Consider the following 53340-nt stretch of genomic DNA (forward strand, 5'->3'; position numbering starts at 1 on the left):
TCGGTCCTTGGCCAGGCCCGAACATGGGCCCGCTTCCTTGCCCCTGCCCCTGCCCCTGCCCATGTCCCAGCCCTTGCCCCGGGCCCGATCCTTGCATGGGCCCTGGCATCGACCCAGCTCCAGCTCCAGCTCCAGCCCCAGCCCAGGGACCAGGGCCTGGTGTCGGTCCGGTTCCAGCCCAGGCACCCGCTCCGGCCTCTGGTGTCGGTCCGGTTCCCAGGCCCGGCATGGCGTTCTGGCCGCTGAGCAGCCGCAGGATCACATCCCGCATCGTCGGCCGTGCCCGCGCATCCTTGGCCAGGCAGGCGTACACGATCGACCGCATGGGCTGCGGCAGGTCACCGAGCTGGGGTTCGTTGTTCAGGATCCGGTTGATGATCGCGGGCAGCGTGTCCTGCCCGAACGGCGGCGTCCCCGTACCGGCCCACACCATGACCGACGCCCACGCGAACACGTCCGCGGGCGGCCCGACCGGCTGCCCCGCCAACTGCTCGGGCGCCATGTACGCGGGCGTCCCCACGATGCCGCTGGTGTGCGTGACGGCCTCGTCGAAGGCCCTGGCGATGCCGAAGTCGATGACGCGGGGCCCGCCCGGCCCGAGCAGCACGTTCGCGGGCTTGAAGTCGCGGTGGACGACGCCCGCCTCGTGGATGGCGGCCAGTGCGGTGGCCGTGGCGACCGCGAGCCGCTGCAGGTCGGCCCCACTGTGGCGGCCCGCCTGTTGCAGGGAGGGGCCTTCGACGTACTCGGTGACGATGTACGGCTGCGCCCCCAGCGAGGCGTCGAGCACCTGCGCGATGCAGAACGGCTCCACCCGCCGCGCGGCCGCGATCTCCTTGCCGAGCCGCGCGTCGAACCCGGCCCCTTCACGCAGCACCTTGACCGCCACGGAGCGGCCGTCGGGCGTCTGGCCGAGGTACACGGTGCCCTGCCCGCCCGCGCCTAATCGGCCGAGCAGGCGATATGCCCCTACTGCCGCCGGATCGTCCTCCCGCAGCGGTTCGACGTGCGCCATGAGAGAAGTGACTCCTGAGACGGGTGCAGCGGATCTTTACGTACGATAGCGACTCATTTATGGATTTGTAGTGAAGTTACCGAGTCGTCGGAAACCTTCCTGTCGTTCGGCCGTAAAGTAGTGGATCATGCCTCTGGCCACGGACACCGAGCTCGAACGGTCCACAGTGGTGGCCAACCGCCTGATGAACCGCGAGCGCCGCCTGCGTGCCTACGACCGCGAACTGGGCATCGACATCCTCGGCCTGCTGCGCGCCTCCGGCACCCGGCCGCTCCGCTGGCTGGACCTGTGCTGCGGAGCCGCGTACGCCCTCGGCGAGGCCGCCCACCATCTCGGCTCCGACGCCGAGATCACCGCCTCGGTGACCACCTGGCGTCCCGACCTGGTCCGCTTCGCCGCGCACGCCGCCACGGCGGTCCTCCTCTTAACGGGCGTCGCCCAGCTGGCCCGGGGCGCAAGGGGCTCGCCAGCCGTCCTTCGCCCGCTGGGTTCAAAGTGCCGGGGGGCTCGTCATCCCGTTGTCTTCGGGTTGCTGGGTTGGCGTGCAAGGGATTCGTCGCCGCGCCGTCCTTGGCGGGTCGGGTCGGGGCGCAGTGGGCTTATCGGCTTGCCGTGTCCGGTCTGCTGGGTCCGGGCGTAAGGTCTCGTGGCTTGTCGTCCCTGGCCTGGCCCGCCGGGTCGGGTGTAAGGGAGGCGGCACCGGTTCGCCCGGCGCCGTGGAGGTGAGGGCGGGAAGGGCTCGTCCTTCGCTCTTCGGGGCCCGTCGTGGTCAGGGGGTGGCGGGTTCGTCGCTCGTACGTCGGCGCTCGTAGTGGCGCGCCGCGCGGGCGCGGTTGCCGCATGACGGCTTGCACCATTCCTGTCGGCCATGGCTCTTGAGGAAATACCGCACACACCGCGGCGCACTACAGGCCCGCAACTGCTCGCGTTCCGGCCCGTTCAGGAAGTCGATGGCGGCACGGGCGAGCGCGGCCAGGAGCCGGACGCGCACATCCGGCTCCTCCGACAGCATCCGCGTCCGGGGAGCCTCGCCCTGCGGCCATTCCAGTCGCGGGACCACCGCCTCCCGCGCGGCCACCCCGTTGACGTGCGCCAACGCCTCCTCCACTGGCATCAGCCGATGCGCGTCGGCCCGGCTGGGCGGCGCAGGACTGACCGCCCGCGCGAACAACGCCCGCACGGCCCTCCGCAACGCGACGATCTCCGCCCGGAACTCCTCGTCCACCAGCAGCCCGTCCACCCCAGCTCGCTCCACTGGCAGCCCGCTCACGCCGACCTGCGCCGTTGGTGGTTCTCCCGGCCCTGCTTGTTTCGCTGGCGGCTCTCCCATCCCGCCCCGCCTCACCGAGGGTTCGCCCGCACTGGCCCGCCCCGCTGGCGGTTCTTCTGCCGTGGCCTGGCTCGCCGGTGGCTTTTCTGTGCTGGACTGCTCCGTCAGCAGGTCGTCCTGTTGCCTCAGCCATCGCGCCGTGCCCTGGAGGGTGGACAGGTCGTCGGTCACGCCGCCGGTTCCGTCGTGGCGGATCGTGCTCGCCAGTTCCAAGGCCAGCCAGCGCTCCACAACGCCTCTCCCTTCTTCCCCCGGGGCTCGCTTGCCCCCGTCCCAGCCACACTCTAAGGTCTCTAACGGTAAATCTTAATTTTCCATTAGAAGGAGGACCGTTGCTCCTCGCCCACATCAGCGACCTGCACCTGGACGGCACCGAGCGGGCGACCCGGCGCGCCACCCGGGTCATGGACCACCTGAGGGACATGCCGCAGCAGGTGGACGCCCTCCTGGTCACCGGCGACATCGCCGACCACGGCGCCGAGGCCGAGTACGAGGAGGCGGCCCGGATCCTGACCGCCCCCTTCCCCGTGCTGACCTGCCCCGGCAACCACGACGCCCGCCCGGCCTACCGTAAGGCCCTGCTGAGTGAGCCTCCCGGCACCGCCCCGATCAACGAGGTCCACCACATCGCCGGCACGGCCATCCTGATGTGCGACTCGACCATCCCCGGCCGCGACGAGGGCCTGCTGGACGCCGCCACCCTCGCGTGGATGGACGCCACCCTGGCGGAGCTCGACCCGGGCACCTCGGCCCTGATCGCCTTCCACCAGCCACCCGTACGGCTCCACCACCCGCTGCCCGACTCCTGCCGCCTGGAGCGCGAGGACCGGTTGGCCGCCCTGCTGGATGCCCATCCCCAGGTCGTCGCCGTCCTCACCGGCCACGCCCACACGGCGGCCGCCACCATGTTCGCCGCCCGCCCGCTGATCGTGGGCCCCGCCGTCACCTGGACCCTGCGCATGCCCTGGGAAGGCGACCGCCCCGCCGACCGCGACCAGCCTCCCGGCCTGGCCTTTCACATCCTCGACGACGAGCGCCGCCTGACCACCCACTACCGTGTCGTGCTCTGACCCCGATGATCCACCCGTACGCCGTCGCGGGCTTCCTGCTCGCGATCCTGCCCCTGATCGCCACCCCAGGAGCCAGCCTGACCCTGCTGGTGGGGCAGGTCACCACCGGAGGCCGCCGCCAGGCCCTGCCCGTCATCCTCGGCACGACCACCGGCCTGTACGTCCACGCCACCCTCGCCCTGGCCGGCCTGTCGGCCCTGGTCATGCACTCCAGCCAGGCCTTCACCGCCGTCAAGCTGACCGGCGCCGTCTACCTCATCGGCCTGGGAATCTGGACCTGGCGCTCCACGGCCCCGAAGGAGCCGCGCCGCCACGGCCAGAAATCCCCCTATGTCCAGGCGCTGCTCTCCAACGTCCTCAACCCGAAGGCCGCCTCCATCTACCTGACACTCGCCCCCCAGTTCATCGCGCCGGAGCGGCCCTTCCCCGCCCAGATCCTCACCCTGGCCACCGCCCACGCCCTCCTCATGGTCCTGTGGCTCCTCACCTGGGCGTTCCTCATCCACCGGGCGACCCACGTGCTGCGCCGCCCCTGGTTCAGGCAGGCGATCGCCAGGATCACCTCACTGGTGCTCGTGACCCTCGGTCTCCGAACGGCCCTGAGCTGAAAGGATGAAGGGCATGCTGCACGTGCTGCTGGTCCGCTACACGGCCCCGCCCGACCAGGTCACCCCGCACGTCCCGGGCCACGTGGCCTACCTGGAGCGTCGGCACGCCGACGGCACGTTCCTGCTCTCCGGCCAGACGGTCCCCGACAGCGTCGGCGGCGTCATCCTGGCCGTCGGCTCCCGCGAGCACGTGGAGCGGGTGGCCGCCGAGGATCCGTTCGCGGTGGCGGGCGTGGCCGCCTATGAGATCGTCACCGTCGAGCCGGGCCGCCTCGACGACGACCTGCGCAAGCTGCTCGGCTAATCGCGGGCGCGGGGCAGCGCGACGGCCACCACCAGCCCGCCCCCGTCACGGGGCCGCGCCCTGACGTCCCCGCCGTGCGCCGTGGCCACCGACCGGACGATCGACATCCCCAGCCCCGCGCTCGTCCCCGTCACCGTCCGTTCGGTCCCGAGCCGGTGGAACGGCTTGAACAGCAGCGGCACGTCGTACGGCGGCACGATCGGCCCGGTGTTGCTGACCTCCACCTCGACCTTCCCCCCGGACACGGTACGGCTCACCACCCGCACCCACCCGGTGCCGTCGTCGACGTTGTACCGGATGCCGTTCTCGACCAGGTTGTGCACCAGTCGTTCGAGCAGCAGCGCGTCCCCGGTGGTGGGCGCCTGCGCGAGGACCTCGTACACGGTGACCTTGGCGTCGGCGGCGTCCTGGGCGGTGTGCGTGACGACGTGCGTCACCACGTCGGCCAGGTCCACCGGCGACCGGTCCGTGATCTCCTGCTCGGATCTGGCCAGCAGCAGCAGCCCGCTGATGAGGCGTTCGTGGCGGGTGTTGATCTCCAGCAGGCTCTCGCCCAGCTCCTTGACGTCGGTCGAGGCCGTACGCCGGTGCATGGCCAGCTCGACCAGCGCCCGGTTCAGGGTCAGCGGCGTACGCAGCTCGTGCGAGGCGTTGGCCACGAACCGGCGCTGCCCGTCGAAGGAATGGTCGAGCCGCTCCACCATGGTGTCGAACGTGTCGGCCAGATCCTTGACCTCGTCGGCGGGCCCGGTCAGCGCGATCCGCTCGTGCAGGCCGCGCTCGGCCATGGGGGCGGCGGCGATCTTGCGGGCGGTGGCGGTGACCAGGTGCAGCGGGGCCAGCACCCGGCCGGCGACCACCCAGCCGAGGCCGACGGCCGCGCCGCCGACCACGACGAGCGAGATCAGGCCCTGCGTGATCAGCGACGTGACGGCGGCGGCGCGCAGCTTCGCCTCCTGCACCCGCATCCAGTCGACCGCGTCCTCGCCGCGCAGCGTGGTGCCGTCCTTGGTGAAGATCAGGTTCTTGGACTTGCCGGGCTCGCTGACGAACCGGCTCTCGAAGGACTCGTTGAGCTGCTGGTTGAACAGGAGATAGGTGACGCCGAGCAGCGTCAGGCCGGCGAGGAAGAAGACGGCGCCGTACACGAGGGTGAGCCGCAGCCGCAGAGTGGGACGCAGGCGCGCCCTCGCCAGGAGGTTCATGCGATGCGGTAACCCACGCCCGGCACGGTCTCCACGACCGGCGGTTCGGCGAGCTTGCGGCGCAGCTTGAGGATGGTGAGCCGCACCGCGCCCGTGAACGGGTCGGCGTGCTCGTCCCACGCCTTCTCCAGGAGCTGCTCGGCGGAGACGACGTTCCCGCCGGCCCGCATCAGCTCGGACAGGACCGCGAACTCCTTCTTCGACAGCGGCACGAACCGCCCGCTCCTGAACACCTCCCTGCGCGCCGGGTCGAGCGTGATCCCCGCGCGCCGCAGCACGGGCGGCACGGCGGGGCGGGAGCGCCGTCCCAGTGCCAGGACCCGGGCGGCCAGCTCGGGGAAGGCGAACGGTTTCGGCAGATAGTCGTCGGCCCCCAGCGACAGCCCGGTCACCCGGTCGTCGAGCTGGGCGGCGGCGGTGAGCATGAGCACTCGCGCGTCGGACTCCGACTCGACCAGTTCCCTGCACACCTCGTCACCGTGTACGCGCGGCAGGTCGCGATCCAGCACGACCACGTCGTAGTCGTTGACCGCGATCCGTTCCAGCGCGGCCTCGCCGTCGTGCGCCAGATCGACCGCGTGGGTCTCCTCACGCAGCCACTCGGCAATCGCGTCGGCGAGCATGCGCTCGTCCTCAACCACCAGCACCCGCATGGCGTGTCCCAGGCCCTTCTCTCGCTTACAGAGCCGAGTGTGACGTAGGGGGCATTTGGTCAAAATAAGCCGCCGATGGAAACGCTGAGGAAACAGCGGGCCCTATTGCATCTCCACTCGAACGACGTTCCCTTCGACGGAGGAGATGCTCCATGCGAGGACGAGTCCTCAGTGCGCTGGTCACGGCGCCGATCGCGTTCACCCTGTTCCTGACCGGCTGCGGCGCGGACGACGCCGGCGGCGGGTCCGACGTGGCGTCGGTGAGCGGCACCGGCACTCAGGCCGCCGCCAGCGCCCAGCCCACCGAGGATCGGCAGGCCAAGGCGCTCAAGTTCGCCCAGTGCATGCGCGAGAACGGGGTGGACGTGCCGGACCCCGAGCCGGACGGCAAGATGATGATGAAGTTCGACGGGAGCGTCCCGCAGGAGAAGGTCGAGGCGGCCCAGGAGGCCTGCAAGCAGTACGCCCCGAGCGGTCAGCGCCAGGGCGGGGGCGACCCCAAGATGGCCGAGAACCTGCGCAAGGTCGCCCAGTGCATGCGTGACAACGGCGTCGAGAGCTACCCCGACCCCGAGGGCGGCATGATGCGCATCACCGGTGACGTCGGCAACGACCCCGACTTCAAGTCCGCGCAGGCCAAGTGCGAGAAGGAGTCCGCCGAGGCTGGTATGGGAGGCTCTTGATGGGCCCTGTCAAGGAGGGGGTCACCCTGGATGAGGAGGCGGCGCCCGCCCGGCCGCGCCGGCGCCGCGGCCGGGGCAGGCTGGTCGCCGGGCTCCTGGTCGCGGTGGCCGCCGCGGGCGGTGGGCTGGTGGCGGTCAACAGCGCGGGCCTGCTCAACGGGTCCGCCGGGCCGACGCGGTCGGCCAGCGCCCTGCCCCCCGCCACCGCCGCGGTGACCAGGCAGACCCTGAACGACACCACCGACGCCGACGGCGAGCTCGGCTACGGCCCGGTGACCACGGCTCTCAGCCGGCAGCCGGGCACGATCACCTGGCTGCCCGACAGCGGCGCGACGATCTCGCGCGGCAGGTCGCTGTTCCGGGTGGACAACAAGCCGGTCATGCTCATGTACGGCGACACGCCCGCCTACCGCGACCTCAAGGTCGGGGTGGAGGGCAAGGACGTGGAGAACCTGGAGCGGAACCTGCGCAAGCTCGGCTACGACGGGTTCACGGTGGACGACGAGTTCACCTACGACACGGCCGAGGCCGTCATGGAGTGGCAGGAGGACCGGGGCCTGGACGAGACCGGCGTGGTGGAGCTGGGCCGGGTCGTCTTCGCCCCCGGCAAGGTGCGGGTGGACAGCCTCGACGCCGAGGCGGGCCAGCCGGCCACGCCGGGCCAGAAGGTCCTGACCTACACGGGCACGTCCAAGGTCGTCACGGTGTACCTCGAGGCCGAGGACCAGCGGATGGCCAAGAAGGGCTCCAAGGTCGAGGTCACGCTGCCCGACGGCAAGAGCGTCAAGGGCAAGATCACCGAGGTGGCCACGGTCATCGTGCCGGGCGAGGCCCAGAACGACGACCCGCAGACGCGCGTGGAGGCGCTCGTCTCGATCGGCGCCGCCAAGGCGGCCAAGGGGCTGGACAAGGCGGCGGTGGACGTGACGTTCACGGCGTCCCAGCGCAAGAACGTCCTGACCGTGCCGGTCGCGGCGCTCGTGGCGCTGCAGGAGGGCGGGTTCGGCCTCGAGATCATCGAAGGCGGCAGGTCTCGATACATCAAGATCGAGACGGGATTGTTCTCCGGTGGCCGGGTCGAGGTCAGCGGGGACGGGCTCACCGAGGGCATGACCGTGGGGATGCCGAAATGACGTACCCCATGATCGCGCTGAGGGACGTGTCCAGGACGTACCCCGGCGGCGTGGCGGCGCTGCAGTCGGTGTCGCTGCGGATCGACCACGGCGAGCTCGCCGCCATCGTCGGCCCGTCCGGGTCGGGGAAGTCCACCATGCTCAACGTCGTCGGCACCCTCGACCGGCCCTCCTCGGGCAGCATCCACATCGACGGGTACGACGTCTCGAAGCTGTCCGACGGCCAGCTCTCGGCCCTGCGGGCGACCACGATCGGATTCGTCTTCCAGTCGTTCCACCTGGCCGCCAAGATCCCCGCGCTGGACAACGTGGCCGACGGCCTCGTCTACACCGGCCTCGGCCGGGCCGAGCGGCGCCGTCGGGCCGCGGCGGCGCTCAGGCGGGTCGGGCTCGGGCACCGCCTGGACCACGAGCCGCACGAGCTGTCCGGCGGTGAGCGGCAGCGCGTGGCCATCGCCAGGGCCGTGGCGGGCGACCCGCCGCTGCTGCTGGCCGACGAGCCCACCGGCGCCCTCGACTCGGTGTCGGGCACGGGGGTGATGGAGCTGCTGCACGAGCTGAACGCGGGCGGCACCACGATTGTGATCATCACGCACGACCGGGAGATCGCCGCCAGCCTGCCCCGGCAGGTACGGATGCGCGACGGCCGGATCCTGTCCGACTCCGCCACGGACTCCGAATCCGGGCCCTGGTCCGAGCCCGCGCGATCCGGGGTGGCGTGATGACCGTCATCGAGGTGCCGCGGCCGAGACTGTCCCCGGCCAGGATGCGGCCGGGCGACGTGATGCGGGTCGGCGCGGTCGGCCTGCGTACGCGCCCGCTGCGGGCCTTCCTGTCCGCGCTGGGCATCGCCATCGGCATCGCGGCCATGGTCGCCGTGGTCGGGCTCTCGTCCTCCTCGGGCGCCGAGCTCGACCGCCAGCTCTCCGCGCTGGGCACCAACCTGCTCACGGTCTCGTCGGGCACCACGATCATGGGCGAGGCGGCCCAGATGCCCAAGGACGCCGAGGCCATGATCGAAAGGATCGGCCCGGTCGAGTCGGCCTCGGCGATCGGCAAGCTCCCCGAGGCCAAGGCCTACCGCTCGGAGCAGATCCCCGAGGCCCAGACCGGCGGCCTCAGCACCTACGCCAGCCGCCTCGACCTGCCCGCCACGGTGGGCGCGACGCTGCGGAGCGGCACATGGCTGAACGCGGCCACCGAACGCTACCCGGCCGCCGTGCTCGGCGCGACCACGGCCCAGCGGCTCGGCATCGGGTCGGCCGGGCCGGACGCGCAGGTCATCGTGGGCGGCCTGCGGTTCACGGTCGTCGGCGTCCTGGAGCCGGTGCCGCTGGCCACCGAGCTGGACAGCGGCGTCATGATCGGCTGGCCCGTGGCCGAGGAGCGGCTCGGGTTCGACGGCCATCCGACGATCCTCTACACCAGGTCGGAGGAGGCCAGGCTGGAGGCCGTACGCCAGGTGCTGGCCGGCACGGCCAACCCCCAGGCGCCGAACGAGGTGGACGTCTCCCGCCCGTCGGACGCGCTGGCCGCCAAGCAGGCGACCAGCCAGGCGTTCGCGAACCTGCTGCTGGGCGTGGGCGCGGTGGCCCTGCTCGTGGGCGGGGTCGGGGTGGCCAACACCATGGTCATCTCGGTGCTGGAACGCCGGGCGGAGATCGGGCTGCGGCGCTCCCTGGGCGCCACCCGGGGGCAGATCCGTACCCAGTTCCTGGCGGAGTCGCTGCTGCTGTCCGCGATGGGCGGGGGCGGCGGGGTCCTGCTGGGCACGGGGGTCACGATGGGTTACGCGCTCTACAGCGGCTGGCCGTCCGTGGTGCCCGCCTGGGCCACGATCGGCGGTCTGGCGGCGACCCTGGTGATCGGCGCCATGGCCGGCCTCTACCCGGCCATCCGCGCCTCCCGCCTGTCACCGACGGAGGCCCTGTCCAACCCCTGACCGTGCCTCCGCGCGGAAGACGGCCCCGGCGGCGACGAGGCGGCACGCGCGCTCGGCCCAGGCGAGCGCGCGCCCGGCCTCCGGAATCACTCCGCCGTGCGGCAGGCGTCTTGTCCAGCTCCGGGATCAGTCGGCCGTGCGGCAGGTCGTCTCGCCCGGCTCCGGTATCAGTCGGCCGCGTAGCAGGTCGTCTTGCCCACCACCTGGACGCCCGGCCTGTCACCGGACAGCACGGTCAGCTCGAACGTCAGCCGCGTCTCCGGATGCCGCAGCACCGCCACGTCCTGCCCGTCGTCGTCGCGCAGGTCCAGGTCGTCGACCACCATGTCATAGCCCATGGCCTCAAGCCGGGCCAGCAGCCCGCTGGAGTCCGCGGCGAGGTCGCTCTCCCCTCGCAGGAACCGTCGCACCTGACCCGGTACGCAGGAGCGGTCCTCGACCTGCTCCATGCCCGACAAGTGCAGCTCGGTGGCGCTGACCAGGCTGCCGGCGTCGGTGTTGAGCCGCCGGGTGGCCGCCTCGAGGGTGGGCGGCTGGGACGAGGTCGAGCAGGCCGTCATCGCCACGACGCAGAAGAGCACCGCGGAAAGGATGTGACGGCGGGCGCGCACAATCGGACAATATCGGAGATCGCTTATGACAACCTGTCAAATCACGCAGGAATCACAAACGTGTCTTCCGTCAATCTGACATAAAGCTCAAGATTCCGGGCACGCCCTCCAGGGCGTACGACAGGCGTCCCCACCGGAGCCGAATGATCTTCGAAACCGATGGCCAGGTGAACGTGACCCTAGTTCCGCACCCCCACGGCCTGCACATCGCCGGCGAGATCGACTACGGCAGCCACCATCTCCTGGCCGGCGGCCTCGACGGCGCGATCCTGGACGGCCGGAGCGACATCCGGCTCGACCTGTCCGGCCTGACCTTCATCGACGTGGCGGGGCTCCGGCTCATCGTCACCACGGCCGCCCGCCTGTCGCCGGGCCGGCGGCTCGTCCTGGCCCCGCTCTCACCCATGGTCCGCCGCCTCCTCGCCCTGACCGGCTGGCAGCACGCCCCCGGCCTCCACATCCCCTGAGCGCGGGTCGAGCAACTGGGCGGCCAGCGTGCGGTGGGCCCACTCCTGCCACCGCTCCGGCGACCACGCCCGCTTCTCCACGAGCAGCAGGTAGAGCTCGGGCCCGAGCAGCCCGTACAGCACGTCGGCCGCCGCCTCCGGTGAGACGCCGGGCCGGGCGCCCGGCTTGGCCATGAGCGCCTCGGCCGCCGCCCGCTGCACGACGTAGCGGGGATCGACGTCCTGCGGCCAGCTCGCCGCCACCTCGGGGTCCATCGCCACCGCCGCGTCGAGGACCTTGGTGATCGGCGCCACCCTGGCCAGCACGGCGGACGTGCCGCGCACGTGGGCGCGCAGATGCTCCGCGGCGCTCGGCGTGGCCATCGCCGCCGCGAACCAGGGCCGGTCCATGGTGGCCAGCGGCTCGTCGTCGCCCGCGATCGTGACGTCCACCAGCTCCTTGAGCAGCGTGCGCTTGTTGCCGAAGACGAAGTAGATCGTCTGCACGGCCACCCCGGCGAGCTCGGCGACGTCCTGGAGGTTGGTGACGCCGTAGCCGTCGCGGACGAACAGCTCGCCGGCCGCCTTCAGGATGCGCCTCCGGGTCTCCTGGGCCTTCTGTGTCCGTTTGCTGACCCTCTTGACGTCGCTCATGGCTGTAGCTTAACTCTAGTTACGTTCACTAGAAGTCAACTCTAGATAAGGACTACAGCGATGGCCTTCATCCGTACCGTCCGCTTCACCGCCGACCCCGCCGACGCCGACCAGGTCCTCGCCCGGCGCGCCGCCCTGATCGCGGCGGTCCGCGCCGGCTTCCCCGGCCTGGCCGAGACCCGGCTCACCCGGATCGACGAGGGCACCTGGGCCGACCACTGGCGCTGGAACTCGCGCGCCGAGATGGACGCCGTGATCGCGGCCGGTCCGTCGCTGCCCGAGGCGAAGTCGGCGTTCGAGGTGGTCAAGGACGCGAGCGTCGAGCTCGGAGAGCTCGTCGACGAGCGCTGACCGCACCCGGGCCCGGCGGGGGAGGCGCCGGGCCCACCAAGCCGGACGTCCCGAAGCCGGGCCCACCGAAGCCGGGCCCACCGAAGCCGGGCCCGTCGAACGGGCCGGTCAGGGGCGCCAGCGCCGTAGCCCCGTGTCCCGTTCGTACGGCTGCGCGTCCGGATACGTCAGCAACTCCACGGTCCCGCCCCACGGCGTCCGGCAGTAGGCGAACCGGTTGCGCTCACCCGCCTCGGGCCCAGGCAGCGGCACCGGATCGGCCAGCCGGGTCCCGCCCGCGTCGGCGACCCGCCGCAGCGCCGTGTCCAGGTCGTCCACGTACAGGGCCACGTGCTGCCACCCCAGATCGCACGGGATGACCGCCCCGGCCTGCCGCGGCCCGCTGAACTCGAACAACTCGATCCCGGGCCCGTTCGGCAGCCGCAGCATGCGCACCGCCACCTCCGCCGTGCCCTGCGGCACCCCGAGCCGCCGCTCGGTCGCCCAGCCCCCTCTGGGGCCCTTGCCGCGGGGCAGGGTGTCGTAGAGGACCTCGGCCCCGAACGCGCGGGCGAAGAACACCGTCGCCGCCTCGAGGTCGGGCACCGTCACCCCGATGTGGTCGATGCCGCGGACCGTCATGGGCCACCTCCAGTCGTGGGCGGGTCCGTCATGAGTGCCACTCCCTGAGCCGACCGGCCAGCCCCCGGTCGTCCACGCACCGGCCCAGCCCGAGCGCCACGGAGTCCATCGGGCGTTCGGCCCGGCGTACCGGCATGTGCAGCGCCGCGCGCAGCCGCCGCTCGAGGCCGCGCAGCAGCGCGCCGCCGCCGACCAGCACCGCGCCCCGCTCGCCGAGATCGGCGGTGAGCTCGGCCGGGCAGCGCGCCACGGTCTCCACCGCCTCGCTCACGACGGCCTCGATCGGCCGGTCGGCGGCCTCGTCGATCGAGCGGACGGGCAGCGGCAGCGCGCACGACCGGCCGCTGTCGGGGTCGCGCGCCATCACCACCACCTGGCCGTGGACGTCGGTCCGCCGCTTGGCCGACTCGGCCTCGGCCTCGTCGAGCAGCAGCCCGTGCTCGCGTTCGACCAGGCGGATGAGGGACATGTTGACGGCGTGCCCCCCGAAGGGCACCGCCCCGTACGCGACCACGGTCCCGCGCGAGAGCACCGCGATCCGGGCGGAGTCGCGCCCGACGTCGATCACCATGCTGCCGGGGCAGTCCCTGACCGGCAGCCCGGCGCCCATCGCCGCCGCCAGCGCGTGCGGGATCAGCACGATCCCCCTGGCCTCGGCCTCGAACGCGATGTCGTGCAGCGCGGTCCGGTCGATCGGGGTGGAGTCGTTGGGCAGCGCCATGACGATGCGCGGCCGGAAGAACGGATGCCGGTGCACCTTGCGCAGGAAGTGCTTGATCATGCGCTGGGCGAGCTCGGTGTCGGCCGGCAGGCCGCCGCTCACGGGCCAGCGCGTCTGACCGTCACCGTCGCGCGCCGCCTCGGCGCCGTACCGGATGACCTTGCCCGTACGGTCGTCGAGCGTTACCGCCGACGGCTCGTCGAGCACGATTCCCTTACGCCTGACGTAGATCCGGGTGCTCGCCGCACCGAGATCCATCGCCAGGTCACGACCCAGGAGACTCATCGGCGGACCGGGGGCTCGACCATCATGTTCCGCTGTATTTCCCGAGCCGCTCCAACACAACACCAGGAGAATGGAACGGATCCACCGCGTAAGGTACAGCCGTGCTCGACTACGACCTCGAGGCCGAACGTTACGACGAGACCCGCGGCGGGCTCGCGCGCGCCACCGCCGCCGCGGAGGCCGTGCGCGCGCTGATCCCCGGCGGCACGCTGCTCGACGTCGCGTGCGGCACCGGGCTGGTAACCCGCGAGCTGGCCGGCCGGGGCCTGCGGGTGCTCGGCGTCGACGCCTCGGCGGGCATGGCGCGCGTCGCCGCCGGCCGGATACGCGTGGCGCTCGGCGACAGCCGCAGGCTGCCGGTACGCGACGGATCGGTCGACGCGGTCACCACGATCTGGCTGCTGCACCTGCTCGACGACGCCCGCCCGGTGATCGCCGAGGCCGCCCGCGTGCTGCGGCCGGGCGGCGTCTACGTCACGACCGTCGACAAACGCGCCGCGCACGGCCCCGGCGGCCGGCCCGACCCGCCCGACCGGGCCGCCCTGGTCGTCGCGGCGGCGGCCGGGCACGGCCTGCGAGCTGCGGGGGAGGCCGAGTTCGTGGGGCACGGGCAGGGGCGTTCCGGCCCCGATCCGGTGTTCCGCCTCCTGGCGTTCGGCCGGGTCTGAGGCCGGTTTCGCGTCATAAGCGGGGTCATGCGAAGCTGTGATTGTCCCCAACACCATGGAGGTCCTCATGGCGGAATCACCGGAGCCGGAAGTCAGCGAAACTCCCGAGGACGAGCTGAAGCGCAAGTTCCGCGAAGCACTGGAGCGTAAGCGCAACCAGCACGCGGACTCGGGCGCGGGTGGCAGGGGCGTCGACCCATCGAAGATCCACGGGGCGCACGGTCCGGCTGCGAGTAAGAGATCATTCAGGCGCAAGAGCGGCGGCTGAGGCTGGAATTCACGGGGGTACGGCATGCCGTGCCCCCTCTTGCTTTACCTATATAGGTAGATCTTCTACTCTTTGATACGAAAAGTTTGCGTTTGTCCGATTCGGTAGTTAGAGTGAACGCCATTACCAGCCGGTGACCTAGTCCTTACCCAAGAAGGACAGCCGGTTGGCGCCGAATCCCGAAGCTCGGGAACCGGGGAACCACCTCACTGGGGTGAATCCGGCCACGTGCCGGTAGGGCATCTCCACGCCCGAACCCGTCAGCTAACCCGGTAGGCGTGATGGAGAGGACACTTTACTTAATGGACCACCGCGTCGTACCCCCAGACAACGCCGTGCCGGCCGCCGCCCGCTGAGCGGCCCCCTTCCCAAGGCTTGTTCTTGCGCTCCACATAGCACTGTTGGGCGTTCTGCCCTGCTATGCCCCCACCTTTTCGGAGCGCAATTCCCCTGTCCCCCCGTGAAGGGCTTTAACTTTTCATGTCTTGTTCTGGCCTGCGTGCCCTCGCCATGCTTACCGCCTCCACCGTCGGTGCGCTGACCATCGCCGGGACGGCCGCCCACGCCGACTCCGACACTGACGAGAAGATCCTGCTCAAGGGCTCCACCACCGCGTCGTACTTCTGGGACGACTCCTCCGGCCGCGCCGGGGACACGGGCCTGCCCGCCAGTGGCAAGCCCATGCAGAAGGGCCTGGCCGCCAGCCCGAGCTGGCCGCTGCTGACCGAGGGCTACGTGGTCTACAAGGGCAAGAAGATGCCCTTCTTCGTCGGTGACCGCGGCCCCGGAGTCCCCTCCAACCGCGGCATCATGCTGGACCTCGACGCCAAGACCTTCGCCGACCTGACGGGCGGCTCCTTCAACTCCAGCACGCTGGGCGTGGACGGCGTCGGCGGCCAGGGCCACATCAAGGTCGACTACGTCATCACCAAGTGGGGCGACGGCGTGGGCAAGAAGAACTATCCGGTCGCCTTCTCCACCGGCGCCTGGTCCAAGCGGGACAACAACCCGGCCAAGCCCCCGCAGATCCTGGCCGAGGAGAAGCCTGCGGAAGAGAGCGCTCCGCAGGGTGGCGGCATCGCCATCGAGGCTCCCGCCCAGGACGGCGGCGGGGTCACCGAAGCGGCCGCTCCCCAGGGCGAGCCCCAGGAGGCGAGCGTGGTGGGCGGCGCGCTCATGGCCGGCGCCCTCGCCATGGCGGGCGGCGGCGCGGTGCTCGGCGGCGAGCGCCTGCGCAGGCTCGTCAAGCGCTGACTTTACGAGGCCGGACTAGAATGCCATTCTAGTTCCGTGACCACCCGCGTAGCCGTCAACGGCATCGAAATCGCCTACGAGAGCTTCGGCTCGCCCACAGGGCGGCCCCTGCTCCTCATCATGGGGCTCGGCGCACAGCTCATCCACTGGGACGAACGGCTCTGCGAGCTCCTGGCGGAGCAGGGACACCACGTCGTACGGTTCGACAACCGCGACACGGGCCTGTCCACGCACCTCCACGACCACGGTGTTCCCTCGACGGGATCGCCGTCGCCGTACCTGCTGGACGACCTGGCCGACGACACCGCCGGGCTCATGGACGCCCTCGGCTGGAGCTCGGCCCACGTGGTCGGCGCGTCGATGGGCGGGATGATCGCCCAGACGCTGGCCATCCGGCACCCGGCGCGGCTGCTGACGCTGACCTCCATCATGTCCACGCCGGGCCCGGCGATCGCGCCGCCCGCGGAGGCCGCCGCCACGGTCCTCATGACCAGGCCCCCGGCCGACCGCGAGGCCGTGCTGGCGCAGGCCGTGCGGACGTGGTCGGTCATCGGCTCGCCGGGCTACGAGCTGGACCGGGAGAAGATCGTCATGATGGCCGGGCTGGCCTTCGACCGCTGTTTCGACCCGGCGGGCACCGCCCGGCAACTGGCCGCCATCATGGCGTCGGGAGACCGTACGGAGGCGCTGGCCGGCGTACGCGTGCCCACGCTGGTGCTGCACGGTGAGGCGGACCTGCTCGTCCCGCTCGCGGGCGGCCAGGCGACGGCGGCGGCCATTCCGGGGGCCCGGCTGGTGACGTATCCGGGGATGGGCCACGACCTGCCCGCGGCGCTCTGGCCCGACATCGTCGCGGAGATCACGAAGCTGACCGGCGCGTGAGCATGGCGACGGCCCGCGACCGGGCGGGCACGGGCCGTCGCGGGCCTGGTCAGACCTCCAGTTTCTCCTCGATGGCGCGCATCTGGTGCCGGGCCATCGCCAGGTTCGCGCGTCCGCGGTCGAGCGCCAGGTAGAGGAACAACCCCTTGCCACCGCGCCCCGAGATGGGACGGATGATGTGGTATTGCCCGCTCAGCGTGATCAGGATGTCCTCGATGCTGTCCTTGAGACCCAGCGAGTCCATCGTGCGGAGTTTGGCCTTGACCACCTCCGTGTTACCGGCCGCGGCGACCTGGAGATCCAGGTCTTTGGAGCCGCCGAGCGTGCCCAGTGCCATGCCGCTGCCATGATCGACGACGGCCGCGCCCACCGCGCCGTCGATCGCCAGCATCTCCTTGAGAGAGACGTCCATGCCTGCCATGTTTCTTCCTCCCTTTCTGCCTGGAACGGTTCAGTGCTTGCGTGCTGCGACGGCGGCCACTCCGGCAGCCGTCTTCCTGCCCTCCAGCCGCAGCAGCCCGACGTTCGCGCCGGGTCCGGCCAGGACCGTGAGGACGATGGTGGGGCCGGCGGCGTAGAAGGCCACGAAACCGGCGGTGCCGGAGATGAGGGTCTCCTCGAACGCTCCCTGGCCGGTGATGATCAGCATCCGCCTGCTCATCGCGAGCAGCGCCGCCGACAGCGCCGCGGCCTGCTCGGCGGAGTCTCCCGCGGCCTCTCCCGCCGCGTCCTCCCCGAAGTCGCAGGCGATCTGCAGGCCGTCCACGGTGCAGGCGACGCTTCCGTTCACGCCCGGGGTGCGCTCGCGCAGGAGCGCCATCTCCTCCAGAACCTCTTGCCGTAACTCCACCCGTGGCCTCCTCCTGAGTGAGGGGAACCTCACGACAGCTCCTCGAGCGCCTTCTTCAGCCGCATCAGCAGCGCCAGGTCGGTTGGATCACCCGTTATGGGCGGGCCCAGCGGCAGGGCCGGCGCCCCGGGATCGTGGGGCGGCCGCGCGTGCGCCGGTTGCCGCGCCCGCACCGGCAGGCCGCCCTGCGGGTCGTCGTCCGGAGCCTTCCGGCGCTTCGGCAGGCCGCTCGGGGGCTCGTCGTCGGGAGCCTTCCGGCCGTCCGCGCGCCGGTCCGGGGCCCGTCCCGGCTCCGGCGCGGCGAGCAGCCCGGAGGCCGTCAGCCGCCGGACGGCCAGCAACACCGAGTAGCCGGACCGGCCCATCAGCCTGGCCAGCTCCAGCGGGGTCGCCTTGTGGTCGGCCCTGACGATGACCTCCCACTGGATCCGGCTCAGCGTCACCCCGTGACCCGGCAGCCGGGGCACCGGTCGTACCGGGAGGGTGTCCACGTCGGCGGACGGCCAGATCTGGGCGAGCTGCGCCCGCCGCCGCGCGCACTCCCGCACCAGGCCCGACACGTCGAAGAACCACTGATCGCCCAGCCAGTGCCGCTCCCCGGGGCGGAACTTGGGCCGTGTCCCGCTCAACGGCAGCAGGAAGAAGGCCGCGTCCAGGACCACGCCGAGCACCGCGTACTGCAGCTCGCCCTGGGTGACGGGCCCCTCGGCGAGCAGCCGCGCGCAGCCGCCGTCGGCCGGCAGGCCGCGCAGCGCCGACTCGCTCATCACGCCCCTGGCCGCGAGCAGGCGTTCGACGCCCGGCGTCTGGGCGCACTCCATGTACGTCACGCGCCCGTCGGACAGGAAGATCGTGCCGGTCCTGCCGAGCCGGAGCGCCCCGGTGGAACGCTCGCGGGCGAGCCCGGCCAGGAGGGTGTCGAGCCTGCTCATGGGTCACGTCGTCAGGCGGCTGGAGATGGAGCTCAGGCGGTGGCGTGCCAGAGCCAGATTGGATCGTTCCAGGTCAAGGCGTACGTAGATGACCAGCGGCCCCTCGAACACCGTCTCCAGCAGCCTGAGCAGATGGTGGCCCTTGTCCGTGGTGACGAGCATGTCGTCGATGCGGACGACGTCGCCCGGACACGTGCGGGCCAGGCCGTCGGTGGTGGCGCGCAGCGCCTCCGTGAGCGCGGCGGCGGAGCGGTCGGCGTCCACACCCGACGCGCTGCTGAAGGCCACCGCCATGCCGCTGGTGTGGTCGACCAGCATGGCGTCCAGTGCCCCGGGTATGGACATGACCTCCGCCAGGCAGGTGTCGATTCCGAGCACGTGACCTCCCTCGCCGTGGTGGGAACGAGGAAAGCGTAGGGGTACGGAATCGCGGCTTCATCAGGCGAAGCGCCGGCGTGGCACTTTTATACGGCTACGTCGTAGAAAACCATCACCGTTACGAATAACTGTACGATTTATGAGAATTTCTCGCGGCAACGAAGAATTTCCCCGACATTCCGCTCCGCCCACGAGGCCACCACGGAGACCGGCTCGTGCAGCGAGCGCCCGAGCTCGGTCAGCGTGTACTCCACCCGCGGCGGCACCTCCGCGAACACCTCCCGCGTCAGCAGCCCGTCCTGCTCCATGGCCCGCAGCGTCTGCGTCAGCACCTTGGGCGTGACCCCGCCGATCCGCGTCCTGAGCTGCGTGAAGCGCATGGGCCCGCCGACGAGGCAGAGCAGCACCAGCACCGACCATTTGTCGCCGATCCGATCAAGAACCACCCTGGTCGGGCAGTTCGGGTCGAAGACGTCGCCGGTATCCATGAGGTACTTATAGCACGATGAAGTAACCAGTATCAAAGAGATACTGTTGCACCATGAAGATCCTTCTCTTTGGCGCGACCGGCATGGTCGGCCAGCGCATCGCCGCCGAACTGAGCTCCCGCGGCCACGACGTGACCGGTGTCAGCCGCCGGGGCGGCCCCGTCAAGGGGGACGTGCGCGACACCGCCACACTGGCCGAGGGCCACGACGTCGTCATCTCCGCCATCGCACCGCCGCGCGACGGCACCGAGCCCGAGGGCCCCTTCCTCGACGCCAACCGCGCCCTCGTCGAGGGGGTGCGCGCGGCCGGCGTGCGGCGGCTGATCGTCGTCGGCGGCGCGGGCAGCCTGGAGGTGGCTCCCGGCCTCGACCTGGTCGACACGCCCGACTTCCCGGAGATCTACAAGAAGGAGTCGCTGGCGGGGCGCTCGGCGCTGCGTCTCTACCGTGAGGTCGAGGACCTCGACTGGACGTTCGTCTCCCCGGCGGCGGAGATCGCGCCGGGGGAGCGCACCGGGGTCTTCCGGGTCGGCGGCGACACGCTGCTGGCCGACTCCGAGGGCCGCAGCTTCATCACGGCCGAGGACTACGCGGTCGCGATCGCCGACGAGGTGGAGAAGGGCGCCCACCCGCGTCAGCGCATCACGGTGGCCTACTGAAGGCGTCTACTGATCGGGCTCGTCGGGGAGCAGGGCCCGCTCGTCGGGCTTGTGTACGAGGATGTTGTCCACGTACGACTTCACCGCCGTGGACAGCCCGACGTCGGAGCCCTCCTCCTCTGACAGGTACCAGCGGTGGTCGAGGATCTCGTGGAAGAGCTGCGCCGGCTCCAGCTTGCCGCGCATCCCGGCGGGAATGGCCTCGACCGTCGGCTGGAACACCTCCGCCAGCCACCGGTGCGCCACGATGGCCTCGTCCTCGTGCCGCAGCCCCTTGGCCACCCGGAACCCGTCGAGGTCGTTGAGCAGCCGCCTGGCCTGGTTCTCCTCGACGTCGAGCCCGGTCAGCCGGAGCAGCCGGCGCTGGTGGTGCCCGGCGTCCACGACCTTGGGCCGCACGATCAGCCGGCCGGTGCCGACCTTGCGCCGCACCATCATCTCGGCGACGTCGAAGCCGAGCAGGTTGAGCCGCCTGATGCGCTGCTCCACCCGGTGCCAGTCCACCTCTTCGATGATCTCGCTCTGCGTGATCTCGTCCCACAGGCGGTGGTAGCGGGAGACGACGTCCTCGGCGGTCTCCATGGGGTCGATCGACGGGTGCAGCAGCCCGCCGGCCTCCAGGTCGAGCATCTCGCCGAAGATGTTCGTGTGCGCGGCGTCGATGTCGCCGAGCCGCTGCCCCTCGCTGATCATCGGATGCATCTCGCCGGTCTCGGCGTCCACCAGGTACGCGGCGAACGCGCCCGCGTCCCGGCGGAACAACGTGTTGGACAGCGAGCAGTCGCCCCAGTAGAAGCCGTTCAGGTGCAGCCGGACGAGCAGCACGGCCAGCGCGTCGAGCAGGCGGGTGAGCGTGTCGGGCCGCAGGGTGCTCGACATGACCGCGCGGTAGGGGAGCGAGAACTGCAGGTGCCTGGTGATCAGTGCCGCGTCGAGGCCCTCCTCGCGGCCGGTGACGTACGCCACCGGCTCCACGGAGGGCGCGTCGAGCCGGGCCAGGTCCCAGAGCAACTGGTATTCCCGTTTGGCGTAGCGTTCGCTGATCTCCTTGATCGCGTACACCTTGCCGGAGAGCCGGGCGAAGCGTACGACGTGCCGCGAGATGCCGCGCGGCAGATCGACCAGATGGTGTTGCGGCCAGTCTTGGAGCGGAACCTCCCAAGGGAGGCGAATCAGGTCAGGGTCGCCTAGTGCGCCAGTGATCTGAAGGGGCATTTGCTCAGGATATGGTGCATTGGTGGACGAGTTTCTCAACTGGTACTTTTCCGACCGTCCCGTCGTGGCCAGTGCGCTGGGGGCCGACGGCTACGATCACACCCTCGGAGACCTGACCGCCGCCGGCTGGGCCGCCCGCGAGCGGGAGCAGGTTCGCTGGGTCGAGCGCCTGTCGGCCGCCGAGGCCCCGACGCCGGACGACGCGATCGACAGAGATCTCGTCCTGTCGCAGCTCAGAGGCTCGATCGCGATGGCGTCCTGGCCCGAGTGGCGGCGCGACCCCAGCCTCTACCTCACGGCGATCTTCGGCTCGATGTTCCAGCCGTTCCAGCACCGGCTCAAGCCGGAGCCCGAGCTGGTGGCCGCCGCACTGTCCCGGCTGGCCGAGGTGCCCGGCGTGCTGGCGGCCTGCCGCGCGAACCTGGACCCCGACCTGGCCGCGCCGCTGCTGGTCAAGCGCGGCCTCGGCCAGGCGCGCACCGGCCGCAACTTCCTGACCCGCACGATCCCGTCCATGGTCGCGGACACCGCCCTGCGCGCCAAGCTGGCGGAGGCCGCCGAGCCGGCCGCGCGGGCGTTCGACGAGCTGGTGACGTTCCTCGAGGGCTTCGAGTGCGGCGGCACCTGGCGGATGGGGGAGCGGCTCTACTCCACGCTGCTGCGCGAGCGCGAACTGCTCGGCTACGGCGCCGCCGAGCTGCACGCGAAGGGCCAGGCCGCCTGGGCGGAGCTGGACACCCGGATGCGCGAGGTGGCGCTGCGGGTCAACGGCACCGAGGACTGGCGGGCGGCCATGGAGTTCCTCATGGACGACCACCCGGCGACCCTGGCCGACATGCGGGCCGAGTACGACACCGAGACCCAGCGGGCCCGCGCGTTCGTCAAGGAGCGGGACCTGGTCACCTTCGCCGAGGGCGAGGAGTGCCACGTGCTGCCGTCGGCCGAGTACACCCGGCCGGTCCTGTCCGTGGCCCACTACCTGTCGCCGCCTCCGCTGAGCAGCTCGCGCACCGGCGTCTTCTTCGTCCCCTACACGCCGGACGACTTCACCGAGGAGCAGGTACGCCAGCGCCTGCGCACCAACTCGCGGGCCCAGATGCCCTCGATCGCGGTCCACGAGGCGTATCCCGGGCACCACTGGCACCTGTCGTACATGGCGGGCAACCCCCGTACGGTCAGGAAGGTCTTCCGCACGCCGTACTTCACCGAGGGCTGGGCCCTGTACGTCGAGAAGCTCCTGCACGAGCAGGGCTACTTCGACACCCCGGCCACCGAGCTGGCCCACCTGGACTGCCGGATCTTCCGCGCCGCCCGGATCGTCGTGGACACCGCGCTGCACTGCGAGGACATGTCCATCGAGGAGGCCGAGACGTTCATGGCCACGAAGGCGTCGCTGTCGCCGGGCACCGCGCAGGGCGAGGTCAACCGCTACTGCGCCTGGCCGACGCAGGCGCCGTCGTACCTCACGGGCGCCATCGAGATCGACCGCATCCGGGCCTCGTTCCGGGGATCGGCGAAGGAGTTCCACGACCGGATCGCCGGGTCCGGCGGGCTGCCCCTCGGCCTCGCGGAGCAGGCCGCCCTCTCATAGGCCCTCTCATAAGCGCGGGAACTCGGGCGGGTTGAGCGCCCGATCGACCACGGCGGCGAGCTGCTCCTCCGTCAGGATGGTGGGCCTGCCGACGCCGAGCCCCCGCACGTACACCTCGCACAGCCACTCCAGCAGCCGGGTGGCCTCGAACGCCTCCTCAAGGGTCGCCCCGATGCTCACTCCGCCGTGGTTGGCCATCAGGGCGGCCCGCTTGCCCTCCAGGGCGGCGCGCACGTTGGCGGCCAGCTCGGGCGTGCCGTAGGTGGCGTAGCCGGCCACCTTGACCACGCCGCCCAGCAGCAGCGCGTTGTAGTGCACCGGGGGCAGCTCGGTCATCGTCGTGGCCACGACCGTCCCGAACACCGAGTGGGTGTGCACGATGGCCTGCGCGTCCGTGGTCTCGTAGACGGCCAGGTGCATGGGGGTCTCGCTGGAGGGCTGGAGGTCACCCTCCACGAGACGGCCCGCCATGTCCACGATCGGGCACGTCTCGGGCGTCAGCCGGTCGAGTGCCACGCCCGAGGGCGTGACCGTGACGAGGTCGCCCTGGCGCACGCTGAGGTTGCCCGAGGTGCCGATGACCAGGCCGAGCTCGACGGCGCGGCGGCCGTACTCGCACAACTGCTCACGGAGGCTCATGTGCTGGCAATGTAGTCGGTCGTCCGAAATGCGGCAATCGCTCAGAGGCGGTCGAGCGCCTGCAGCATGAGGCGCTCGATGTCCACGCGGGTCAGTCGGCCGGGGTAGAGGAGCAGGTGCAGGCTGAGGCCGTCGACCAGGGCGAGCAGGTGCTCGGCGAGGTCGTCGAGGTTGTCGCCGGTCTTCAGCTCGCCGGCCGCCCGGGCCTGCCCGAGCAGGTCGCGTACGGCGGCGCGCAGCTCGCCCGCCTCCGCGCTCTGGACCTCGGCCAGCCGCTCCGAGGCCAGGCTCCGGCTCCAGAAGCTGACCTCCAGCCGCGTCTCCTGCGTCCGCTCCGCGTCCAGCGGCAGGTTGTCCAGCAGCAGCTCGCGCAGGGCCGCCAGCCCCGTCACGCCCTCGACCTTGCCCGCCAGCCGGGCGCGGATGCGCTGGTGGGACTGGCGCAGCGCGGACAGCAGGATCTCGTCCTTGTCGGTGAAGTAGTGGGCGAGCACTCCGTTGGAGTAGCCCGCCTCCTTGGCGATGGCGCGTGTGGTGGCGGCGTCGATGCCGTCCCTGACGATCACCCGGCGGGCCGCTGACAGGACCTCGCGCCTGCGCTCGTCGTGATCGACGATCTTCGGCATCCAATCCTCCGTTGACTTTTTATTCGGACGTCTGTCTATTTAGACTATGACCGTCGTCACCGTCGGCGTCCACATCGTCGACATCCTCGCCAGGCCCGTGGACCACATTCCCGAGGGCCAAGACACCGTGCTGGTCGACCAGATCCGCCTCACCGCCGCCGGCGCCGCCGCGGGAACGGCGGTGGACCTGGTCAAACTGGGCAACGACGTGGTCACCATGGGCGCGATCGGCGATGACGAGCTGGGTGACTTCCTGCTCGCCGTGCTGGCCAAGCGGGGGGTCGACACCTCCCGCCTCGTCCGCAGGGCGGGCGAGCAGACGGCCGCCTCGATCCTGCCCATCAGGCCCGACGGCGGGCGGCCCAGCTTCCACGTGCCCGGCGCGAACCTGAGCGTGACCTACGCCGACCTGGACCCCGACGTGCTGCGCGGCGCGCGGGCGATCCACCTGGGCGGGACGGACGTCACGTTCGGCCTCGGCGACCCGGCCTTCTTCGCCCTCCTCGACGAGGTCAGGGCGTCCGGCGTGATCGTCACGATGGACCTGCTCTCGGAGATGCCCGACCTGCTGGGCATGGCCCGCGCGTTCCTCCCGCACGTGGACTACGTCCTGCCGAACGAGTCACAGGCCCTGCTGATGACCGGCGGCTCCGACGTACGCGCCGCCGCCCGCGCCCTGCTCGCCGACGGGCCGCGCGGCGTGCTGGTCACCCTCGGGGAGGCGGGCAGCCTCGTCGTCACGCCGGACGGCACCACGGAGGTCCCGGCGATCAAGACGGAGGTCTCGGACACGACGGGCTGCGGCGACGCCTACTGCGCCGGCTTCCTGACCGGCCTCCTGCACGGCCGGGACGTGCCGACCGCCGCCCGCTGGGGCACGGCCGCCGCCGCCCGCGTGGCCACCGGACTCGGCTCCGACGCCGGCCTCACCGACCTCGAATCCACCCTCAGCCTGCTCTAAGGACCCCCTCTCATGACCACCGACGCAGAACTCCGCCGCAGGGCCTCGAAGGTCGTCCCCGGCGGCATGTACGGCCACCTCAACGCGGCCCTCTTCGCCCCCGGCTACCCCCAGTTCTTCGATCGTGCCGAGGGCTGCCGCCAGTGGGACGCGGACGGCCGCGAGTACATCGACTTCATGTGCAGCTGGGGCCCGGTCGTGCTCGGGCACCGGCACCCGCGCGTGGAGGAGGCCGCCGCCCGCCAGGCCGCCCGCGGCGACTGCCTCAACGGGCCGGGCGCGGTCATGGTGGAGCTGGCGGAGCTGCTGGTGGACACGGTGCCGAGCGCGGACTGGGCGATGTTCTCCAAGAACGGCACCGACGCCACCACGCAGGCCCTCATGGTCGCCAGGGCCGCGACGGGGCGCACGAAGGTGCTGATGGCGCACGGGGCGTACCACGGGGCCGACCCGTGGTGCACGCCCTCGCTCGCCGGCACGACCCCCAACGAGCGGGCCGACCTGGTGGAGTTCACCTACAACTCGCTGGAGTCCCTGGAGGCCGCGGCGGCCACCGTCGAGGGCGACGTGGCGGCCATCATCGTCACGCCCTTCAAGCACGACTCCTTCGAGGACCAGGAGCTGGTGGAGCCCGCCTTCGCCCGCGGCGCGCGGGCACTGGCCGACCGGCTGGGGGCGGCCCTGGTGATCGACGACGTGCGCGCCGGGTTCCGCGTCGACCTGCGGGGCTCGTGGGAGCCGTACGGGGTCCGCCCCGACCTGACCGCCTGGTCGAAGGCCATGGCCAACGGTCACCCGATCGCCGCCGTCACCGGCACCGACGCGCTGCGCGGGCCCGCGCAGACGCTGTACTCGACGGGCTCGTTCTGGTTCTCGGCGGTGGCGATGGCCGCGGCCAAGGCCACGATCGAGACGCTGCGCGACACCGGCGGCATCGCGGCCATGGAACGCGCGGGCACACAGCTCAGAGACGGCCTGTACGCCCAGGCCAAGTCCCACGGGTTCGTGGTGAACCAGACGGGCCCCGTGACGATCCCGTGGCTCAGCTTCGACGGGGACGCGGACCTGTCGGTCGCCATGCACTGGAGCGACGCCTGCCTGCGGCACGGGGTCTATCTGCACCCTTGGCACAACTGGTTCATGTCCGCCGCCCACACGGAGGCCGACGTGGCCAAGGCGCTGGAGGGCACCGACCAGGCCTTCGCCGAAACGCGCGCCCATTTCGGCTGATATTTGGAAAACTCCTCGCCCCCAGTAATGCTCCGGCCATCGCGGACATGGGTTTGGGTGTTGACGCACTCAAGTGAGGAGCCCAAGTGGGAGACGATCCCGAAGGCCGGTTCGAGGAGATCTACGCCTCCTCGTACCGGCCGCTGCTCGGGTACGCGCTGCGCCGGTGTCCCGACCCGGACGACGCGGCCGACGTGGTGGCCGAGACCTTCCTGGTCGCCTGGCGCCGCCTGACGGAGATCCCCGAGGGGGACGAGGCCAGGCTGTGGCTCTTCGGCGTGGCCAGGAAGGTGCTGGCCAACCTGCGGCGCGGCGAGCGGCGGCACGAGCGGCGCACCGCCGCCCTGCGCGGGCAACTGGCCGCCGTGCCGCTGGCCGCCGACCCCGCCGGCCAGGACCTCTCCCAGATGGGACGGGTCTTCCGCGCCCTGTCCGAGGACGACAGGGAGGTGCTCGCCCTGGTCGCCTGGGAGCGGCTCGATCCGGGGCAGATCGCCACGGTCCTGGGGATCTCCCGCAACGCCGTGAGGGTCAGGCTCTATCGCGCTCGCAAGCGCTTCGCCCGTGGGCTGGCCAAGGCCGGGATCGACTACTCGCGCGCCGTCGCGATGGAAGGGAGCAGAGCGTGAACATCGCCGATCTCGCCAGGATCCGGGACGAGGACCTGGCCGCGGAGCCCGTGGGGCAGGCGTCCGGCGCGGGGGCGCGGGCACTGATGGAATCGATCATGGGCGAGGAGCGCGAGCCCGGCCGCGGGCGCCTCCCGGTTCGACCCGGGCGCGGGCTCAGGCGCGGTCTCGGGCTCGGGGTGGTCGCGGCCGGGCTGGCCGCCGCCCTCGTCGTCTGGACTCCGTTCGGTGGCCCCGTCACCGAGTACGCGAACGCCGCGGTCTCCCTCAAGGCGGGCGAAGGCTACATCGAGGTCGAGATCAACGACCCCGAGGCAGAGGCGGAGCGGTTCACGGAGGCGTTCCGGGCGGTCGGGCTGGACGCGGTCGTGAAGAAGGCCCCCGTGGCGCCGCAGGACGTGGGCAAGCTGATCTCCCCGGTGACGGAGGGCGAGTTCCCGGCCGGCACGGGCCTGGTGTTCGACACGGTGACCGAGGGTTGCGCGTCCGCCTGGTGCGGGACGGTCTCCGTCCCCGTCGGCCTCACCGGGAAGGTCGTCTTCGGCATCGGCAGGCCCGCCGCGCCGGGAGAGCCCTATGCCGATCCCGTCGCGAAGAACGTCGACCCCGACGGGGGAGTGATCCCCGGCTACAAGGTGCGCGGCAGGACGGTGGCGGAGGTCACGGCCGCCATGAAGGGGGCCGGGATGAGGATCACCTACGAGGTGATGTGGCGCGACGGCGACACGGGCGGCATGAGTTACGACGTCGACGCCGAGCACGTCAAGGGCGACTGGACCGTCTTCGTGGTGAGCAGAACCGCCTCCGACGCCGTCACCCTCCTGATCAAGGCCCCCGACGGCGTGCCCAAGGGCTCGCTGCCCATGCTCACGCGGTCGCCGGGGCCCGAATGGTGGCGGGACTGACCCGGCTCTCTAGGAGCGCCGCCCCGACTCCGCGGCGGCCCAGGTGAAGATCCCCTTCGCCATGAGGGACAGCTCGCCGGCCGCCCTGGCGGAGAAGACCTCCGCGCGTACGCGGTGCACGCCCGCGTCGTCCGGAGCCGCCAGGGCGGCCATTTCCGCGAAATGCCCCGCGAGCCGTTCGTCGCCCGCGGACAGGGCCTTCATCGCCGCGTCCGCGAGTGCCGCGGGGCCGCCCGCGAGTTCGGCCACGGCTTTCGCGAGGTCGGCTTCGGGGGCGGGTTTCAGATTCGCCGGATTTCCGTCGTACCAGCCGCCGTAAAGGCGCCACAGATTCCGTACGACGAATTCCGGCTCGTCATATCTGGCCCGCAGGTACGGGCGGTCGGAAAGGTGGGCCGGCGCGCGTACCGAATGCACGATCTCGTCGAGCCGGGCGCCCGCGTTGAGCAGGTCCAGGGTCTGTGTGACGAGCGATTCCAGCCATTGCGCGGTCTCCAGCAACGCCTGCCTGATGCGGTCGCGGCCGAAGACGGGCGCGCCGTGGCTGGGGAGCATGATCTCGGCGTCCAGGGCGGCCATGCGCTGCAGGGCGTGCACCCATTCCCGGGGATAACGCTGGACCTTCTGCGGATTGCCGCAATTGGGCGTCACCCAGATGAACAGGTCGCCGGGGAGCAGCAGCCGGTGCTCGCGTACGTGGCCGATGGTCGCGTCGTCGGTCTCGCCCTTGGCGTGCAGCAGGTCGAACGTCAGTCCGCCGCGCCGCACGGTCAGCGTGTCGGTGTAGGTCACGTCGGGATACCGGTACGCGGTCGGCCAGCGCAGCCCCGGGCTCTGGAACTGCCGCTGGTTGATCACCGCGTTGTAGCCGTTCGTCAGCAGATAACGATCGAACCGATCGGCCACGGCCTCGTGGGCGTAGACCGTGGCCCGCGGCCCCGACTCCTCGAACGGCGCCGTCCCGAACACGTGGTCGATGTGCCCGTGCGAGTAGACGGCCGTCGTCAGCGGTGCCTTCGACCAGGCGCGCACGTCCTCGTGCAGCTTCGCCGCCGAGAACGGGCTGCTGGTGTCGAACAGCACCAGCTCGCCCTCGGTCTCGAAGGTGATCACGTTCCCGAACCCTGACCACCAGCCCAGGCCATCCGTTATCGTGTGGACGCCCTTGCCCTCCATGCCCGCATCCACGATGCTGTCATCCGATTCGCCGCGCCACACCCGGTCCGCGTACTCCTCAATCATGTGACCAACTCTGCTTCTAGAACCTCGTTCTAGGCAAGGGGAATCACGGCAAGGTCACGTGTCGATCGCACCCCCTTGACGCGTGTCGGCGGCCGTTCGTACGTTGCGGGCAAACGTTTAGGAAACTTTCCTAATTCAGGAGCCCCCCATGACCCACCCGGGCGAGATCACCCGGCGCCAGTTGCTTCGCCGGATCGGTATGACCGCGTTCGTCGCGGGCCCCGGCGCGGGCTTGCTGAGCGCCTGCGCCACCGCCGGCACGGGAAGCGAGCCCGCGGCCGCCCCCACCACCTCGATCCCGGTCTCCGCGGATCCGAAGAACCCGTTCGGCGTGGACGCGAAGAAGCCCCTCGAAGTGGTCATCTTCAGCGGCGGCTACGGCGACGCCTATGCCAAGGACCTGCACGAGGAGCTCTACAAGAAGGCGTTCCCTGGGGTGAGCGTCAAGCACAACGCCACCCAGCAGATCGGCACCCAGCTCCGCCCCCGCTTCGTCGGCGGCGACGCGCCCGACGTGCTCAACAACTCCGGCCCCGAGTCGATGGACCTGGCCGCGCTGGCCGGCGAGGGGCACCTGGCCGACCTGAGCGCGCTCTTCGACGCGCCCTCGATCGACGACCCGGCCAAGAAGGTGCGTGACACCGTCACGCCCGCCGTGCTCGACAACGCCCTGATCAACGGCAAGGAGCTGGTGCTCAACTACACCGTGTCCCACCGGGCGCTCTGGTACAACGCCAAGCTCTTCGAGTCGATGGGCTGGCGGGCGCCCCGGACCTGGGCCGAGTTCGCCGAGCTCGGGGAGAAGGCGAAGCAGGAGAACATCGTCCTGTTCGCGTACCCGGGGCAGAAGGGGCCGTACTACCAGCTCTGGAATGTCCTCTACACGGCCGCCAAGATCGGCGGCAACCAGGTGATCATCGACATCGACAACCTGGTGGACAACGCCTGGAACGCCGAGCCGATGAAACAGGCGGTCACCTCCTGGGTGGACATCCAGACGAAGTTCGGCGACAAGGCGTATTTCGGCCTCGACCACACCCAGACCCAGATCAAGCAGATCCAGAACAAGGTGCTGTTCTATCCGGTCGGCTCGTGGATCGAGAACGAGATGGCCAAGGACCTGACGATGGACTTCCAGTACGCCATCGCCCCCATCCCCGACGTCACCGCCGCCGACAAGATGCCCTACGGCGCCATTCAGGTGGGCGTCGGCGAGAACTTCGTCGTCGGCGCGAAGGGTAAGAACCCGCAGGGCGGCCTCGAGTACCTGCGCATCATGCTCTCCAAGGAGGGCGCGCGCGGATTCACCGAGAAGACCAAGAACATCACCGTCGTGAACGGCGCCGCCGCCGACGTCGACCTGCCCGCCGGGTTGAAGAGCGCCGCCGAGGCCCAGGACCGGGCCGGCCAGAACGTCATCACCGAGGCGCGTTTCGAAGGCTGGTACAAAGAGCTCTTCGACTACGGCACCGAGCAGATCAACGTGGTCATGGCCGGGCGCATCACCCCGGAGAAGTTCTGCGCCAACATGCAGAAGAAGGCCGACGCCGTCAAGAAGGACGACGCGGTCACCAAGCAGACGCGGAGCCAGTGACACATGCGGCGGCTGCGCACGTACGGGTTCGTCGCCGGATTCCTCGTCGTCCCCCTCACGCTCTATTCGGTCTTCGTCATCAGCCCCTACGTCCAGGCGTTCCAGCTCTCGCTGACGAGCTGGAACGGCTACAGCTCGATCGTCCGGTACGTGGGGCTGGACAATTTCGGCCGGTTGTTCGACGACGAGGTGTTCTGGCAGGCCCTGCGCAACCACGCGACCCTGCTGGTGGTGCTGCCGCTCGCGACGATCGTCATCGCCCTGTTCCTGTCCTTCCTGCTGAACCTGGGCGGCGGCGGGGGCGTGCGCGGGGTCTGGGGGTCGAAGTTCTACCGGGTGGTGTTCTTCTTCCCCCAGGTCCTGGCCGTGGCCGTGGTCGGCGTGCTGTTCCAGGCCGTCTACCGTCCCGACGAGGACGGCGTCATCAACGGCGTGCTGGCCAGGCTGGGCATCGAACCCGTCGGCTGGCTCATCGAGCCGGGCCTGGCCCTCTGGTCCGTCATCGCGGTGATGATCTGGCAGGGCGTGGGCTTCTACGTGGTGCTGTTCTCGGCGGGCATGGCCGCCATCCCCAAGGACTATTTCGAGGCCGCGGCGCTCGACGGCGCGGGCCGCGTGCGGCTGTTCTTCTCGATCACGCTGCCGCTGCTGCGCGACACCATCCAGGTCGGCTGGATCTATCTGGGCATCGCGGCCTTCGACGGGTTCGCGCTGATCCAGGTGCTGGCGGGGGACAAGGGCGAGCCCGACGGCGCCACGACCATCCTGCCCGTCACCATCTACAAGACCGCCTTCTCCTACCAGAAGGTCGGGTACGCGTCCGCGATGGGCGTGGCGCTGTTCTTCCTCACCGTGACGTTCGCCGTGCTGACGTTGCGTACGACCAGGCGTGAGAGGGTTGAGCTCTAGACATGGCCTCGCGTGACAAGAGCGGCCTGCCCCGGCTCGGCGTGCTCAACGGGCTCTCCCACGTGGCGCTGGCCGTCTGGGCGCTGCTCATCATCCTGCCGCTGCTGTGGACGTTCCTGGCGTCGTTCAAGAACAACACCGAGATCTTCGGCGACCCGCTGCAGCTTCCCGGCGCGCTCCGGCTCGACGCGTGGGGGCGGGCGTGGGACACGGCGCACATCGGGCGCTACATGCTCAACACCGTGGTCGTCGTCTTCTTCGGCACGGCGGGGACGATGCTGTTCGGGTCGATGGCGGCGTACGTGCTGGCCCGGTTCCGGTTCTTCGGCAGCAAGCTCATCTACTACTACTTCGTGGCCGGGCTGGCGTTCCCGGTCTTCCTGGCGCTCGGGCCGCTCTTCTTCGTGGTCAGGTCGGTCGGCCTGCTCAACTCCCACGTCGGCCTGGTGCTGGTCTACATCGCCTATTCGCTGCCGTTCACGGTGTTCTTCCTGGCGGCGTTCTTCCGGACGTTGCCGGAGGCGGTCGCCGAGGCGGCCACCATCGACGGCGCCTCCCACACCCGCACGTTCTTCCAGATCATGGTCCCCATGGCCAGGCCCGGCCTGGTCAGCATCACGATCTTCAACGTGCTCGGGCAGTGGAACCAGTATCTGCTGCCCCTGGTGCTCCTGGCCGGCGACCCGGACAAATGGGTCCTCACCCAGGGAATCGCCCGGATCTCCACGCTGGCCGGCTATGAGGCGGACTGGCCCGGCCTGTTCGCGGCCCTGTCGATCACGATCCTCCCGGTAATGATCATCTACATCATCTTCCAGCGCCAGATCCAGTCCGGGCTCAGCTCCGGGGCGCTGAAGTAACGTGAGCGCATGACCGACATCGACAGCAGGCTCAAAGACCTGCCCGCGTGGCGGCGCGAGGGCGACGAGATCCGGCGTACGGTCAAAGCGCCCGACTTCCCCACCGCCATCCGCATCGTCGACGAGATCGCGGTGCGGGCCGAGGAGCTCGACCACCACCCCGACATCGACATCCGTTGGCGCGAGCTCCACCTGGCCCTCACCACCCACGACAAGGGCGGTCTCACCGACCTCGACTTCACGCTGGCCGCACTGATCGACGACATCGCGGCGAAACACGGCGCCTAGGGTGCGATAACCGTATGTAGCAGGCCGGTCACTCGTTAAAGTGGGTGCCCTCTCGGAGCCCTCACGCCGTGGGGCTCGACTCATGGGGGTCTCATGCGCGTGCCCGCACTTCTGCTCATCCTGCTGACCGCCGCCTGCGCGGGTCCGCCCGCTCCGCTCCAGGACGCCTCGGGCGCCGGGGCGAACTTCAAGAGCCCCGGCGACACGGTCAACCTGTCCAGCGCCGGTGACTTCACCGCCACCGACACCGCCGCCATCGCCTACGACCGCAAGCTCGTCCCCGAAGGGGCGCAGGCCAGCGTCTCCGTCGAGTCCACCGGTGGCAAGACCCGCACCTCGCTCGTCGTCGAGGGCCTGCGGCCCGACCGCCGCTACGGCGCCCACCTGCACGCCAAGCCCTGCGGCAAGAAGCCCGACGACTCGGGCCCGCACTACCAGCACCACCCCGGCCAGATCACCCCGGCCAGCGAGGTCTGGCTCGACGTCACCACCGACGCCGAGGGCTCGGGCCGCTCGTCGGCCCGTAACGACTGGGCGCTCGACCCGGCCAAGATGCCGGGCTCGCTCGTGATCCACGCCCAGCCCACCGTGACCTCCGGCCCCGAGGTCGGCACGGCCGGTGCCCGCGTGGCCTGCCTGACCCTGAAATAGGGCATAATTACACAATTACATAGCGTAGGGGGAAAGAGCAGTCGTGACCATCCGCCAGTGGCAGCCGCCTCGATTACGGCTGTTCGAAGACGCGCACCGCCGGGCGACGTGGCTCGAACTGCTCTACGACCTCGTCTTCGTCGTGGCCGTGGCGGAGCTGGCCTCCGTCATCGCCGAGGGCACGGATCCCGGCAGGGTGCTCACCTTCGCCGGGTTGTTCGTACCGGTCTGGTGGGCCTGGGCGGGTTACGTCTTCTACGCCAACCGGTTCGACACCGACGACGTCAGCCACCGCCTCCTCGCGCTGCCGCAGATCCTGGCCGTCGCCACCATGGCGGCCAGTGTGGGCGACATCGAGCAGCGCTCGGGGCTCTTCGCCGTCTCCTACGCCGTGGCGCGCGTGCTGCTCATCGCCGCTTATCTGCGCGCCGGGCGGCACGTGCCCGAGGCCAGGGCGCTGGCCACCCGCTACGCCACCGGGTTCACCGTGTCCGTGGTGATCTGGCTGGCCTCGCTCGCCGTGGACCCGCCGCAGCGGTACGCGTTCTGGGCCGTCGCCCTCGTCATCGACCTCGTCACGCCCCTGCTGGCCCGGCGCCACCAGGGCAGGCTGCCGCCGCAGAGCGAGCACCTGCCGGAGCGCTTCGGGCTCTTCGTGGTGATCGTCCTCGGAGAGGTCATCGCCGCGGTCGTCATCGGGCTGAAGGGCCACGAGGTCACACCGGGCGCGCTGCTGATCGCGCTGGCCGGGGTGGCGATCGCGATGGGGTTCTGGTGGCTGTACTTCGGGCACCTCGACGAGTCCGTCGTCCTGCGGACGCAGGTGGCCGGCCAGGTGTGGGTGTACTCGCACCTGCCGCTGTCGCTCGGCCTGGTGGCGTTCGGGATCGGGATCGAGCACGCGATCACCCACCCGTCCGGCACGAGCGGGTCGGTCGGGGTGCCCGCCGCGCTGGTGCTGGCCGTGCTCGGCCTGCAGCACCTCTGCTCCCGCGACCGCCGCGCGGGCGCCATCCGCCTGACCGCCGCCGCGCTCACGCTGGCCGCCTCGCTGCTGCCGGTCGTGGCGGCGCTGCCGGTCATCCTGCTGATCGCGGCGGCTCAGGTGGCCTACGACCTGCTCCGCCCACGTCCCGCCGAAGGTGCCGCATGACCGCCCAAGACGTGTTCGACCGCCAGCTCGCCGCCATCGCCGGCCAGGACCTGGAGGCGCTGCTGGCCCAGTATCACGAGGACGCCACGGTCGTCCGCCTCGACCGCGTCGCCCGGGGCCCCGCGGAGATCAGGGAGCTGTTCTCCGCGTACCTGGCCGCCAAGCCCCAGGTCGACGAGATCGTCGCGCAGCGGGTGACCGAGGACGTGATCTTCTACAACGCCCACATGACCGTCGGCGGGAACCGGGTCACCGCGTACGGCACCCTGGTGGTCAGGGACGGCCGCATCTGGCGTCAGACCGCTGCCGCGCTCCCGCTCACCTGATCACGGACGCCATCGGCTGCCACGGGGCCGCGTCGAAGATCAGCAGGATCCTGTCGATCTTCCCGTCGCTGACCCGGAAGTGCTCGGCTGTCCGCTGCACGCCCGCCGGCGTCGCCGTGTGCACGTCGTAGACCAGCGTCGCCTCCGACTCGCCGTACAGCTCGCTGATCATCTCCACCTCCGTCACCACCCGCAGGAGCCCTTCCAGCCCGGCCAGGTGCCCGGCGGGGTCGGCGGAGGTGATGAACGGGCTCCTGAACGAGAACGACGAGTCGGAGACCGTCGCCGCCGCGGCGGCCACGTCACCGCGGAACCGGGCGTCGTGATAGGCCCGCACGATCTCCCTGGTGCTCACCTGCGCCTTGGCGCTCACTGCCCCACCACCTCCTGGTTGCCGGCCAGCCGCAGGCACAAGTGCCTCAGCGAGGCCAGCTCCTCGGGCGTGAAGCCCCGGAAGATCGCCGCCATCGCGAGCTGCGACGGCCTTCTGAAAGCCTCGATCCAGGCCCGCCCGCCAGGCGTGATCTGCGCCAGCACCGAGCGGCGGTCACGCCGGTCGGGAACCCGCCGGACGAGCCCGTCCCGTTCGAGGGTGTCCACGAGCCCGGTGACGTTCCTGGAGGTCACCCCCGCCGCCTGGGCCAGCTCTCCGATGCTCGCCCCCTCGTCTCCCGCCGAGCTCAGGCGCAGCAGGAGGTCCATGGCCCCGGAGCTGAGCCCGCGGCCCTCGCTCCCTTGCGACCGGATGCGCTCGACGGCCTGAAAAGCGGTCCGCACGGCCGCGGCCGCCTCGAACGCGAGTGTGTCGTCTCCACCCATGAACTCACTCATGGCCTGCCTGGCGCGCGGGTCGAACAACAATCCGTCCGCATCATGTTCATACTTCATAATGAAGCAGTACTTTATTACCTACTTCCATAAATGAGCAAGAGGCCCGCACTCGCGGGCCTCTCGGGGTGGCGGGTCAGGCGTGCCCGGCCGGGATGGCGCCGAGCCTGCCCGCCTGGTAGTCCTCGAACGCCTGCGCCAGCTCGGCCTTGGTGTTCATGACGAACGGCCCGTAGTGCGCCACCGGCTCGCCGATGGGCTCGCCGCCCAGGACGATCACGTCGAGCGTGTCCTTGGCCGTGATCGTGACGCTCTCGCCCGAGGTGGCCAGTCCGGGCCGGTTGCCGAACCCCTCGAACACGGCGAGCTGCCCGCTGTGGAACGGCCGCCGCTCGGCCCCCACGGTGCCGCGCCCGGACAGCGCGAACGCCAGCGCGTTGAAGTCCTTGCGCCACGGCATGACCAGCCGCGCCCCCGGGGAGAGGGTGGCGTGCAGCAGCGTGATGGGCGTCTGCGTGCTGCCCGGCCCGACGTTGCCCGCCAGGTCCCCGGCGATGAGCCGTACCAGGGCGCCGCCGTCATGGCTGCTCAGCAGCATGACGCTGGAGCTGCCGATGTCCTGGTACTTCGGCGCGATCATCTTCTTCGCTCCCGGCAGGTTCACCCAGAGCTGGACCCCGTGGAACAGCCCGCCCTTCTGCACCAGCCACTCGGGCGGGGCCTCCTTGTGCAGGATCCCCGCGCCGGCGGTCATCCACTGGGTGTCGCCATTGGTGATCGTCCCACCGCCCCCGTTGGAATCAAGGTGGTCGATCACCCCGTCGATCATGTACGTGACGGTCTCGAACCCCCGGTGCGGGTGCCACGGGGTCCCCTTGGGCTCGCCTGCCGCGTAGTCGACCTCGCCCATCTGGTCCATCATCACGAACGGGTCGAGGTACTCCGGCTTGATGGCGGCAAGGGCCCGGCGCACGGGGAAGCCCTCGCCCTCGAACCCGCTGGGCGCGGTCTCCACGGCGAGCACCTTGCGCCCCGGCGCCCCGGCCACCGGCTCGGGCAGGCGGGGGAGGGTGAGCGGGTTCTCTACGGTCACGGCGGGCATGTCGCGCTCCTTCCAGCGGATTCTGTCCCGCTCAACCCAATTTAGTTTTCAACTATTCCATGGACTGCCCCTGCCCCGCCTCAGGACCCCTTGACCAGGCCGAACGCGCCGCGCGCCAGTGCCAGCAGCTCCGACTCCGCGTGCATGGCCGGGAACGGCTCCTTGGGGTCGATCGCCAGCGCGATCGTGACGTACGTCCTCCCCTCCGCCGTACGGGCCAGGAAGCCCATGTCCACCACCCCCGGCTCCGACCCGCCCTTGAACCAGACCTCCGGCCACAGCGCCTTGTCCAGCCCGAGCCCGGCGTCGTTGACCGACATCACCTCGGCGATCCGCTTGTCGCCCAGCTCGACCAGCCCCGCGTAGGCCCGGCACACCTGCGCAGGAGTGGCGAACCACTCGATCGTGTCCAGCTCGCGCGGCTTCGCCCACGCCTTGACCTGGGAGAGCGGCACCTTGGCCAGCACCGACTCCAGGTAGGCCCGCTGCCTGCCCTCGCTCAGCGACAGGTATCGCCTGGCGTGCCGCGGATAGTCCGCGCCCTTGAGCACGAACAGGTCCCGCGTGGTCAGCAGGGGCACGTTGCGCCTGTCGTCGACGCCCCAGGCGCGCATCGTGCGCTCGACCGCCTTGCGACCCACCTTATGGACCAGCAGGTCGGTGGCCGTGTTGTCGCTGATGGAGATCATCAGCTTGGCCGCCTCCAGGACCGTGACCTTGCTGCCGTCGGGGCGGTCCTGCAGCTCGCCGGACGGCAGGCTCTTCAGCTCCGGCGTGATCGTGAGCTGGGTGTCCCAGCCGAACGCGCCGCTCTTGACGCTCTTGGCCACCGCGCCGAGCACGTACAGCTTGAACATGGAGCCGAGTGGTCGCGCCTTGCCGGAGGCGGTGGCGTGCAGGGGGCGGCATTTGCCGCCGGAGGTGAGCTCGGCGGTCAGGAAGCCCTGCCGGGGCGCGATCCCGGCCAGGCGCCGGTCCAGCTCGGCCCAGTCCTTGGGGGTGGGGGAGCGGAACAGCAGGCCGTTGACCAGGCCGGCGCCGTCCACGGTGAGCGAGAGGTCGTACGGCACCTTGCCCACCGCCACCCGGGCCACCACCGACCGGTCCTGCGACTGCGTCAGCCGGTCGAACCGCAGCCCCTTGAAGGCCGCCAGGACCTGGTTGAGCTGGGCGGGCGGGACGCTCTTGAGGAAGTCGGCGGTGAAGTGCCCGCCCAACTCGGCGTCCGGGACCGGCGCGCGGCCGACCACGTCGAGCACCCAGCGAAGCTGCCTGCCCGCCGGCGTGTCCGGGATCTGCGGCGCCGCGACGGCGGGGGCCGTCGTCGCCTGCACGGGGGCCGCCTGGTTCACACAGGCCGTCATGGTGACGGCCACGGCCGCCGCCGCGAGGATCCGGGCGGGTTTCGGCGGAGTACGCATGAGAAAGTTCCCTTCCCTGTCGGTCCCTCCAGGAAATCGGGCCACGAAGATCGGGACCACCAGGCGGGCCGCCGTTCTGGCCCGTGCGGCTGGCCACCGGAAATGTGCGGATAACCTCATAGACGACCTCCTGGCCGGCTCGTCACGATGGGGGCCTATGAGTTCCAGGCTGATGGCCGGCCTGCTGGCGGGGATCGGGGCCGCCGGCCTGGTGTCCGGCACGCTCATGGAGAGCGGCCTGCCCGCCCCCGCCCAGCAGTGGGCGTTCATCGTGCTGGGCCTGCCCCTGTCCGCGCTGGGCTGGTTGCTGGCCTCCAGGCGTCCCGAGCTGCGTTACGGATGGCTGCTCCTGGCCTGCGGGCTGGTCCTGGGGCTCTTCACGTTCGGCGTGGGGCTGTCCGCCCGCGGTGGCCCCGGCCCGCTCGTCATCGTCCTCAGCAACCTGTCCGCCGTGTACTACGGGCTGACCTGGATCTTCGTGCCCCTGCTGTTCCCCGACGGCAGACTGCCCTCGCGCCGGTGGCGGCCCGTGGCGTGGATCTCGGCCGCGGCCATCGCCGCGCACACCCTGGGGCTCGTGACGATGGGCTTCCGCCCGCACCAGCCGCTGACCGGGCAGCCGTCGCCCGTGGCGCTGGCCGGGGCGTTCACGTCGGCGGCCGGGCAGCTCGTCACGTGGATCATGGCGGCCGTCGTCTTCTGCGGGCTCGTGGTCCGCTGGCGGCGCAGCGGCAGGATCGAACGCCGGCAGTACGCCTGGATGGTCGGGGGCGTCGCCGCGACCATGGCCGGGGCGGTGATGATGTCGTTCTTCCTGGTCGGCGGCACCCGCTTCTGGGCGGCGGGGCTGCTCGGCATCCTGACGGTGGTCGGATCCCTGCCTGTCGCGATCGCGGTGGCGGTGGTCCGCTACCGGCTGCTCGACGTCCGGATCGGCATCAAGGGATCGCGCCTGCACCTGATGTTCGACATGCGTCCCACGGTGGACGAGATGCTCTCCGACCTGGGCACCGCGCTGGAGGACACGCCCGAACCGGTGGAGCAGGTCGGCCGGCTGGCCGCGGCGGTGCGTACCGGGCTGGAGGTCGGGTGGGCCGCCGTGACGCTCGCCGACGGCACCCGCGTGGTCTCGGGCAAGGAGGAGGGCCCGGCGGCCCTGGAACTCCCGGTACGCGGCGGGCTCGGGCGCATCGAGTGCGGCCCCCGGGGCAGCGGCCCGCTGACCCGCGAGGACCTGCGCATCCTGCGCGCCCTGGCCGTGCCCGCAGGGCTGGCGATCCAGAGCGCGGGCCTGGTGAGCCGCCTGGTCAACGCCCAGGAGGCCGAGCGCCGCCGCATCGAGCGCAACATCCACGACGGCGTACAGCAGCAGCTCGTCGCCCTCATCGCCGGTCTCGAGCTGGCCAGGGCCACGGGCGCCGGCCCCGACATGCTGGCCCACCTGCGCGAGCAGGCCCGCCAGACGCTCACCGACCTGCGCGAGCTGGCGGCCGGCATCCACCCGTCCTCCCTCAGCCAGGGCGGCCTGGTGGAGGCCGTGGAGGAGCGCTGCTCCCGCCTGCCCGTGCACACCACCGTCACCTCGCCCCCGCCGCTGCGGGCCAGACGCTACTCCGACGAGATCGAAGGAGCCATGTACTTCACGGTGAGCGAGGCCGTCGCCAACGCGCTCAAGCACGCCGGCGCGGCCACCATAGAGGTGCGCCTGTCGCAGCCGGACGGCCGGCTGCGCGCCACGGTCGCCGACGACGGCAAGGGCTTCGACCCGGCGGCGACGGCCCGCCGGGGACTGGCGACGCTCGCCGACCGGCTGGACGCGCTCGGCGGCGGCCTGACCGTGGAGAGCGCGCCGGGGAAGGGGACACGGGTGAACGCGTGGGTGCCGGTCGATGAGTGAGCCGATCCGCACGGTGGTGGCCGACGACCACTACCTGGTGCGCGAGGGCACCCGCCGGTTGCTGGAGATGTCGGGCGAGGTGACGGTCGTGGGCGCGGTGGGCGACGCCGACGAGCTCCTGGACGCGGTCCGCCGGCTCGGCCCCGACGTCGTGATCACCGACATCCGGATGCCGGGCGGGCAGTGGCGTCAGGGCTTCGAGGGCATCGACGCGGCCCACCGCATCCGTTCCGCGCACCCGAAGGTCGGCGTGGTGGTGTTGTCGCAGTTCGCGGACGCGCTGTTCGCGTTCGAGCTGTTCAAGCACGGCACGGAGGGGTACGCGTACCTGCTCAAGGATCGGGTGGGGGATCTGGACGAGCTGCTCGGGGCGATCAGGGCGGTGGCGTCGGGCGGCTCGGTCATCGACCCGAAGGTGGTCGAGGGCCTGCTGGCCCGCCGTGACGTACGGGGCCAGCAGGAGGCGCTGACCGCCCGCGAGCGGGACGTGCTGCGTGAGATGGCCCACGGCCGGACGAACTCGGCCATCGCCAGGGCCCTGCATCTGTCGGTCTCCTCGGTGGAGAAGAACGTCAACGCCATCTTCACCAAGCTCGGCCTGGAGAACAGCGGGGACGTGCACCGCAGGGTCGCGGCGGTCCTCGCCTACCTGGGCCCGGACGCGTAGGTGAGGCGGCGCAGCAGGATCTCCGCCGGGCCCCGGTAGCCGACGCGGCGCATCAGGTCGGCGAGGAGCAGCGAGACCACCCAGGTGCCGGTGGCCACCGCCGTGGCGCCCGCGAGGCCGAGGTCGTCCTCCAGGCCCAGCCCGAACGGGTAGAAGATCACGACGAAGGCGATCGACTGGAAGAGGTACATGCTCATCGAGCGCTGACCGAGGGCCTCGACGAACGTGGTGAGCCGGTTGCGGCGGCGGGCGGCCGAGATCGCGACGAGGCCGATGAGCGTGGCCAGGCCGATGCCGCCGGCGTATCCGGTGAGGGGCTGCGCGATGGCGGCCGACCACAGGGCCCCGGCGGACGGCCGCGTCCACAACCCCGCCTGGATGAGGGCGGCCGGCGTGGCTCCGGCGACGGACACGGCGGTGGTGAGCACGGTGACGCGGACCAGGAGCCGGCGGTGCCGCCCGGGCTCGTCGAGGAGCCGCCGCCGGGCCGCCCACATCCCCAGCGCCACCCCCGGCACGACCAGGACGGCCCCCATGACCAGCGTGATCGGCCACGTCTGGAGCCGGCCGGCGAGGAGCTCCCAGAAGCCCTGGCCGTCGGTCGCGATGCTGCCCGCGGTGTAGGTGGAGATGCCCTGCGCCATCGGGAACCACATGCCGAACCCCACGACGAGGGTGGCGGGGATCAGGGTCAGCCCGGCCGTCCACAGCACGGCCCGGTCCCGGCGCCGGAGCAGGCCGGTCAGCAGCACGGCGGACAGCCCGTAGGCGGCCAGGATGTCGATCGGGACCAGCAGCGCCATGTGGACGAACCCGATGAGCAGGAGCCACCAGCCCCGCCGCCGCAGCAGCTTGCGGGCGCTCACCCAGTCGGCGCCGCTCGCGAGCCGCCGCTCCAGCAGTTGCACCAGCGCGTACCCGAACAGGAAGGCGAACATCGGCCGCGCGTGGTTGTTGACGAAGAAGAGGTGGAAGAGCTCCGCGACCTTGTTGGCCACGGCGGGGCCGCGGTTCACGTCGGTGACGAAGAGCGGGGCGTGGGCGAAGGCGATGGCCAGCAGCATCGCGCCACGGGCGAGATCGGGGGCCAGCGCCCGGCCGGCGGTGGCCTGCGGCCGGGCGGGCGTCTGGGGCGACGTCGGGGGCGACGTCTGGATGGACGTCTGGATGGACGTGGTCACGTGTGGTCTCCCTCGAAGAGTGGGCGGGGTCAACCGCCGTCCGCGTACGAGCTCCGCGCCGCGTCGATGCTCTTGCGCAGCGCGGTGGCGATGGGCTCGACGGGCCCGGACAACCGCTGGATCCGTTCCTTGCGTTCTCGTCGCGGGGTGCCGGCGACGGTCCTGAGCCGGGCCGCCGCGGCCAGCGCCGCCAGGACGCGGACGTCCCGGTCGAGCCGCTCGACGGGCCGCCCGCCGTGCGTCGCCTGCCCGACCCGCTCGGCGAGCCGGCGCGACAGGTAGGGCATGCGCGGCTCGATCCGCTGGATCGGGAAGAGCAGCAGGATCCGCCGCTGTTCGACCCGGATCAGCCGGGCCGCCGCCAGCTCGTCGCGTACGAGGCGGAAGGACTTGGCGTGCTCCTTGCCGATCCAGTGCCGCCACGCGCGGGGCGGCGAGCCCGCGATCTGCTCCCACACGGCCGTCTGCAGACGCCCGGGGCGGACGGGGGCGGTGACCGCCCGCGCCTTGCCCGAGTCGTCGGCCAGGCAGCCGGCCAGCAGGAGCTCCGACAGGGCCGCCGCGCGGACGAGGTAGCCCAGCTCGCCCCGCTGGGCGAGCCTGTTCTTGCGCAGGTCGAAGGCCAGCAGGAAGGCCGACCTGGTCAGCGACTCAGCTTGTTTCACCGGTGTCTCCATCTGTGCTCTCCTCCTCGTCCTGGTCGTCCTTCCGGGGCCGGCCGCGGGGCCGCATGCGGGCCACGTTGTCGGGCAGCCGCCCGGCCTCTGAGAGCGCCCTGCGCAACAGGAACTCGATCTGCGAGTTCGTGCTGCGCAGCTCGTCGGACGCCCATCGGGCCAGCGCGTCGTGGACCACCGGGTCGAGCCGTAGAAGGATCTTCTTCCGCTCCACGACGATTACTGGTAGAGCGTGCCGGTGTTGACGACCGGCTGGGTGTCTCGGTCGCCGACCAGCACGACGAGCAGGTTGCTGACCATGGCGGCCTTGCGCTCCTCGTCGAGCTCGACCACGTCGTGCTCGGCGAGCCTGGCCAGGGCCATCTCGACCATGCCGACCGCCCCCTCGACGATCCGCTGCCGGGCGGCCACGACGGCGCCGGCCTGCTGGCGGCGCAGCATCGCGTGGGCGATCTCCGGCGCGTACGCCAGGTGGATGATGCGCGACTCGATGACCTTGACGCCGGCCGAGGCGACCCTGGCCGCGATCTCCGTCGACAGCCGCTCGTTGATCTCGTCGGCGTTGTCCCGCAGCGAGAGCCGGGGCTCGCCGTGGGCGTCGTAGGGGTAGCTGCCCGCGATGTGCCGCACGGCCGTCTCGGCCTGTATGGCCACGAACTCCACGAAGTCGTCCACCTCGAAGACCGCCTGCGCGGTGTCGCGCACCTGCCAGACCACCACGGTCGCGATCTGGATGGGGTTGCCGTCGGCGTCGTTGACCTTCGTCACGTCCGTCTCGTGGTTGCGGATCCTGGTGGAGACCCGCCGGCGCAGCGTGATCGGGTTGACCCACTGGAAGCCGGGGGTGCGCAGGGTGCCCACGTAGCGGCCGAGGAGCTGGACGACCCTGGCCTCGCCGGGCGCCACGGCCGTGAGGCCGAAGAACATCGTGATGCCGGCGAGGATCATCAGGCTGGTCACCAGGACCAGCCACCAGGCGCCTTGCCCGGCGTCCGAGGCGAGCATGCCGATCCCCACGATGAGCAGCGCGATGCCGGCCAGCACCAGCACCGTCGCCACCGTCGCCATCACGAACCCGTTGGACGCCCGCACCGGGTGCTCGCTCGTGCGCGGCGCCGGCATCTCCACGACGGTCCCCTCGACCGCGATCCCGCCTGATGTGTCAGTCATCGTCCGACCCTCTCTGTGATTCCATCTTGCTAGCAAATTGATATCACTTTTTTGGCGCTAGCGGAAGCCGTCTTGTCCGGCGGCGAAGTCCCCTACGCTTAGGGGATCTTGATCGCAACGACACAAGGTGCTGCATCGTGATCTCGCACGAAGAGATGGCCGAGGCGTTCGGCGAAGAGGGTCTGCTGCTGATGGACGCCGAGCAGTCCCACGAGATGGGGCTGTCCGCACAGGACGCGCGGATCCTGTGCGAGGTCGGGTTACCGGTACGCGCCGACCTGGCCTTCACCCTCCTCGTCGACGACGATCCGCGCCCCGGCTCCGTCGTGGTGTTCAAGACCGGTGACGGCGACGTCGACGTCCTCATGCTCGGCGGCACGTCGGGAGGCGCCGAGATGCGCTACTTCCTCGACATCCGCAGCGGCGTCATCGGCCTGCTCTCGCTCGACGGCGAGCCGCAGGCCGAGCAGGTCAACGGCTCCCTGGCCACGTTCGTGGCGTTCCTGCACCGGCTCAGGCTCCGCCAGCAGGCGCTGAACGGCGAGTCCGCCGAGGACGGCCGCATCTACACCGAGCAGCTCTGGCGCGAGCTGCGCGAGCTCGACCCCGACGCCTTCGGCGACGCCGAGGCCTGGTGGTCGATGGTGCTGGACACCCTGATGGAGCGCGACCTCATCGCCGAGACCCGCGCCTTCCTCGCCCAGCGCCGCGCGGAGGTCGCCGACGCGCTGTCCGAGCGCGTCACCCCGCCCGCGGGCCCGCAGCGCGACGGCTACGAACGGGCGCTCGGCCGGCTGGAGGAGGAGGGCTGGCAGATCGTCGGCCCCGAGCGCTTCGCCACCGACACCGGCACCAGCGGCCTGCTGTGCGCCTCGGCCGCCACGGAGCACTTCGACCCCGACGGCGTGCTCGTCAAGGACCTCCCCCTGTCGTGGCGGGGCGGGCTGCCCTCGCGGATCCAGTCGCTCTTCGCCAAGGAGGGCCTCGTGATCGCCGTGCCCGGCCAGTCGGAGCGCGACGACGACGCCCTCCTCGACCTGGACCACGAGGAGCTGGCCGAGCAGGCCGACGCCGCGATGGAGAAGCTCTTCGCCGCCGTCCACGGCCTCAACGAGCCGGAGGAGGGGGTCGTGACCTGCCTGGCCACCGACCGCCGTTCCGACCTGTGCCGCATCGTCGAGGCGTTCGACGCCCTCGCCGGTCACGGCTACCTGGCCGAGCCCGACCTCTGGCCCACCGCCTCGGGCGGCTGGCAGCACGTGTACGAGACCACCGAGGCGGGCCGGCCGGCCAAGGCCGTCTTCTGGACCACCCAGCAGCACACCAGGAGCTTCGACGCCTGCGGTGACCTGGTGGAAGAGCTGGCGCTGCAGTGGAGCGGCGACCGAGACGTCATCGCGCAGGCGCTGTCCGGGATCGGGCTGCCGGTGCAGACCCCCGAAGACGACACCACCGCGTTCATCCTGCGCCCGGCCGGCTTCGCCTGACCAAGGCGAGGGCCTGGCGGCGGGCTCGCACTCGGGTTTGGGGGCGGGCCCGCACTCGGGCCCGCCGCGTCCGGCGTCAGCCGAAGACGGCCGGGGGCGGGACCGGGGCCAGGACGGGGTCGCCGTCCCTGATGGGGGCCGCCCCGGCGACGAAGTTCGTCAGCGCCTCCCCGTGCACGCAGCGGGCCTGCGTCAGCCCGCCGGCCGCCCGTCTCGTCAGCAGCTCCACCGGCAGCTCCGTACGGGAGGCCGCCACGATCAGGTTGCCGAAACGGCGCCCGCGCATGATGCCCGGCTCCGCCAGCAGCGCCACGCACCGGAACGCGCCCGTCACCGTGGCCAGCAGGCGCTTGGCGAAGGCCAGGCCCTTGCCGTCGGCCATGTTGATCAGCAGGGTGCCGTCGGGGCGCAGGATCCGCGCGATGTCGCCCATGTACTCGGCCGTCGCCAGCTCCACGGGCATCGTGGCGCCCGTGAACGCGTCGAGGACCACCAGGTCCGCCGTGGCGTCCCACACCTTGGTCGTGCCCTCGCGGCCGCCGTCGATGATGACCTTGAGCCGGGGCACCGAGCGCAGGTCGAGCTGCTCGCGTACGAGGTTGACCAGCAGGCCGTCGGGCTCGATGACGATGTGCCGGGAGCCGGGGCGGCTGGCGGCGACGTAGCGGGGGATCGTGCAGGCCCCGCCACCGACATGTACGCAGCTCAGCGGCCCTTCTGGCAAAAGGTCGATCACATCCGCCATGAGTCGTACATACTCAAATTCCAGAAATGTCGGGTCTTGAAGATCTACGTACGACTGAGGTACGCCATCTTTGGACAGCACCCAGCCGTCCAGCCTGTCCAGGTCCCGGAGCAGTTCGATCTCGCCGAACGTCACCGGATACAGGCCAGGCATCGGTTCCCGCTGTCCACGAGCCACGTCTGATCCCCTCCTGGGAGAACACGGTATGCGACGACGAAGGCTGATTGTGCTCGCTATCGCCGTTGTCGCGGTAGTCGGGGCCGGTGCCTTCGCGTTCATGGCGTCCAGCGGGGTCAAGGGGAGCGCCGCCCAGACGGCCGCCGCGTACTTCGACGCCTGGGGCAAGGGCAACGTGTCGGCCATGGAGCGGCTGGTGTACCGGCCTCCGCCCGACTTCGCCGTACGGCATCGCCGGCTCAGCGACGAGTTGCACGTCGAGTCCCTCCAGCTCACGCCGGGGCCGCTGAAGAGCACGGGGGAGCAGGCCGCCGAGGTGCCGTTCGCGGGGGTGCGGCAGCTCACCGAGTTCGGGGCGTGGCCGTTCGACAGCACGTTGCGGCTGGGCGTACGGGATCGGGCCTGGAAGGTGCTGTGGGCGCCCGAGACGCTGCACCCGCTGCTCAAGGACGGCGGCACGCTGGAACTGGGCGAGATCGTCTCGTCGGCGGCCGAGCTGGTCACCAGCGAGGGCGACCGGATCCCGAACGACAGCTACGCCGAGGCGTATCTCAACCCGCTCAAGCCCGAGTTCGAGCAGGCCAACCATGGCTGGGCGCTGGTGTCCAAGGTGCCGGGGCAGCCCGACAGGCAGTTGCTGACCCGCCGGCCCGAGGCGAACATCGAGCGGACCACGCTGTCGCGTCCGGTGCAGGCGGCGGCCGCGCGGGCGCTCGACGGGGTGGACGACTCCACGATCATCGTCATCAGGCCGAGCACCGGCGAGATCCTCGCGCTGGCCGACCGGCTCCAGGACGGCTTCAGCGCCGTCCGCGACGTCTTCCCGCCCGGCTCCACCTTCAAGGTGATCACGGCGGCGGCGCTGCTCAGGAACGGGCTCGACCCGGCGGCCGAGGTGGGGTGCCCCGGTTCGTACACGATCCCGTTCCACCGCTCCTTCACCAACGACGGCGAGGCGGACCGCGGGGTGGTCAGCTTCACCGACGCCTTCGCCCACTCCTGCAACACCTCCTTCGCCGAGCAGGCGACGACCAGGATCACCGTGGACGACCTGCGGCGCACGGCGGACGAGTGGGGCTTCGGCCGGCCCATCGCGACCGGCATCGGCGGCACCTGCGGCACCGTGCCGGAGACCGCGGACCTCAACGTCTTCGGCGCGGACGTCATCGGCCAGGGCGAGGTCGTCGCCACCCCGCTGTGCATGGCGGCGCTGGCCGCCGCCGTGGAGAGCGGCACGTGGCGCTCGCCGCGGCTGCTGTCGAAGGAGCAGGTGCTGCGCATCGACGGGCGGCCGCACGAGGACGTCCGCATGGACGACGGGATCGTGGCCTCGCTGCGGGACATGATGGCGGCCGTGGTGGACTACGGCACGGCCAGCGACGCGGGGCTCCCGGAGGGGGTGTCGGGCAAGACCGGGACGGCCGAGGTGCCGGACGCCACTTCGCACGCGTGGTTCATCGGATACCAGGACGACCTGGCCTTCTGCGTCTTCGTGCGGCACGGGGGATCGGGCCGGAGTGTGGCCGTTCCCATAGCGGCCCGCTTCCTTAAAGGGCTCTAACCTACGGTACCGTAGGTTTCATGACGACCATCACCGTAAAGCCCAGGCTGCGTGGCTGGTTGCACACTGGAGCGCTGCCCGTGACCTTGATCGCCGGGTTCGTGCTCGTGGCGCTCGGCCCGACTTTGCAGGCGCGTCTCGCCTCCACCATTTACGCCATCACCTCGGCGTTGCTGTTCGGCATCTCGGCCACCTATCACCGCGGTGAGCTCGGCCCGAAGCTGGCGGAGTTCCTGCGCCGGATCGACCATGCGAACATCTATCTGATCATCGCGGGCACCTACACCCCGTTCGCGTTGCTGGCCCTCGACGGCGTGCCGCGGGTGGCGGTGCTCTCCGTGATCTGGAGCGGGGCGCTGGCCGGTGTGCTGTTCCGGGTGCTGTGGATGAACGCGCCGCGCTGGCTCTACACCGTGCTCTATCTCGCGCTGGGCTGGACGGCGATCTTCGTGATGCCGCAGTTGCTCGAGGGCGCGGGCGTGGCCGCCGTGGTGCTGGTGGCCGTCGGCGGGGTCTTCTACTCCGCCGGAGCCGTCGTCTACGGCCTGCGCCGCCCCGACCCCTCGCCCGGCTGGTTCGGCTTCCACGAGGTCTTCCACGCCTTCACCATCGCCGCCTACCTGGTGCAGTACATCGCGGTCTCCATCGTCGTCTACTCCCATGGGTGAAGCGTGGTGACGCCTGTCGGTGACGCGGCCGCCGCCGCCGCAGGGGCGCGGGTCACCGACATTTGACCCCGTGCTGGTCTGTTTCCGGGCACGTCCCGGAAAGGCAGATCAGCATGGGGGACATCTCACGATCGTGGTGGCCGCTGCTCATTCGCGGCATCGCGGCCATCGTCTTCGGCATTCTGGCGCTCATCTGGCCGGGGCTCACCGTGCTCGTGCTGGTGATCTTCTTCGGCGCGTACGCCCTGGTCAGCGGGATCTTCTCGCTGATAGCCGGGCTCCGGCACGGGGCCAGGTCACGGGCCTGGCTGCTCATCTCCGGGATCATCGGCATCCTGGCCGGCATCGTGGCACTCGTCTGGCCGGGCATCACGTCCCTGGCCCTGCTGTTCATCGTCGCCTTCTGGGCCATCCTCACCGGCGTGGCGGAGGTCGCGGCGGGCATCCAGCTCCGTAAGCAGATCGACAACGAGTGGATGTTCATCGCCGGCGGGGTCCTGTCGGTGATCTTCGGCATCCTGCTGCTCATCTGGCCGGGCGCGGGCCTGCTCAGCGTCGTCTGGCTGATCGCCTTCTTCGCCATCCTGTACGGCATCGCCATGATCGCCCTCGCACTGCGCGTGAAGAACTTCACTCCACCGACCTCGGTGCCGTAAATTTTAGGTAGATGACCGCATTTCTCAAGAGGAATGTCACCGCTGTGGAGGCGCCATGGACGTACACGCCCGCCTTGCCCGCCACCTGCTCGTCGACGGCTACCGCATCGTGCTCGATCTCGAGCTCAGCCGCGGATCCTGGCTGGTCGACGCCCGAAACGGTCGCCGATACCTCGACTTCTACACCTTCTTCGCCTCGGCCCCGCTCGGTGTGAACCCGCCCTTCGACCCCGACTTCACCCAGTTGCTCGGCCAGGTCGCCCGCAACAAACCGGCGAACCCCGACATCTACACCGAGCACCTGGCCGACTTCGTCGACACCTTCGCCCGCGTGCTGGGCGATCCGGAGCTGCCGCACCTGTTCTTCGTCGAGGGCGGCGCCCTGGCCGTCGAGAACGCGCTCAAGACCGCCTTCGACTGGAAGAGCCGCCGCAACGAGGCCGCCGGCCGCTCACGCGACCTGGGCACCAAGGTCCTCCACCTGACCAGGGCCTTCCACGGCCGCAGCGGCTACACACTGAGCCTGACCAACACCGAGCCCGGCAAGACCGACCGCTTCCCCACGTTCGGCTGGCCGCGCATCGACGTGCCCGCCATCCACTTCGGCGACGTCGAGGCGGCCGAGGAGCGCGCGCTGGCCCAGGCCAGGGCCGCGTTCGAGCGCCACCCGCACGACATCGCCTGCTTCATCGCCGAGCCCATCCAAGGAGAGGGCGGCGACAACCACATGAGGCCCCAGTTCCTTCAGGCCATGCAGCACCTGTGCCACGAGAACGACGCCCTGTTCATCCTTGACGAAGTGCAGACGGGCGGGGGCACGACCGGGACGCCGTGGGCCTACCAGCAGCTCGGGCTGGCTCCCGACGTGGTGGCGTTCGCCAAGAAGGTCCAGGTGGGCGGGATCATGGCGGGCCACAGGGTGGACCAGGTGCCCGACAACGTGTTCCAGCAGAGCGGCCGGATCAACTCCACGTGGGGCGGTGGCCTGGTCGACATGGTGCGCAGCCGCGGCCTCCTGGAGATCATCGAGCGTGACGGGCTGATCGCGCGGGCCGCCACCGTGGGCAACGTGCTGCTCGAACGCCTCACCAAGCTGGAGGCCGAGCGCCCGGAGTCCATGGCGAACGTCCGGGGCCGCGGTCTGATGTGCGCGTTCGACCTGCCGGACCAGGCCGCCCGTGACGCGCTGGTGAGCAGGCTCAGGGAGGAGCACGGCGTCCTGATGCTGCCCTGCGGGCCCAGGTCCGTACGCCTGCGCCCGGCCCTGAACATCCCCGAGCCCGACCTCGACCAGGGCCTGGCGGCCCTGGCGGCCGCCCTTACTGCGTGACGCTCGAGGCGCTGCGCCGTGGGCCGAAGTAGCGCCAGAAGAAGTTGAGCAGGACGCTGGCCCGGTTGCGCCCGCCCAGCAGGTAAGCGACGTGGATGAAGATCCAGACCAGCCAGGCGGGCAGGCCGTGCATCGTGAGCCCGCTGGGCAGTTGCAGCACGGCCTGCGCCTTGCCCACGGTGGCCATGATCCCCGGATCCCGGTACGAGAACGGCTGCAACGGCCGCCCCTGGGCCGCCGCGATGATCTGCCGGCCCACGTGCCGGCCCATCTGGATCGCCGGCTGGGCGAGCTGGGGCAGCGGCGCGGGCGGCCCCGACAGGTCGCCGGCGACGAAGATCTCGGGGTGGTCGGGGACGTTCAGTGACTCGGTGAGCGAGACCCGCCCGCCCTTGCCCTGCGGCAGTCCCCAGGTCTGCACCTCCGGGGGAGCGGTGACCCCGAGCGCCCACACGGTCAGGTCGCTCGGCAGCCGCGTGCCGTCCTTCAGTACCACCGCGTCGGGCTCGACGGCCGCCACCGTGGAGCCCAGCCGCAGGTGCACCCCTCTCTTGCGCAGCGCCGCGGCGGCCGAGTCGCGTAGCCGCGCCTTGTAGGGGGCCAGCACGAAGTCGAACCGCTCCACCAGCGTCACGCTCGTCTGGTCGGGCCGGATCTCGGGATGCGTCAGCGGAAGCGTGCGCCGCCGCAGCTCGGCCAGCGTGCCCGCCATCTCGACCCCGGTCGCCCCGGCGCCCACCACCACGACGTGGGTGCTCTCACGCCGCCCCATCGCGGTGTCCTCCAAGTACTGCAGCAGCCGCCGCCGCAGGATGACCGCGTCGCCGAGCGAGTAGATCGGCAGCGCGTTCTCCCGCGCCCCCGCCACGTCGAGCCAGTTGGTGGTGACCCCGGTCGCGATGACCAGGTAGTCGTAGTCGAGCGCGGTCCCGTCCTCGAACTCCACCCGCCGCTCCTGCGGCAGCACCTTGCTCAGCGCGGCCTGCCGCGCCCGGACGTTCGGCCATCGGGCGGCGAACGTGCGGTTCGGGTAGGACACGTCGGCCGTGCCCATCCCGGCGCTGGCCACCTGGTAGAGCAGGGGCTGGAAGGTCGAGTAGGGGTTGCGGTCGACGATCGTCACCAGCGCGCCGGCCTTGGCGAGCTCACGCGTGGCGTTCAGCCCGGCGAAACCCGCACCCACGACGACGACCCGCGGTCTATGCACCATGACAGAGTCCTTCCCCCTCAATGACGTCATGGATGCCTATGGCACCGCCAGCATCTCTTAAACCACCTTGCCGGGAAGCGCCCGGAAAGTCGCATGTCCGGCCCGCGGGGCCGATCACGGTTACCGTGACCCGAGGGGAGGAGACCGCCGCATGTCTCAGCAAGTGACCACACTCGAAAGCCTTGGCCGCCGGATCGCACGGCGACGCGACGCGCTGGGCCTCTCGCGCGAGGACCTGGCCCGGCGCTCGGGCGTGCCGGCCGGCTACGTCGCCTTCCTCGAGGGCGAGCCGGGGCCGCCGATACGCGAGGTGCTCGCCAGGCTCGCCGAAGCCCTCGGCAGCACCGTGGCGGAGCTGCTCGGCGAGGCGGCCGAGACCCCCACGGGGGCCGCCGCCCGCCCTCTGCCGCAGTCGCTGGACGAGGACGAGTGCCTGCGCCTGCTCGAGCCGGGCGGCGTCGGCAGGATCGGCTTCGAGGGCCGCTTCGGGCTCACCGTGCTGCCGGTGAACTTCCGCGTCAGCGACGGGGCCATCGTCTTCCGCACCCAGCACGGCGGCAGCACCGACGAGGACCTGCGGACGGGGACGCGGGACGTCGAGTACATGGTGGCGTTCGAGGTGGACCGGATCGACGAGCCGGAGCGCGGCGGGTGGAGCGTGCTCGTCCAGGGCTCGCTGCACCACGTCACGGAGGACGAACGCGCCGAGGCGGCGGCCACCGGGGTCGAGCCGTGGGCGGGCGGCGAACGCGAGCAGTACCTCAAGATCGTCCCCTTCCGCCTGACCGGCCGCCGCATCAAGCCGGGCTGACGCGCGTCCCCGCCGGGCATGCGAAAGCCCCGCCCGTTCCAGCGGCGGGGCAGGTGAGAGGACCTGCGTCCGAGGCAGGTGTCCGTCTCATCGGCGGGGCATGGGAAAGGGCCCGTCCGTCCCCTGCGGCGGGTGAGATCGACGTACCCGTGGTGGCTACTCCTGCCGGGACAACCACAGCCCGATGGCCGTCACCCGGGAGTCGACGCCCAGCTTGGCGTAGATCCGGTTGACGTGGTTCTTGACCGTCTTCTCGCTGAGGAACAGTCGTTGCGCGATCTGCCCGTTGGACTGACCTGTGGCGATCAGGTCCATGACCTCGGCTTCGCGTTTGCTCAGGGACGTGAACACGCTCTCGAACGCTGCGTCGTCGACTCTCATCCGGCCTCCGGGGGCGCGCAGACGGTCAGATCGCCGAGGCCCCCGCGCATCCGGCGTTAGCGGTAGACAGCGAGCATAACCCGCAATGTCATGCTTTGGGGCCGTTGCCCGTGAGAAAACGACAACGGCCGGTCCCGAAGGACCGGCCGTTCGCACTGGGGTGAGTGAAGGGACTTGAACCCTCGACATCCAGGACCACAACCTGGCGCTCTGCCAACTGAGCTACACCCACCATGGCCGCCCGCTGTGTGGCGGCACAGGAAAAGTGTAGCGGGGTTCGGGAGTCTTTACGCCACTCCTTTAGCCGCTGACACGCTCGGCGAGTGCTCTGGCGGTCGCCGAATCGGGCCCCGGCTGGGCCACGAAGATCGCGGCGCGGTAGTAGCGAAGCTCCCTGATGCTCTCCGTGATGTCCGCCAGAGCCCGGTGTCCGCCCTGTTTCTCCGGTGCGGCGAAGTAGACCCGCGGATACCAGCGGCGCACCAACTCCTTGATCGACGAGACGTCGATCATCCGGTAGTGCAAATAGGAGTCCACCCCG

At 70.8% G+C, this 53340-nt stretch carries 64 protein-coding genes, 1 tRNA gene and 1 riboswitch (1 of these 66 only partly in view); of the genes, 35 read left to right on the forward strand and 30 right to left on the reverse strand.

The genetic code is table 11. The features are described from left to right. The coding region (locus tag AB0I15_RS01835; protein WP_358088524.1) for a serine/threonine-protein kinase at positions 1-1015 on the reverse strand (1015 nt) is incomplete at its 3' end. A 127-nt stretch (positions 1016-1142) separates the two neighbouring features. Between AB0I15_RS01835 and AB0I15_RS01840 the strand changes: the two genes are divergently transcribed. Beyond that, positions 1143-1655 carry a hypothetical protein gene (locus AB0I15_RS01840; protein ID WP_358088527.1) on the forward strand — a complete coding sequence of 171 codons (513 nt, stop codon included), beginning with the start codon at positions 1143-1145 and terminating at the stop codon, positions 1653-1655. Positions 1656-1784: 129 nt separating this feature from the next. Here AB0I15_RS01840 and AB0I15_RS01845 read toward each other — a convergent pair whose 3' ends face one another. Next, positions 1785-2576: an ABATE domain-containing protein gene (locus AB0I15_RS01845; protein ID WP_358088530.1), complete on the reverse strand. Its 792-nt coding sequence runs from the start codon at positions 2574-2576 to the stop codon at positions 1785-1787. Positions 2577-2677: 101 nt separating this feature from the next. On the opposite strand from AB0I15_RS01845, the gene AB0I15_RS01850 reads away from it, so the two are divergent. From AB0I15_RS01850 to AB0I15_RS01860, 3 genes are read left to right on the forward strand one after another with little or no spacing between them, the layout of a single operon-like run. Continuing rightward, positions 2678-3415 carry a metallophosphoesterase gene (locus AB0I15_RS01850; protein ID WP_358088533.1) on the forward strand — a complete coding sequence of 246 codons (738 nt, stop codon included), beginning with the start codon at positions 2678-2680 and terminating at the stop codon, positions 3413-3415. 5 nt (positions 3416-3420) lie between these two features. Continuing rightward, positions 3421-4023, forward strand: a complete 603-nt coding sequence (locus AB0I15_RS01855; RefSeq protein ID WP_358088535.1) for a LysE family translocator — start codon at positions 3421-3423, stop codon at positions 4021-4023. Between the two features lie 13 nt (positions 4024-4036). Then, on the forward strand, positions 4037-4327 hold the full coding sequence (locus AB0I15_RS01860) for a YciI family protein (protein ID WP_358088538.1): 291 nt from the start codon (positions 4037-4039) through the stop codon (positions 4325-4327). Here the strand turns inward: AB0I15_RS01860 and AB0I15_RS01865 are convergent. Beyond that, positions 4324-5532 carry a HAMP domain-containing sensor histidine kinase gene (locus AB0I15_RS01865; RefSeq protein WP_358088541.1) on the reverse strand — a complete coding sequence of 403 codons (1209 nt, stop codon included), beginning with the start codon at positions 5530-5532 and terminating at the stop codon, positions 4324-4326. The genes AB0I15_RS01860 and AB0I15_RS01865 overlap by 4 nt on opposite strands. After that, positions 5529-6185: a response regulator transcription factor gene (locus AB0I15_RS01870; RefSeq protein ID WP_358088544.1), complete on the reverse strand. Its 657-nt coding sequence runs from the start codon at positions 6183-6185 to the stop codon at positions 5529-5531. The genes AB0I15_RS01865 and AB0I15_RS01870 overlap by 4 nt, the downstream gene beginning before the upstream one ends. 152 nt (positions 6186-6337) lie before the next feature. On the opposite strand from AB0I15_RS01870, the gene AB0I15_RS01875 reads away from it, so the two are divergent. From AB0I15_RS01875 to AB0I15_RS01890, 4 genes are read left to right on the forward strand one after another with little or no spacing between them, the layout of a single operon-like run. Next, entirely contained in the window at positions 6338-6868 is a 531-nt protein-coding gene (locus AB0I15_RS01875; protein ID WP_358088547.1) for a hypothetical protein, read from the forward strand. After that, positions 6868-8001 carry a peptidoglycan-binding protein gene (locus AB0I15_RS01880; RefSeq protein WP_358088550.1) on the forward strand — a complete coding sequence of 378 codons (1134 nt, stop codon included), beginning with the start codon at positions 6868-6870 and terminating at the stop codon, positions 7999-8001. The genes AB0I15_RS01875 and AB0I15_RS01880 overlap by 1 nt, the downstream gene beginning before the upstream one ends. After that, the gene (locus AB0I15_RS01885) at positions 7998-8723 is read left to right on the forward strand and encodes an ABC transporter ATP-binding protein (RefSeq protein ID WP_358088553.1); all 726 of its coding nucleotides are present in this window, start codon (positions 7998-8000) and stop codon (positions 8721-8723) included. The genes AB0I15_RS01880 and AB0I15_RS01885 overlap by 4 nt, the downstream gene beginning before the upstream one ends. Next, positions 8723-9943, forward strand: coding sequence for an ABC transporter permease (locus tag AB0I15_RS01890; protein ID WP_358088556.1), 1221 nt, complete (start codon positions 8723-8725; stop codon positions 9941-9943). The genes AB0I15_RS01885 and AB0I15_RS01890 overlap by 1 nt, the downstream gene beginning before the upstream one ends. Positions 9944-10110: 167 nt before the next feature. On the opposite strand, the gene AB0I15_RS01895 is transcribed toward AB0I15_RS01890, so the two are convergent. Beyond that, positions 10111-10554 carry a hypothetical protein gene (locus AB0I15_RS01895; RefSeq protein ID WP_358088558.1) on the reverse strand — a complete coding sequence of 148 codons (444 nt, stop codon included), beginning with the start codon at positions 10552-10554 and terminating at the stop codon, positions 10111-10113. A 173-nt stretch (positions 10555-10727) separates the two neighbouring features. Here AB0I15_RS01895 and AB0I15_RS01900 point away from each other — a divergent pair, with 173 nt between their 5' ends. After that, positions 10728-11021, forward strand: a complete 294-nt coding sequence (locus AB0I15_RS01900; RefSeq protein ID WP_358088561.1) for an STAS domain-containing protein — start codon at positions 10728-10730, stop codon at positions 11019-11021. Here AB0I15_RS01900 and AB0I15_RS01905 read toward each other — a convergent pair. After that, positions 10953-11654, reverse strand: coding sequence for a TetR family transcriptional regulator (locus tag AB0I15_RS01905; RefSeq protein WP_358088565.1), 702 nt, complete (start codon positions 11652-11654; stop codon positions 10953-10955). The two genes, AB0I15_RS01900 and AB0I15_RS01905, sit on opposite strands and share 69 nt — an antisense overlap. Before the next feature lie 60 nt (positions 11655-11714). On the opposite strand from AB0I15_RS01905, the gene AB0I15_RS01910 reads away from it, so the two are divergent. Beyond that, positions 11715-12005, forward strand: a complete 291-nt coding sequence (locus AB0I15_RS01910) for a hypothetical protein (RefSeq protein WP_358088567.1) — start codon at positions 11715-11717, stop codon at positions 12003-12005. 108 nt (positions 12006-12113) lie between these two features. Here AB0I15_RS01910 and AB0I15_RS01915 read toward each other — a convergent pair whose 3' ends face one another. Both AB0I15_RS01915 and AB0I15_RS01920 read right to left on the reverse strand, forming a co-directional pair. Further along, complete coding sequence (locus AB0I15_RS01915) at positions 12114-12626, reverse strand: VOC family protein (protein WP_358088569.1); 513 nt, start codon at positions 12624-12626, stop codon at positions 12114-12116. A gap of 28 nt (positions 12627-12654) precedes the next feature. Further along, the gene (locus AB0I15_RS01920) at positions 12655-13632 is read right to left on the reverse strand and encodes a rod shape-determining protein (RefSeq protein WP_358088571.1); all 978 of its coding nucleotides are present in this window, start codon (positions 13630-13632) and stop codon (positions 12655-12657) included. A 101-nt stretch (positions 13633-13733) separates the two neighbouring features. Between AB0I15_RS01920 and AB0I15_RS01925 the strand changes: the two genes are divergently transcribed. The 4 genes from AB0I15_RS01925 to AB0I15_RS01940 all read left to right on the forward strand — a co-directional run bounded on the left by AB0I15_RS01925 (position 13734) and on the right by AB0I15_RS01940 (position 16704). Then, complete coding sequence (locus tag AB0I15_RS01925; protein WP_358088573.1) at positions 13734-14300, forward strand: class I SAM-dependent methyltransferase; 567 nt, start codon at positions 13734-13736, stop codon at positions 14298-14300. Between the two features lie 67 nt (positions 14301-14367). Beyond that, positions 14368-14568 (forward strand): DUF5302 domain-containing protein, encoded by a 201-nt coding sequence (locus AB0I15_RS01930; protein ID WP_358088576.1) that lies wholly within the window; start codon positions 14368-14370, stop codon positions 14566-14568. A gap of 160 nt (positions 14569-14728) precedes the next feature. Beyond that, a riboswitch (cyclic di-AMP (ydaO/yuaA leader) is annotated at positions 14729-14862 on the forward strand. Between the two features lie 216 nt (positions 14863-15078). Then, a complete protein-coding gene (locus AB0I15_RS01935; protein ID WP_358088578.1) occupies positions 15079-15822 on the forward strand; it encodes a hypothetical protein in 744 nt (247 codons plus the stop codon). A 36-nt stretch (positions 15823-15858) separates the two neighbouring features. Further along, on the forward strand, positions 15859-16704 hold the full coding sequence (locus tag AB0I15_RS01940) for an alpha/beta fold hydrolase (RefSeq protein WP_358088581.1): 846 nt from the start codon (positions 15859-15861) through the stop codon (positions 16702-16704). A 49-nt stretch (positions 16705-16753) separates the two neighbouring features. On the opposite strand, the gene AB0I15_RS01945 is transcribed toward AB0I15_RS01940, so the two are convergent. The 5 genes from AB0I15_RS01945 to AB0I15_RS01965 all read right to left on the reverse strand — a co-directional run bounded on the left by AB0I15_RS01945 (position 16754) and on the right by AB0I15_RS01965 (position 19352). Then, positions 16754-17125 carry a hypothetical protein gene (locus AB0I15_RS01945; protein WP_358088583.1) on the reverse strand — a complete coding sequence of 124 codons (372 nt, stop codon included), beginning with the start codon at positions 17123-17125 and terminating at the stop codon, positions 16754-16756. A 30-nt stretch (positions 17126-17155) separates the two neighbouring features. Next, entirely contained in the window at positions 17156-17554 is a 399-nt protein-coding gene (locus tag AB0I15_RS01950) for a roadblock/LC7 domain-containing protein (RefSeq protein ID WP_358088585.1), read from the reverse strand. A 29-nt stretch (positions 17555-17583) separates the two neighbouring features. After that, positions 17584-18486 carry a hypothetical protein gene (locus tag AB0I15_RS01955; RefSeq protein WP_358088588.1) on the reverse strand — a complete coding sequence of 301 codons (903 nt, stop codon included), beginning with the start codon at positions 18484-18486 and terminating at the stop codon, positions 17584-17586. Positions 18487-18489: 3 nt separating this feature from the next. Next, positions 18490-18864 (reverse strand): roadblock/LC7 domain-containing protein, encoded by a 375-nt coding sequence (locus tag AB0I15_RS01960; protein WP_358088591.1) that lies wholly within the window; start codon positions 18862-18864, stop codon positions 18490-18492. A 137-nt stretch (positions 18865-19001) separates the two neighbouring features. Further along, positions 19002-19352 carry a helix-turn-helix domain-containing protein gene (locus AB0I15_RS01965; protein WP_358088593.1) on the reverse strand — a complete coding sequence of 117 codons (351 nt, stop codon included), beginning with the start codon at positions 19350-19352 and terminating at the stop codon, positions 19002-19004. Between the two features lie 53 nt (positions 19353-19405). On the opposite strand from AB0I15_RS01965, the gene AB0I15_RS01970 reads away from it, so the two are divergent. After that, positions 19406-20011 (forward strand): NAD(P)-dependent oxidoreductase, encoded by a 606-nt coding sequence (locus AB0I15_RS01970; RefSeq protein ID WP_358088595.1) that lies wholly within the window; start codon positions 19406-19408, stop codon positions 20009-20011. A 6-nt stretch (positions 20012-20017) separates the two neighbouring features. Here AB0I15_RS01970 and AB0I15_RS01975 read toward each other — a convergent pair whose 3' ends face one another. Further along, on the reverse strand, positions 20018-21226 hold the full coding sequence (locus AB0I15_RS01975) for a DUF4032 domain-containing protein (protein ID WP_358088598.1): 1209 nt from the start codon (positions 21224-21226) through the stop codon (positions 20018-20020). 22 nt (positions 21227-21248) lie between these two features. Here AB0I15_RS01975 and AB0I15_RS01980 point away from each other — a divergent pair, with 22 nt between their 5' ends. Then, complete coding sequence (locus tag AB0I15_RS01980) at positions 21249-22817, forward strand: DUF885 domain-containing protein (RefSeq protein WP_358088601.1); 1569 nt, start codon at positions 21249-21251, stop codon at positions 22815-22817. A 6-nt stretch (positions 22818-22823) separates the two neighbouring features. On the opposite strand, the gene AB0I15_RS01985 is transcribed toward AB0I15_RS01980, so the two are convergent. Next, positions 22824-23456, reverse strand: a complete 633-nt coding sequence (locus tag AB0I15_RS01985; protein ID WP_358088604.1) for a class II aldolase/adducin family protein — start codon at positions 23454-23456, stop codon at positions 22824-22826. Positions 23457-23497: 41 nt separating this feature from the next. Continuing rightward, positions 23498-24082 (reverse strand): TetR/AcrR family transcriptional regulator, encoded by a 585-nt coding sequence (locus AB0I15_RS01990; protein WP_358088607.1) that lies wholly within the window; start codon positions 24080-24082, stop codon positions 23498-23500. Between the two features lie 46 nt (positions 24083-24128). On the opposite strand from AB0I15_RS01990, the gene AB0I15_RS01995 reads away from it, so the two are divergent. From AB0I15_RS01995 to AB0I15_RS02010, 4 genes are all read left to right on the forward strand, one after another. Next, positions 24129-25043, forward strand: a complete 915-nt coding sequence (locus tag AB0I15_RS01995) for a carbohydrate kinase family protein (protein ID WP_358088610.1) — start codon at positions 24129-24131, stop codon at positions 25041-25043. A 12-nt stretch (positions 25044-25055) separates the two neighbouring features. Further along, a complete protein-coding gene (locus AB0I15_RS02000) occupies positions 25056-26273 on the forward strand; it encodes an aminotransferase class III-fold pyridoxal phosphate-dependent enzyme (RefSeq protein ID WP_358088613.1) in 1218 nt (405 codons plus the stop codon). Positions 26274-26359: 86 nt separating this feature from the next. After that, positions 26360-26902, forward strand: coding sequence for a sigma-70 family RNA polymerase sigma factor (locus AB0I15_RS02005; RefSeq protein WP_358088616.1), 543 nt, complete (start codon positions 26360-26362; stop codon positions 26900-26902). Next, positions 26899-27807, forward strand: a complete 909-nt coding sequence (locus tag AB0I15_RS02010) for a hypothetical protein (RefSeq protein ID WP_358088619.1) — start codon at positions 26899-26901, stop codon at positions 27805-27807. The genes AB0I15_RS02005 and AB0I15_RS02010 overlap by 4 nt, the downstream gene beginning before the upstream one ends. Positions 27808-27816: 9 nt before the next feature. Here AB0I15_RS02010 and AB0I15_RS02015 read toward each other — a convergent pair whose 3' ends face one another. After that, a complete protein-coding gene (locus AB0I15_RS02015; RefSeq protein ID WP_358088622.1) occupies positions 27817-29049 on the reverse strand; it encodes an alkyl sulfatase dimerization domain-containing protein in 1233 nt (410 codons plus the stop codon). A gap of 148 nt (positions 29050-29197) precedes the next feature. Between AB0I15_RS02015 and ngcE the strand changes: the two genes are divergently transcribed. The 7 genes from ngcE to AB0I15_RS02050 all read left to right on the forward strand — a co-directional run bounded on the left by ngcE (position 29198) and on the right by AB0I15_RS02050 (position 34830). Then, the gene (ngcE, locus tag AB0I15_RS02020; RefSeq protein ID WP_358088624.1) at positions 29198-30643 is read left to right on the forward strand and encodes an N-acetylglucosamine/diacetylchitobiose ABC transporter substrate-binding protein; all 1446 of its coding nucleotides are present in this window, start codon (positions 29198-29200) and stop codon (positions 30641-30643) included. Between the two features lie 3 nt (positions 30644-30646). Continuing rightward, positions 30647-31552: a sugar ABC transporter permease gene (locus tag AB0I15_RS02025; protein WP_358088627.1), complete on the forward strand. Its 906-nt coding sequence runs from the start codon at positions 30647-30649 to the stop codon at positions 31550-31552. A 2-nt stretch (positions 31553-31554) separates the two neighbouring features. Next, a complete protein-coding gene (locus tag AB0I15_RS02030) occupies positions 31555-32412 on the forward strand; it encodes a carbohydrate ABC transporter permease (RefSeq protein WP_358088630.1) in 858 nt (285 codons plus the stop codon). Between the two features lie 9 nt (positions 32413-32421). Continuing rightward, positions 32422-32700 (forward strand): 4a-hydroxytetrahydrobiopterin dehydratase, encoded by a 279-nt coding sequence (locus tag AB0I15_RS02035; protein WP_358088632.1) that lies wholly within the window; start codon positions 32422-32424, stop codon positions 32698-32700. A 93-nt stretch (positions 32701-32793) separates the two neighbouring features. Then, positions 32794-33351, forward strand: a complete 558-nt coding sequence (locus AB0I15_RS02040; RefSeq protein WP_358088634.1) for a superoxide dismutase family protein — start codon at positions 32794-32796, stop codon at positions 33349-33351. Positions 33352-33394: 43 nt separating this feature from the next. Next, positions 33395-34504: a low temperature requirement protein A gene (locus tag AB0I15_RS02045; RefSeq protein WP_358088636.1), complete on the forward strand. Its 1110-nt coding sequence runs from the start codon at positions 33395-33397 to the stop codon at positions 34502-34504. Beyond that, positions 34501-34830 (forward strand): nuclear transport factor 2 family protein, encoded by a 330-nt coding sequence (locus AB0I15_RS02050; protein ID WP_358088638.1) that lies wholly within the window; start codon positions 34501-34503, stop codon positions 34828-34830. The genes AB0I15_RS02045 and AB0I15_RS02050 overlap by 4 nt, the downstream gene beginning before the upstream one ends. Here the strand turns inward: AB0I15_RS02050 and AB0I15_RS02055 are convergent. The 4 genes from AB0I15_RS02055 to AB0I15_RS02070 all read right to left on the reverse strand — a co-directional run bounded on the left by AB0I15_RS02055 (position 34823) and on the right by AB0I15_RS02070 (position 38181). After that, on the reverse strand, positions 34823-35203 hold the full coding sequence (locus AB0I15_RS02055) for a hypothetical protein (RefSeq protein WP_358088642.1): 381 nt from the start codon (positions 35201-35203) through the stop codon (positions 34823-34825). The two genes, AB0I15_RS02050 and AB0I15_RS02055, sit on opposite strands and share 8 nt — an antisense overlap. Next, a complete protein-coding gene (locus tag AB0I15_RS02060) occupies positions 35200-35718 on the reverse strand; it encodes a MarR family transcriptional regulator (RefSeq protein ID WP_358088644.1) in 519 nt (172 codons plus the stop codon). The genes AB0I15_RS02055 and AB0I15_RS02060 overlap by 4 nt, the downstream gene beginning before the upstream one ends. Positions 35719-35794: 76 nt before the next feature. Continuing rightward, positions 35795-36760 carry a pirin family protein gene (locus tag AB0I15_RS02065; RefSeq protein WP_358088647.1) on the reverse strand — a complete coding sequence of 322 codons (966 nt, stop codon included), beginning with the start codon at positions 36758-36760 and terminating at the stop codon, positions 35795-35797. Positions 36761-36840: 80 nt separating this feature from the next. Beyond that, positions 36841-38181 carry a serine hydrolase gene (locus tag AB0I15_RS02070; RefSeq protein ID WP_358088650.1) on the reverse strand — a complete coding sequence of 447 codons (1341 nt, stop codon included), beginning with the start codon at positions 38179-38181 and terminating at the stop codon, positions 36841-36843. A 157-nt stretch (positions 38182-38338) separates the two neighbouring features. On the opposite strand from AB0I15_RS02070, the gene AB0I15_RS02075 reads away from it, so the two are divergent. Together AB0I15_RS02075 and AB0I15_RS02080 are read left to right on the forward strand one after the other, a co-directional pair. Then, positions 38339-40078, forward strand: a complete 1740-nt coding sequence (locus tag AB0I15_RS02075; RefSeq protein WP_358088652.1) for an ATP-binding protein — start codon at positions 38339-38341, stop codon at positions 40076-40078. Next, positions 40071-40745 carry a response regulator transcription factor gene (locus tag AB0I15_RS02080; protein ID WP_358088654.1) on the forward strand — a complete coding sequence of 225 codons (675 nt, stop codon included), beginning with the start codon at positions 40071-40073 and terminating at the stop codon, positions 40743-40745. Before AB0I15_RS02075 ends, AB0I15_RS02080 begins: the two co-directional genes overlap by 8 nt. Here AB0I15_RS02080 and AB0I15_RS02085 read toward each other — a convergent pair. The 4 genes from AB0I15_RS02085 to AB0I15_RS02100 are packed head-to-tail and all read right to left on the reverse strand — an operon-like array spanning position 40724 to position 43773. After that, positions 40724-41926 carry a DUF418 domain-containing protein gene (locus AB0I15_RS02085; protein WP_358088656.1) on the reverse strand — a complete coding sequence of 401 codons (1203 nt, stop codon included), beginning with the start codon at positions 41924-41926 and terminating at the stop codon, positions 40724-40726. The two genes, AB0I15_RS02080 and AB0I15_RS02085, sit on opposite strands and share 22 nt — an antisense overlap. Positions 41927-41955: 29 nt before the next feature. Next, positions 41956-42591 (reverse strand): GPP34 family phosphoprotein, encoded by a 636-nt coding sequence (locus AB0I15_RS02090; RefSeq protein ID WP_358088659.1) that lies wholly within the window; start codon positions 42589-42591, stop codon positions 41956-41958. After that, positions 42578-42823 carry a hypothetical protein gene (locus AB0I15_RS02095; RefSeq protein ID WP_358088767.1) on the reverse strand — a complete coding sequence of 82 codons (246 nt, stop codon included), beginning with the start codon at positions 42821-42823 and terminating at the stop codon, positions 42578-42580. The genes AB0I15_RS02090 and AB0I15_RS02095 overlap by 14 nt, the downstream gene beginning before the upstream one ends. Continuing rightward, a complete protein-coding gene (locus tag AB0I15_RS02100) occupies positions 42823-43773 on the reverse strand; it encodes an SPFH domain-containing protein (RefSeq protein WP_358088662.1) in 951 nt (316 codons plus the stop codon). Before AB0I15_RS02100 ends, AB0I15_RS02095 begins: the two co-directional genes overlap by 1 nt. Before the next feature lie 137 nt (positions 43774-43910). Here AB0I15_RS02100 and AB0I15_RS02105 point away from each other — a divergent pair, with 137 nt between their 5' ends. Then, positions 43911-45260 carry an SUKH-4 family immunity protein gene (locus AB0I15_RS02105; protein ID WP_358088665.1) on the forward strand — a complete coding sequence of 450 codons (1350 nt, stop codon included), beginning with the start codon at positions 43911-43913 and terminating at the stop codon, positions 45258-45260. Between the two features lie 76 nt (positions 45261-45336). Here AB0I15_RS02105 and AB0I15_RS02110 read toward each other — a convergent pair whose 3' ends face one another. Then, positions 45337-46158: a fused MFS/spermidine synthase gene (locus AB0I15_RS02110; protein ID WP_358088668.1), complete on the reverse strand. Its 822-nt coding sequence runs from the start codon at positions 46156-46158 to the stop codon at positions 45337-45339. 124 nt (positions 46159-46282) lie between these two features. Here AB0I15_RS02110 and AB0I15_RS02115 point away from each other — a divergent pair, with 124 nt between their 5' ends. The 4 genes from AB0I15_RS02115 to lat all read left to right on the forward strand — a co-directional run bounded on the left by AB0I15_RS02115 (position 46283) and on the right by lat (position 50397). Continuing rightward, positions 46283-47743 carry a penicillin-binding transpeptidase domain-containing protein gene (locus tag AB0I15_RS02115; RefSeq protein WP_358088671.1) on the forward strand — a complete coding sequence of 487 codons (1461 nt, stop codon included), beginning with the start codon at positions 46283-46285 and terminating at the stop codon, positions 47741-47743. Positions 47744-47763: 20 nt separating this feature from the next. After that, positions 47764-48411, forward strand: a complete 648-nt coding sequence (locus AB0I15_RS02120) for a hemolysin III family protein (protein WP_358088674.1) — start codon at positions 47764-47766, stop codon at positions 48409-48411. Positions 48412-48524: 113 nt separating this feature from the next. Then, positions 48525-49067 (forward strand): HdeD family acid-resistance protein, encoded by a 543-nt coding sequence (locus AB0I15_RS02125; protein ID WP_358088676.1) that lies wholly within the window; start codon positions 48525-48527, stop codon positions 49065-49067. Between the two features lie 55 nt (positions 49068-49122). Then, positions 49123-50397 (forward strand): L-lysine 6-transaminase, encoded by a 1275-nt coding sequence (lat, locus tag AB0I15_RS02130; RefSeq protein WP_358088679.1) that lies wholly within the window; start codon positions 49123-49125, stop codon positions 50395-50397. On the opposite strand, the gene AB0I15_RS02135 is transcribed toward lat, so the two are convergent. Further along, entirely contained in the window at positions 50387-51607 is a 1221-nt protein-coding gene (locus tag AB0I15_RS02135; RefSeq protein WP_358088682.1) for an NAD(P)/FAD-dependent oxidoreductase, read from the reverse strand. The genes lat and AB0I15_RS02135 overlap by 11 nt on opposite strands. A 151-nt stretch (positions 51608-51758) precedes the next feature. On the opposite strand from AB0I15_RS02135, the gene AB0I15_RS02140 reads away from it, so the two are divergent. Continuing rightward, positions 51759-52418: a pyridoxamine 5'-phosphate oxidase family protein gene (locus AB0I15_RS02140; protein ID WP_358088685.1), complete on the forward strand. Its 660-nt coding sequence runs from the start codon at positions 51759-51761 to the stop codon at positions 52416-52418. Between the two features lie 156 nt (positions 52419-52574). On the opposite strand, the gene AB0I15_RS02145 is transcribed toward AB0I15_RS02140, so the two are convergent. The 3 genes from AB0I15_RS02145 to orn form a co-directional block, all read right to left on the reverse strand. Further along, the gene (locus tag AB0I15_RS02145) at positions 52575-52799 is read right to left on the reverse strand and encodes a helix-turn-helix transcriptional regulator (RefSeq protein ID WP_347699805.1); all 225 of its coding nucleotides are present in this window, start codon (positions 52797-52799) and stop codon (positions 52575-52577) included. A 156-nt stretch (positions 52800-52955) separates the two neighbouring features. Then, positions 52956-53031, reverse strand: a tRNA-His gene (locus AB0I15_RS02150). A gap of 68 nt (positions 53032-53099) precedes the next feature. After that, positions 53100-53340: the final stretch of an oligoribonuclease gene (gene orn / locus AB0I15_RS02155; RefSeq protein WP_358088688.1), read on the reverse strand. It continues 353 nt past the right edge of the window; the window shows 241 of its 594 coding nt (coding positions 354-594); its start codon lies off the right edge, out of view; its stop codon occupies positions 53100-53102.

Source organism: Nonomuraea sp. NPDC050643, assembly GCF_040654715.1.
Taxonomy (GTDB): Bacteria; Actinomycetota; Actinomycetes; order Streptosporangiales; family Streptosporangiaceae; genus Nonomuraea.

Bases quoted from the DNA above. Each gene is read 5' to 3' on its own strand.
- AB0I15_RS02140 (WP_358088685.1), top strand. From the start codon at position 51,759: ATGTCTCAGCAAGTGACCACACTCGAAAGCCTTGGCCGCCGGATCGCA.
- AB0I15_RS01955 (WP_358088588.1), bottom strand. From the start codon at position 18,486: ATGAGCAGGCTCGACACCCTCCTGGCCGGGCTCGCCCGCGAGCGTTCC.
- AB0I15_RS02060 (WP_358088644.1), bottom strand. From the start codon at position 35,718: ATGAAGTATGAACATGATGCGGACGGATTGTTGTTCGACCCGCGCGCC.
- AB0I15_RS02070 (WP_358088650.1), bottom strand. From the start codon at position 38,181: ATGCGTACTCCGCCGAAACCCGCCCGGATCCTCGCGGCGGCGGCCGTG.
- AB0I15_RS02075 (WP_358088652.1), top strand. From the start codon at position 38,339: ATGAGTTCCAGGCTGATGGCCGGCCTGCTGGCGGGGATCGGGGCCGCC.
- AB0I15_RS01865 (WP_358088541.1), bottom strand. From the start codon at position 5,532: ATGAACCTCCTGGCGAGGGCGCGCCTGCGTCCCACTCTGCGGCTGCGG.
- AB0I15_RS01915 (WP_358088569.1), bottom strand. From the start codon at position 12,626: ATGACGGTCCGCGGCATCGACCACATCGGGGTGACGGTGCCCGACCTC.
- AB0I15_RS01935 (WP_358088578.1), top strand. From the start codon at position 15,079: ATGCTTACCGCCTCCACCGTCGGTGCGCTGACCATCGCCGGGACGGCC.
- AB0I15_RS02080 (WP_358088654.1), top strand. From the start codon at position 40,071: ATGAGTGAGCCGATCCGCACGGTGGTGGCCGACGACCACTACCTGGTG.
- AB0I15_RS02035 (WP_358088632.1), top strand. From the start codon at position 32,422: ATGACCGACATCGACAGCAGGCTCAAAGACCTGCCCGCGTGGCGGCGC.
- AB0I15_RS01995 (WP_358088610.1), top strand. From the start codon at position 24,129: ATGACCGTCGTCACCGTCGGCGTCCACATCGTCGACATCCTCGCCAGG.
- AB0I15_RS02135 (WP_358088682.1), bottom strand. From the start codon at position 51,607: ATGGTGCATAGACCGCGGGTCGTCGTCGTGGGTGCGGGTTTCGCCGGG.
- AB0I15_RS02015 (WP_358088622.1), bottom strand. From the start codon at position 29,049: ATGATTGAGGAGTACGCGGACCGGGTGTGGCGCGGCGAATCGGATGAC.
- AB0I15_RS01880 (WP_358088550.1), top strand. From the start codon at position 6,868: ATGGGCCCTGTCAAGGAGGGGGTCACCCTGGATGAGGAGGCGGCGCCC.
- ngcE (WP_358088624.1), top strand. From the start codon at position 29,198: ATGACCCACCCGGGCGAGATCACCCGGCGCCAGTTGCTTCGCCGGATC.
- AB0I15_RS01905 (WP_358088565.1), bottom strand. From the start codon at position 11,654: ATGAGCGACGTCAAGAGGGTCAGCAAACGGACACAGAAGGCCCAGGAG.
- AB0I15_RS01990 (WP_358088607.1), bottom strand. From the start codon at position 24,082: ATGCCGAAGATCGTCGATCACGACGAGCGCAGGCGCGAGGTCCTGTCA.
- AB0I15_RS02065 (WP_358088647.1), bottom strand. From the start codon at position 36,760: ATGCCCGCCGTGACCGTAGAGAACCCGCTCACCCTCCCCCGCCTGCCC.
- AB0I15_RS01945 (WP_358088583.1), bottom strand. From the start codon at position 17,125: ATGGCAGGCATGGACGTCTCTCTCAAGGAGATGCTGGCGATCGACGGC.
- AB0I15_RS01890 (WP_358088556.1), top strand. From the start codon at position 8,723: ATGACCGTCATCGAGGTGCCGCGGCCGAGACTGTCCCCGGCCAGGATG.
- AB0I15_RS01930 (WP_358088576.1), top strand. From the start codon at position 14,368: ATGGCGGAATCACCGGAGCCGGAAGTCAGCGAAACTCCCGAGGACGAG.
- AB0I15_RS01985 (WP_358088604.1), bottom strand. From the start codon at position 23,456: ATGAGCCTCCGTGAGCAGTTGTGCGAGTACGGCCGCCGCGCCGTCGAG.
- AB0I15_RS02050 (WP_358088638.1), top strand. From the start codon at position 34,501: ATGACCGCCCAAGACGTGTTCGACCGCCAGCTCGCCGCCATCGCCGGC.
- lat (WP_358088679.1), top strand. From the start codon at position 49,123: ATGGACGTACACGCCCGCCTTGCCCGCCACCTGCTCGTCGACGGCTAC.
- AB0I15_RS01855 (WP_358088535.1), top strand. From the start codon at position 3,421: ATGATCCACCCGTACGCCGTCGCGGGCTTCCTGCTCGCGATCCTGCCC.
- AB0I15_RS02025 (WP_358088627.1), top strand. From the start codon at position 30,647: ATGCGGCGGCTGCGCACGTACGGGTTCGTCGCCGGATTCCTCGTCGTC.
- AB0I15_RS01970 (WP_358088595.1), top strand. From the start codon at position 19,406: ATGAAGATCCTTCTCTTTGGCGCGACCGGCATGGTCGGCCAGCGCATC.
- AB0I15_RS01920 (WP_358088571.1), bottom strand. From the start codon at position 13,632: ATGAGTCTCCTGGGTCGTGACCTGGCGATGGATCTCGGTGCGGCGAGC.
- AB0I15_RS02000 (WP_358088613.1), top strand. From the start codon at position 25,056: ATGACCACCGACGCAGAACTCCGCCGCAGGGCCTCGAAGGTCGTCCCC.
- AB0I15_RS01860 (WP_358088538.1), top strand. From the start codon at position 4,037: ATGCTGCACGTGCTGCTGGTCCGCTACACGGCCCCGCCCGACCAGGTC.
- AB0I15_RS02040 (WP_358088634.1), top strand. From the start codon at position 32,794: ATGCGCGTGCCCGCACTTCTGCTCATCCTGCTGACCGCCGCCTGCGCG.
- AB0I15_RS01870 (WP_358088544.1), bottom strand. From the start codon at position 6,185: ATGCGGGTGCTGGTGGTTGAGGACGAGCGCATGCTCGCCGACGCGATT.
- AB0I15_RS01965 (WP_358088593.1), bottom strand. From the start codon at position 19,352: ATGGATACCGGCGACGTCTTCGACCCGAACTGCCCGACCAGGGTGGTT.
- AB0I15_RS01875 (WP_358088547.1), top strand. From the start codon at position 6,338: ATGCGAGGACGAGTCCTCAGTGCGCTGGTCACGGCGCCGATCGCGTTC.
- AB0I15_RS02120 (WP_358088674.1), top strand. From the start codon at position 47,764: ATGACGACCATCACCGTAAAGCCCAGGCTGCGTGGCTGGTTGCACACT.
- AB0I15_RS02125 (WP_358088676.1), top strand. From the start codon at position 48,525: ATGGGGGACATCTCACGATCGTGGTGGCCGCTGCTCATTCGCGGCATC.
- AB0I15_RS02145 (WP_347699805.1), bottom strand. From the start codon at position 52,799: ATGAGAGTCGACGACGCAGCGTTCGAGAGCGTGTTCACGTCCCTGAGC.
- AB0I15_RS01885 (WP_358088553.1), top strand. From the start codon at position 7,998: ATGACGTACCCCATGATCGCGCTGAGGGACGTGTCCAGGACGTACCCC.
- AB0I15_RS02030 (WP_358088630.1), top strand. From the start codon at position 31,555: ATGGCCTCGCGTGACAAGAGCGGCCTGCCCCGGCTCGGCGTGCTCAAC.
- AB0I15_RS01840 (WP_358088527.1), top strand. From the start codon at position 1,143: ATGCCTCTGGCCACGGACACCGAGCTCGAACGGTCCACAGTGGTGGCC.
- AB0I15_RS02100 (WP_358088662.1), bottom strand. From the start codon at position 43,773: ATGACTGACACATCAGGCGGGATCGCGGTCGAGGGGACCGTCGTGGAG.
- AB0I15_RS02110 (WP_358088668.1), bottom strand. From the start codon at position 46,158: ATGCCTGGCCTGTATCCGGTGACGTTCGGCGAGATCGAACTGCTCCGG.
- AB0I15_RS02115 (WP_358088671.1), top strand. From the start codon at position 46,283: ATGGCGTCCAGCGGGGTCAAGGGGAGCGCCGCCCAGACGGCCGCCGCG.
- AB0I15_RS01975 (WP_358088598.1), bottom strand. From the start codon at position 21,226: ATGCCCCTTCAGATCACTGGCGCACTAGGCGACCCTGACCTGATTCGC.
- AB0I15_RS01910 (WP_358088567.1), top strand. From the start codon at position 11,715: ATGGCCTTCATCCGTACCGTCCGCTTCACCGCCGACCCCGCCGACGCC.